This window comes from Maribacter sedimenticola (genome assembly GCF_900188415.1).
Lineage (GTDB): Bacteria > Bacteroidota > Bacteroidia > Flavobacteriales > Flavobacteriaceae > Maribacter > Maribacter sedimenticola.
Genome location: NZ_FZNV01000001.1, coordinates 115344 through 173014, shown reverse-complemented (window position 1 = coordinate 173014; position 57671 = coordinate 115344). Strand labels below are relative to the sequence as shown.

51 protein-coding genes (2 of these 51 cut by a window edge) are annotated in these 57671 nt (G+C 38.1%); 27 read left to right on the top strand and 24 right to left on the bottom strand.

Annotated elements, in window-relative coordinates; genetic code table 11:
* Positions 1 to 2563: the 5' portion of a VPS10 domain-containing protein gene (locus CHB68_RS00755; RefSeq protein WP_089258603.1), read on the bottom strand. The gene continues 581 nt to the left of window position 1, outside the view; only the first 2563 of its 3144 coding nucleotides appear in the window; the start codon lies at positions 2561 to 2563; the stop codon falls past the left edge of the window.
* Positions 2564 to 2868: 305 nt separating this feature from the next.
* Between CHB68_RS00755 and CHB68_RS00750 the strand changes: the two genes are divergently transcribed.
* Positions 2869 to 4176, top strand: coding sequence for an alpha/beta hydrolase family protein (locus tag CHB68_RS00750; protein WP_089258600.1), 1308 nt, complete (start codon positions 2869 to 2871; stop codon positions 4174 to 4176).
* Between the two features lie 211 nt (positions 4177 to 4387).
* Here CHB68_RS00750 and CHB68_RS00745 read toward each other — a convergent pair whose 3' ends face one another.
* From CHB68_RS00745 to hemH, 3 genes are read right to left on the bottom strand one after another with little or no spacing between them, the layout of a single operon-like run.
* Positions 4388 to 5764: an MATE family efflux transporter gene (locus CHB68_RS00745; RefSeq protein WP_089258598.1), complete on the bottom strand. Its 1377-nt coding sequence runs from the start codon at positions 5762 to 5764 to the stop codon at positions 4388 to 4390.
* Positions 5765 to 5805: 41 nt separating this feature from the next.
* The gene (locus CHB68_RS00740) at positions 5806 to 6579 is read right to left on the bottom strand and encodes a DUF3050 domain-containing protein (protein WP_089258596.1); all 774 of its coding nucleotides are present in this window, start codon (positions 6577 to 6579) and stop codon (positions 5806 to 5808) included.
* A gap of 32 nt (positions 6580 to 6611) precedes the next feature.
* A complete protein-coding gene (gene hemH, locus CHB68_RS00735; RefSeq protein WP_089258594.1) occupies positions 6612 to 7655 on the bottom strand; it encodes a ferrochelatase in 1044 nt (347 codons plus the stop codon).
* 169 nt (positions 7656 to 7824) lie between these two features.
* Here hemH and CHB68_RS00730 point away from each other — a divergent pair, with 169 nt between their 5' ends.
* Together CHB68_RS00730 and CHB68_RS00725 are read left to right on the top strand one after the other, a co-directional pair.
* Complete coding sequence (locus CHB68_RS00730; RefSeq protein WP_089258592.1) at positions 7825 to 8895, top strand: mechanosensitive ion channel family protein; 1071 nt, start codon at positions 7825 to 7827, stop codon at positions 8893 to 8895.
* 9 nt (positions 8896 to 8904) lie between these two features.
* The gene (locus CHB68_RS00725; RefSeq protein ID WP_089258590.1) at positions 8905 to 9747 is read left to right on the top strand and encodes an N-acetylmuramoyl-L-alanine amidase-like domain-containing protein; all 843 of its coding nucleotides are present in this window, start codon (positions 8905 to 8907) and stop codon (positions 9745 to 9747) included.
* Positions 9748 to 9754: 7 nt separating this feature from the next.
* On the opposite strand, the gene CHB68_RS00720 is transcribed toward CHB68_RS00725, so the two are convergent.
* Positions 9755 to 10645: a helix-turn-helix domain-containing protein gene (locus tag CHB68_RS00720; RefSeq protein WP_089258588.1), complete on the bottom strand. Its 891-nt coding sequence runs from the start codon at positions 10643 to 10645 to the stop codon at positions 9755 to 9757.
* Positions 10646 to 10837: 192 nt separating this feature from the next.
* Here CHB68_RS00720 and hemA point away from each other — a divergent pair, with 192 nt between their 5' ends.
* The 15 genes from hemA to CHB68_RS00650 all read left to right on the top strand — a co-directional run bounded on the left by hemA (position 10838) and on the right by CHB68_RS00650 (position 25280).
* Complete coding sequence (gene hemA, locus CHB68_RS00715) at positions 10838 to 12094, top strand: glutamyl-tRNA reductase (RefSeq protein ID WP_089258586.1); 1257 nt, start codon at positions 10838 to 10840, stop codon at positions 12092 to 12094.
* A complete protein-coding gene (hemC, locus tag CHB68_RS00710; RefSeq protein ID WP_089258584.1) occupies positions 12091 to 13671 on the top strand; it encodes a hydroxymethylbilane synthase in 1581 nt (526 codons plus the stop codon). The genes hemA and hemC overlap by 4 nt, the downstream gene beginning before the upstream one ends.
* A gap of 153 nt (positions 13672 to 13824) precedes the next feature.
* Positions 13825 to 14856 (top strand): uroporphyrinogen decarboxylase, encoded by a 1032-nt coding sequence (gene hemE / locus CHB68_RS00705; protein ID WP_089258582.1) that lies wholly within the window; start codon positions 13825 to 13827, stop codon positions 14854 to 14856.
* A 10-nt stretch (positions 14857 to 14866) separates the two neighbouring features.
* Entirely contained in the window at positions 14867 to 16219 is a 1353-nt protein-coding gene (locus CHB68_RS00700) for a TrkH family potassium uptake protein (protein ID WP_089258580.1), read from the top strand.
* Between the two features lie 14 nt (positions 16220 to 16233).
* On the top strand, positions 16234 to 16776 hold the full coding sequence (locus CHB68_RS00695; RefSeq protein WP_089258578.1) for a GNAT family N-acetyltransferase: 543 nt from the start codon (positions 16234 to 16236) through the stop codon (positions 16774 to 16776).
* A complete protein-coding gene (hemF, locus tag CHB68_RS00690; RefSeq protein ID WP_089258576.1) occupies positions 16766 to 17668 on the top strand; it encodes an oxygen-dependent coproporphyrinogen oxidase in 903 nt (300 codons plus the stop codon). The genes CHB68_RS00695 and hemF overlap by 11 nt, the downstream gene beginning before the upstream one ends.
* The gene (locus CHB68_RS00685) at positions 17659 to 18603 is read left to right on the top strand and encodes a DUF4421 family protein (RefSeq protein WP_089258574.1); all 945 of its coding nucleotides are present in this window, start codon (positions 17659 to 17661) and stop codon (positions 18601 to 18603) included. The genes hemF and CHB68_RS00685 overlap by 10 nt, the downstream gene beginning before the upstream one ends.
* A 9-nt stretch (positions 18604 to 18612) precedes the next feature.
* Positions 18613 to 19401 carry a PhzF family phenazine biosynthesis protein gene (locus CHB68_RS00680; protein WP_089258572.1) on the top strand — a complete coding sequence of 263 codons (789 nt, stop codon included), beginning with the start codon at positions 18613 to 18615 and terminating at the stop codon, positions 19399 to 19401.
* A 254-nt stretch (positions 19402 to 19655) separates the two neighbouring features.
* Complete coding sequence (locus tag CHB68_RS18485) at positions 19656 to 19808, top strand: hypothetical protein (RefSeq protein ID WP_167342549.1); 153 nt, start codon at positions 19656 to 19658, stop codon at positions 19806 to 19808.
* Positions 19809 to 19828: 20 nt separating this feature from the next.
* Entirely contained in the window at positions 19829 to 20818 is a 990-nt protein-coding gene (gene hemB / locus CHB68_RS00675; protein WP_089258570.1) for a porphobilinogen synthase, read from the top strand.
* Positions 20819 to 20833: 15 nt separating this feature from the next.
* Positions 20834 to 22177, top strand: coding sequence for a serine hydrolase domain-containing protein (locus CHB68_RS00670; RefSeq protein ID WP_089258568.1), 1344 nt, complete (start codon positions 20834 to 20836; stop codon positions 22175 to 22177).
* A 37-nt stretch (positions 22178 to 22214) separates the two neighbouring features.
* Positions 22215 to 23345 (top strand): CNNM domain-containing protein, encoded by a 1131-nt coding sequence (locus tag CHB68_RS00665; RefSeq protein WP_089258566.1) that lies wholly within the window; start codon positions 22215 to 22217, stop codon positions 23343 to 23345.
* Between the two features lie 6 nt (positions 23346 to 23351).
* The gene (locus CHB68_RS00660) at positions 23352 to 23828 is read left to right on the top strand and encodes a methylated-DNA--[protein]-cysteine S-methyltransferase (RefSeq protein ID WP_089258564.1); all 477 of its coding nucleotides are present in this window, start codon (positions 23352 to 23354) and stop codon (positions 23826 to 23828) included.
* Positions 23829 to 23956: 128 nt separating this feature from the next.
* Positions 23957 to 24676, top strand: coding sequence for a 3'-5' exonuclease (locus CHB68_RS00655; protein ID WP_089258562.1), 720 nt, complete (start codon positions 23957 to 23959; stop codon positions 24674 to 24676).
* A gap of 94 nt (positions 24677 to 24770) precedes the next feature.
* Entirely contained in the window at positions 24771 to 25280 is a 510-nt protein-coding gene (locus CHB68_RS00650; RefSeq protein ID WP_089258560.1) for a DUF3124 domain-containing protein, read from the top strand.
* Position 25281: 1 nt separating this feature from the next.
* Here CHB68_RS00650 and CHB68_RS00645 read toward each other — a convergent pair whose 3' ends face one another.
* Positions 25282 to 27483 carry a S8 family serine peptidase gene (locus tag CHB68_RS00645; protein WP_089258558.1) on the bottom strand — a complete coding sequence of 734 codons (2202 nt, stop codon included), beginning with the start codon at positions 27481 to 27483 and terminating at the stop codon, positions 25282 to 25284.
* Positions 27484 to 27642: 159 nt separating this feature from the next.
* Positions 27643 to 28620, bottom strand: coding sequence for an endonuclease/exonuclease/phosphatase family protein (locus CHB68_RS00640; protein WP_089258556.1), 978 nt, complete (start codon positions 28618 to 28620; stop codon positions 27643 to 27645).
* Positions 28621 to 28694: 74 nt separating this feature from the next.
* On the opposite strand from CHB68_RS00640, the gene hflX reads away from it, so the two are divergent.
* Positions 28695 to 29906 carry a GTPase HflX gene (hflX, locus tag CHB68_RS00635; protein WP_089258554.1) on the top strand — a complete coding sequence of 404 codons (1212 nt, stop codon included), beginning with the start codon at positions 28695 to 28697 and terminating at the stop codon, positions 29904 to 29906.
* A 277-nt stretch (positions 29907 to 30183) separates the two neighbouring features.
* Here the strand turns inward: hflX and CHB68_RS00630 are convergent, their stop codons facing one another.
* The 13 genes from CHB68_RS00630 to CHB68_RS00570 form a co-directional block, all read right to left on the bottom strand.
* Positions 30184 to 31113, bottom strand: coding sequence for a DUF3078 domain-containing protein (locus tag CHB68_RS00630; RefSeq protein ID WP_089258552.1), 930 nt, complete (start codon positions 31111 to 31113; stop codon positions 30184 to 30186).
* Between the two features lie 78 nt (positions 31114 to 31191).
* On the bottom strand, positions 31192 to 31698 hold the full coding sequence (locus CHB68_RS00625; RefSeq protein ID WP_089258550.1) for a DUF2480 family protein: 507 nt from the start codon (positions 31696 to 31698) through the stop codon (positions 31192 to 31194).
* A gap of 42 nt (positions 31699 to 31740) precedes the next feature.
* Positions 31741 to 32073 carry an SUF system Fe-S cluster assembly protein gene (locus CHB68_RS00620; RefSeq protein ID WP_089258548.1) on the bottom strand — a complete coding sequence of 111 codons (333 nt, stop codon included), beginning with the start codon at positions 32071 to 32073 and terminating at the stop codon, positions 31741 to 31743.
* A 5-nt stretch (positions 32074 to 32078) separates the two neighbouring features.
* The gene (locus CHB68_RS00615; protein ID WP_089258546.1) at positions 32079 to 32504 is read right to left on the bottom strand and encodes a SufE family protein; all 426 of its coding nucleotides are present in this window, start codon (positions 32502 to 32504) and stop codon (positions 32079 to 32081) included.
* 73 nt (positions 32505 to 32577) lie between these two features.
* Complete coding sequence (locus CHB68_RS00610) at positions 32578 to 33792, bottom strand: aminotransferase class V-fold PLP-dependent enzyme (protein WP_089258544.1); 1215 nt, start codon at positions 33790 to 33792, stop codon at positions 32578 to 32580.
* Positions 33793 to 33883: 91 nt separating this feature from the next.
* Positions 33884 to 34504, bottom strand: a complete 621-nt coding sequence (locus tag CHB68_RS00605; RefSeq protein ID WP_089258542.1) for an outer membrane protein — start codon at positions 34502 to 34504, stop codon at positions 33884 to 33886.
* Between the two features lie 121 nt (positions 34505 to 34625).
* Positions 34626 to 35942 carry a Fe-S cluster assembly protein SufD gene (gene sufD, locus CHB68_RS00600; protein ID WP_089258540.1) on the bottom strand — a complete coding sequence of 439 codons (1317 nt, stop codon included), beginning with the start codon at positions 35940 to 35942 and terminating at the stop codon, positions 34626 to 34628.
* Positions 35943 to 36018: 76 nt separating this feature from the next.
* Positions 36019 to 36771, bottom strand: coding sequence for a Fe-S cluster assembly ATPase SufC (sufC, locus tag CHB68_RS00595; RefSeq protein ID WP_089258538.1), 753 nt, complete (start codon positions 36769 to 36771; stop codon positions 36019 to 36021).
* A 6-nt stretch (positions 36772 to 36777) separates the two neighbouring features.
* Positions 36778 to 37650 carry an N-acyl homoserine lactonase family protein gene (locus tag CHB68_RS00590; protein WP_089259726.1) on the bottom strand — a complete coding sequence of 291 codons (873 nt, stop codon included), beginning with the start codon at positions 37648 to 37650 and terminating at the stop codon, positions 36778 to 36780.
* 13 nt (positions 37651 to 37663) lie between these two features.
* Positions 37664 to 39109 (bottom strand): Fe-S cluster assembly protein SufB, encoded by a 1446-nt coding sequence (sufB, locus tag CHB68_RS00585; RefSeq protein WP_089258536.1) that lies wholly within the window; start codon positions 39107 to 39109, stop codon positions 37664 to 37666.
* A gap of 334 nt (positions 39110 to 39443) precedes the next feature.
* Complete coding sequence (locus CHB68_RS00580; protein ID WP_089258534.1) at positions 39444 to 39773, bottom strand: HesB/IscA family protein; 330 nt, start codon at positions 39771 to 39773, stop codon at positions 39444 to 39446.
* A gap of 124 nt (positions 39774 to 39897) precedes the next feature.
* Positions 39898 to 41241, bottom strand: a complete 1344-nt coding sequence (locus CHB68_RS00575; protein WP_089258532.1) for a hypothetical protein — start codon at positions 41239 to 41241, stop codon at positions 39898 to 39900.
* A gap of 2 nt (positions 41242 to 41243) precedes the next feature.
* Positions 41244 to 42464: a choice-of-anchor B family protein gene (locus CHB68_RS00570; RefSeq protein WP_089258530.1), complete on the bottom strand. Its 1221-nt coding sequence runs from the start codon at positions 42462 to 42464 to the stop codon at positions 41244 to 41246.
* A 140-nt stretch (positions 42465 to 42604) separates the two neighbouring features.
* On the opposite strand from CHB68_RS00570, the gene CHB68_RS00565 reads away from it, so the two are divergent.
* Together CHB68_RS00565 and thiL are read left to right on the top strand one after the other, a co-directional pair.
* Entirely contained in the window at positions 42605 to 44062 is a 1458-nt protein-coding gene (locus CHB68_RS00565; protein WP_089258528.1) for a Gfo/Idh/MocA family protein, read from the top strand.
* A gap of 100 nt (positions 44063 to 44162) precedes the next feature.
* Entirely contained in the window at positions 44163 to 45206 is a 1044-nt protein-coding gene (thiL, locus tag CHB68_RS00560) for a thiamine-phosphate kinase (protein WP_089258526.1), read from the top strand.
* Positions 45207 to 45213: 7 nt separating this feature from the next.
* On the opposite strand, the gene CHB68_RS00555 is transcribed toward thiL, so the two are convergent.
* Positions 45214 to 45432, bottom strand: coding sequence for a hypothetical protein (locus CHB68_RS00555; RefSeq protein WP_089258524.1), 219 nt, complete (start codon positions 45430 to 45432; stop codon positions 45214 to 45216).
* Positions 45433 to 45683: 251 nt separating this feature from the next.
* Between CHB68_RS00555 and CHB68_RS00550 the strand changes: the two genes are divergently transcribed.
* Positions 45684 to 46967, top strand: a complete 1284-nt coding sequence (locus CHB68_RS00550; RefSeq protein ID WP_089258522.1) for a branched-chain amino acid transport system II carrier protein — start codon at positions 45684 to 45686, stop codon at positions 46965 to 46967.
* Here the strand turns inward: CHB68_RS00550 and CHB68_RS00545 are convergent, their stop codons facing one another.
* The gene (locus CHB68_RS00545; protein ID WP_089259725.1) at positions 46968 to 48347 is read right to left on the bottom strand and encodes a glycoside hydrolase family 140 protein; all 1380 of its coding nucleotides are present in this window, start codon (positions 48345 to 48347) and stop codon (positions 46968 to 46970) included.
* Between the two features lie 198 nt (positions 48348 to 48545).
* On the opposite strand from CHB68_RS00545, the gene CHB68_RS00540 reads away from it, so the two are divergent.
* Positions 48546 to 49169, top strand: a complete 624-nt coding sequence (locus CHB68_RS00540) for a fasciclin domain-containing protein (protein ID WP_089258520.1) — start codon at positions 48546 to 48548, stop codon at positions 49167 to 49169.
* A 55-nt stretch (positions 49170 to 49224) separates the two neighbouring features.
* On the opposite strand, the gene CHB68_RS00535 is transcribed toward CHB68_RS00540, so the two are convergent.
* Both CHB68_RS00535 and CHB68_RS00530 read right to left on the bottom strand, forming a co-directional pair.
* Entirely contained in the window at positions 49225 to 49995 is a 771-nt protein-coding gene (locus CHB68_RS00535) for an exodeoxyribonuclease III (protein WP_089258518.1), read from the bottom strand.
* Between the two features lie 9 nt (positions 49996 to 50004).
* Positions 50005 to 51297: an aminopeptidase P family protein gene (locus tag CHB68_RS00530; RefSeq protein ID WP_089258516.1), complete on the bottom strand. Its 1293-nt coding sequence runs from the start codon at positions 51295 to 51297 to the stop codon at positions 50005 to 50007.
* Positions 51298 to 51444: 147 nt separating this feature from the next.
* Between CHB68_RS00530 and CHB68_RS00525 the strand changes: the two genes are divergently transcribed.
* The 4 genes from CHB68_RS00525 to CHB68_RS00510 all read left to right on the top strand — a co-directional run.
* Positions 51445 to 52896, top strand: coding sequence for a M20/M25/M40 family metallo-hydrolase (locus CHB68_RS00525; RefSeq protein ID WP_089258514.1), 1452 nt, complete (start codon positions 51445 to 51447; stop codon positions 52894 to 52896).
* 17 nt (positions 52897 to 52913) lie between these two features.
* On the top strand, positions 52914 to 54626 hold the full coding sequence (locus CHB68_RS00520; protein ID WP_089259724.1) for a M28 family peptidase: 1713 nt from the start codon (positions 52914 to 52916) through the stop codon (positions 54624 to 54626).
* Positions 54627 to 54705: 79 nt separating this feature from the next.
* Positions 54706 to 57552, top strand: a complete 2847-nt coding sequence (locus CHB68_RS00515; RefSeq protein WP_089258512.1) for a VPS10 domain-containing protein — start codon at positions 54706 to 54708, stop codon at positions 57550 to 57552.
* 4 nt (positions 57553 to 57556) lie between these two features.
* Positions 57557 to 57671: the 5' end (the start) of a cupin domain-containing protein gene (locus CHB68_RS00510; protein ID WP_089258510.1), read on the top strand. Its footprint extends 224 nt past the window's final position; the window shows 115 of its 339 coding nt (coding positions 1-115); the start codon lies at positions 57557 to 57559; its stop codon lies beyond the right edge, outside the window.

Here is a 57671-nt window from a genome sequence, read left to right as displayed (position 1 = left end):
AACTAGCCCACCAGAAAATCATACCTTCCAATTTGGTAGCTCCTTTACCTCGCGTATCCCAAACAAAAGTGTTCCCGCCTTTTTTAAGGTCTAGCTTCTCCTCTTTTTTCTTTGAGATAGAACTATAGTTCGCCAAGGTATCACCTGCCATACTGGTATAGGTCAGCTGAACCGTATCTTTTTCTGAATAATCCTTAAGTAAAAAATGGGTGATCACACCGTTCTCTAAATTTTGTCCCGATGTTTTGGAAGGCTTTTTAGAAGCCCTACCCTTGGTACGGTAAGAATCCTTTGGTTTGAACAAAACGGTACTCGCGCTTTTCTTAGATTCATCTAACTGATGTAAAACGGTAAGATCATCAATAATCCATAGACTTCTACCTTGTGTAGCCACTATTAGATTATCATCTTTAATTGTTAAATCCGTTATTGGAACAATTGGCAAATTCATTTGAAAAGAAGACCAACTAGCCCCATCGTTGAATGAAATATACATACCGGTTTCTGTACCCGCATATAACAAACCTTTCTTTTTTGGGTCTTCACGAACAACTCTGGTAAAGTGTTCAGCGGGTATACCGTTTGTTATTTTCGTCCATGTCTTACCATAATCCGTTGTTTTATAGAGGTAAGGTTGAAAATCGCCCAGCTTATATCTCGTAGCCGCAACATAGCACGTACCCTCATCAAAATTAGAAGGCTCAATACTATTGATCATATTCCATTCTGGCATATTCGGCGGAGTAACATTTTCCCAAGTAGCACCGGCATCTTTAGAAACATGTATTAACCCATCATCACTACCTACCCAAAGCAAACCTTCTTTCAACGGACTCTCATTGGCAGCAAAAATGGTACAGTAATATTCCACACTGGTATTATCCTGTGTTATAGGACCGCCACTAGAACCTAGTTTTGTAGGGTCGTTTCTCGTTAGATCACCGCTTAAAACCTGCCAGCTTTGACCTTCATTTTCCGTTACATGTACGTAGTTAGAAAAGGTATATAGTTTCTTAGGATTATGTCTACTGAACATAATTGGAAAATTCCATTGAAAACGGTATTTCATTGCTTCGGCTCCGGCTCCCATGGGATTGTCCGGCCACACATTGATACCCCTTACCGTTCCGGTTTTATGATTGATCCGTGTTAAAAACCCATCATAACTACCGCCGTATACAATATCGTTGTTAAGTGGGTCTACAGCAATATGTGCCGATTCTCCCCCTGCCGTTTCTTCCCAATTGCCCTCATCAATTGCACCACCATCACTTCTATGATCAATGCGCAATGTAGAGTTATCCTGTTGTGCCACATATATTCTATAAGGAAAAGAATTATCCGTAGTTACCCTATAAAATTGAGCTGTAGGCTGGTTGTAATACGTACTCCATGTTTCGCCACCATCATAGGAAATTTGAGCGCCACCATCATCACCAATAATCATACGTTGGGCGTTTTCAGGAGAAATCCACAGATCATGATGGTCACCATGTGGGGCGTTAAATGTTTTAAATGACTTGCCCCCATCACTGGACTTATGGTAGTTTACGTTCAGCACATAAACCACATCTTCATCTTGAGTATCGGCATACACTCTAGTGTAATACCATGCACGTTGTCTTAGCTTTCTTTCCGAATTGACCATTGACCACGTTTTACCGCCATTATCAGATCGATATAAGCCCCCTTTTTCCTTATTTTCTACAATTGCCCAAACCTTTTCAGAATTTTTAGGAGAAACGGCAACCCCAATAATACCCAAGGTATCTTTTGGAAAACCATCGTTCTTGGATATTTCGGTCCAAGTTTCACCACTATCGGTACTTTTCCATAGTGCAGACCCATCACCACCACTAATTAAACTGTAAGGTGTACGTTGTGCGTGCCAGGTTGAGGCATACAATATCCTTGGGTTGTTAGGATCAAAGGTTAAATCTACCGCACCGGCCTGTTCGTTTACAAAAAGCACCTGTTTCCAATTTTTGCCACCATCGGTACTTTTGTATATACCACGGTCTGTTGTTGGTTTATAGATATCACCAAGTACAGCAGCATAAACTGTATTATAATCTGTAGGATGCACACGTAATCTTGGTACATGCCTACTTTGTTTTAGACCGGCGGTAGCCCATGTTTTACCACCATCTTCGGTTTTCCACACACCATACCCAGATGACACGTTACCCCTTAAGGTTTTTTCACCACCGCCAACATAAATGACATTAGGGTCGCTTTTTGCTACTTCTACGGCACCGATGCTTCCGCCAAAATAACCATCTGAAATATTCTCCCAGGTACGGCCACCATCCAATGTTTTCCATACACCACCTCCCGTAGCGCCAAAGTAAAATAAATTAGGTTTACCAGGCACACCGGTAACCGCAGCGGAACGACCTCCACGAAAAGGTCCGATCAATCTATAATCCAAACTAGAATATAATTCTTCTGGATAGGTGGGTACGGAACTTTGCGATTTGTTTCTTCTTTGAGATAGAACAGATAACGGTAATAGTAAACATGCCAACATAAGTATGCCAGCATTGGTCAGGTGCTTTTTCATTTTAATAGTTTGAAGTTAGTCTCACCTAAAATTAAACAAATTGAATCGCAAATGTTTGTTTTAAGATTTTATTAGCATCATATTTTAAGAAATTTTACCAAATCATGAAATTGCATAGCGCTACCCTATTAAATTTTCAATGCTAATATGACTATCTGTTTAAGGTTTAAACATCACAAAACGCCCTTATACCCCATAAATAAGAAATTACAGATTCATAGTTGAAGATAATTGTTGAACATTATTCAAAAATAATATCTAAAATTTAAAGTATTCCTATATTTAGACAAATAAACTAACGAAATATGAAATATAAAGTACTTTTAACATCAATTGCATTATTGATTTTGTTCTTCAACGGAGTACAGTTACCAGAGGCAAATGCACAAACAACTGAATTTGTATATGGAGACCCGTTACCCGATGCACCAAAACTTAGTGCAAGGGGAAAATATAAAGTAGGTGTACAGACCATAAATCTTGTAAACAAAGGCCAGGTAGATATTTTAAATACCAAGGAAGGCAAAGACCCCTTATATGATCGGCCAATTACTATAGAGGTTTGGTATCCTGCCAATGTAAATCCACAAGAAAAAACCGTAGTATATAATGAAGTAATGGGGACTGCCAATGATAGCCTTAGACCTTTGACACCATTTACTTTTAAAGGTAGGGCGTATAGGAATGCCAAACCATTGACAGACCAAGGCAATTATCCACTTATTGTAGTTTCCCATGGATATGTTGGCTCACGATATCTCATGACGTACCTGACCGAAAATTTAGCTTCCAAAGGATATATTGTTGCGGCAATTGATCATACGGATTCTACTTTTAAGGATGCAAACGCATTTCAAAGTACGCTATTGAACAGACCAAAGGATATACGTTTTGTTATTGATCAAATGGTAGAATTGGGTTCCAAAGGTTCAAAAAGTAAGTTGCAAAATTTAGTAGATGCCAATAACATAGGAATTATTGGGTATTCTATGGGAGGTTACGGCGTTTTAAATGTAGCAGGTGCAGGATATAGCGATGCACTGGCTGGTTTCTTTACAGGGATGACCGGGGGCAGTACCGCCATTGCAGTCAACACTGCAAAAAACGAGGAATATAAAAAATTAACGGATGAAAGAATAAAAGCTGTAGTTGCATTTGCACCCTGGGGCATGGAAAGGGGCGTTTGGGATGCGGAAGGATTAACGGGACTAAAAAAACCAACCTTTTTTATTGCCGGCAGCCAAGACGATATCTCAGGTTATGAAAATGGTATAAAGGCAATATATGAGGGTGCAGTAAATGCCGACCGCTACCTATTGACATACCAGAATGCAAGACATAATGTAGCCCCTAACCCACCACCAGCGGAAGCATTGGCACCAGGTCTGCACATAGATGAGTATTACAGGTATGCAGAACCATCATGGGACCAACGAAAATTAAACAATGTCAACCAACATTTTGTGACCGCTTTTCTGGGACAACATCTTAAGAACGAGGATAATTCCAAATATTTAGAGCTACAGGAAAATTCTAACGAAAAGGATTGGACTGGTTTTAAGCCAAGGTCGTCTACAGGAATGGAGTTACTTCATGCGCGGCCCGCTAACTAATCTAATTTCTAAATTTAGCTGCTAAAGGAACTTCTTCCTTTAGCAGCTTCATATATGTATTTTGATTGGAAATTAATTCCTTCAGTTTCCATACCAATAAAAATATAGCAACCGCAATCAATTGTGATAAAATAAAAACCATATTTGCAATCATTAGCGTTTTTGACGCTACTTACGAAAAATGTTTTTAAAGGTTTGATTAACCATTGAATTAAACCAAATTCTTTTCAATTTCCTTTTTTAAGAAATAACCTGTTACGATCGTAGCAAGCACATCTGCAATTGGAAAGGAAATCCAAACACCCAGTTCCCCTAAATAATTAGGCAAGATGAGAATGAGGGGAATAAAGAAAAATCCCTGTCTACATAAGGTAAGCAATAATGCCGGAACGGCTTTACCAATGGCCTGAAAATAAGCTGCCCCGATCAGTTGTAGAGCTATTATAGGAGTTGCAGCAAAAACCCAACGCATTGCGGACGGTGTGTTCTCAAGTACAAAGGCGTTGGTAGCAAGTTCAACATCGCTCATATTGGGCTTGTGACTAAGAAAGAGACCTGCAATTTCTTCAGGAAAAATCATTAGACCCGTAAAGACCACTGTAGCCAGTATGGCTGCATACTTGATAGCCGTATAAATGGATTCTTTGACCCTGCCATATTTAGCGGCACCATAATTATAGCCGGCAATGGGTAAAAATCCTTGGGTAACACCAAAAACAGGAAATAAAGCAAACATGAGCATACGACCTATGATCGCATACACTGCCACCATTGCCTCCCCGCCCAAATCAAAAAGAATATTGTTCATTAAAAGATAAATGACACTGACCACTGCCTGTCTTGAAAGTGTTACAAAACCCAAGGAACTTATTTCCCTTAGAACTACAATATTAAAACCTAAATGCCTAATCGATAATTTAAGCTCAGAATGTCCGGAAAGAAAAAAATATAAAATATAACTAAAGCATAAAAAATAACTTATGGTTGTTGCCCAAGCAGCACCTTGCATACCATAATCCAATACATTGATAAATATAAAATCCATCAATAAATTACCAATTGATGGTATTATCATGGCAATCATGGCAAATTTTGGTTTACCCTCTGCCCTAATTACGGCATTACCCATCATGTTCAATGCCAATAAAGGCACTCCATACAATACAATGACATAATAGATTTTTGCCATTTCAAAAATAGAGCCCTTACCGCCAAAAGCAGGTATAAGTTCATCCACATAGGAAAGGCCAACCGTAACCATGATCACGGTTACCATAAGCGTAATACAAATTTGATTTCCAAATGTTCTCAACGCCTTTTCCCTATTGTTGGCCCCTAGTGCCCTAGATATCATACTGGCACCGCCAATACCAATGGCCATACCTAAAGCACCTATAAAAAATGAAACGGGCAAAACAACGTTTATGGCCGCAATTGCTATGGAACCGATCCAGTTTCCAACAAAGATTGAATCGACCAAAACATTTAGTGACATGACCAAAATACCAATACTGGCAGGTACGGCCTGTTTGACCAGCAATTTTGAAATAGCATCCGATCCCAATTGATCTGAAGATACGTTTGCCATAGTGCAATTCTAGTTTGGTTTTGTGCTAATTATTGCGATGGTTATACGGTGGCCAAAGACTGCTCCTTGATTTTAGAAGCAATAAAATCCCATAAATTTATTCGCTGTTGTAAGGCCTCTTGTGAATATTGCAGTACATCCTTCCATTTTTTCCCATCATCTCCACAAAGTTCCTGAATCATTTTTAATGATAATGGTCCATGATCATCACCATCCAATTCAATATGTCTTTTCAGGTAATAACCCAACTTAGGATAAGCTTCTTCTCCCGCGCGATCTATAATTTTTAAAAACATATCCGGTATCAATTCTTCCCTACCAAAAGTAAATGCAGCCGCAATTTTGTGCGATTCATTGGTTTTCAAGACATGGAATGTAAATTGCAAAAAGTCTTTGACGGCATGGGATTCTTGCAATGCATCTATTGTTTCCTCAATGCGTTCCATACCTGATACCTGTTCCAAAAACTCACGAATAGGTAAGGTATTGGCACCTACCTCCTCCATGGCATCGGTATACATTTCAAAGTGACTTTTATATTGTCCCTTTTCATTTTGATCACTTTCTTCTTCGGCAACTATTTCATTGATAAACCTTGCTGTATTGGTATTTTCTACCGGTTTCCAAGGTATGGTGGTACATGTCAATTGATTTTGAAGTCCCTTTAATAAAGACATAAAGTCCCAAACGGCATATACATGGTTCTCCATAAAAATACGGACATCGGCTATGGATGTTAATTGTGTATATAGCTCGTGTTGCCTTAGTTGTTCTTTTAACGGTACTAATGCAGATTCTATTTCTTCGATTTTCATAGCAGTGATATTCTAAGAATTAAATTTTATGTTTATGTACTTGGTGTAACGGCCAAAAGACCGGTACGCTCCCACTCGTTCACCCATTTTGCCATAACCTGTACCCAAGCATCATTATCGTTCATACAGGGTATATGCTTATAATTTTCCCCTCCGGCTTCAAGAAACTGCTCCTTGCCTTCCATGGCAATTTCCTCCAAAGTCTCTAAACAATCGCTTACGAATGCAGGTGTAATAACCGCCAAGCGTTTTTTACCTTCCTTTGCCAATCGTTCAAATTCATAATCGGTATAAGGTTTTAGCCAAGGGTCGCCCGCCAATCTGGATTGGAACGAAGAACTCACCTGCTCTTCGGGCAATCCTAAATAAGCTTTGACCATCTCGGTAGTATCATAGACCTGATGTCTATAACAGGTATTATGCGCTACGGAATTGATTTTACAGCAGCTACCATCTATCTTGCAATGGTAACTTGTTGGATCGCTTTTACGAATATGGCGCTCTGGTATACCATGATAGGAAAATAATATATGGTCATAATCAAAATCCTGCAACCCTTCTTTGATACTTTCCGATAACGCTTGGATATAATCGGGATTTTTATAAAATGCCGGTAACGTGGTCACGGACATTTGTGGAAAAAACTTTTGTTGATCTTCCAACACCTTTACCACGACCGTTTCAAAGCTTGACATGGCATAGTGGGGATATAACGGTACCAAAAGCACATCGTCCACGCCTTTATCCTTCAGCTCTTGCAGCGCAATTTTTATGGTCATTGTTCCATATCGCATTCCCAAAGCAACGGGCATTTGTGTATGTTGTTTTAATTTATTGGTAAATCGTTCTGAGAACACTATTAAAGGAGACCCTTCTTCCCACCATATTTTGGCATAGGCCTCTGCAGATTTTTTTGGTCTGGTCTGTAAAATTATACCTCTAACCAAAATAGTACGCAGCCATTTAGGGGCATCTATGACGCGCTCATCCATTAAAAATTCATCTAAATATGGCTTAACATCTTTTGGGGTAGGACTATCCGGTGAACCTAAATTGACCAATAAAACTCCTTTCATAGCTTACGTTTTATATTTGAATGCAAAAATAACACTTGATGATCGATGATATTTTAATTTTAGGCAATAGTTTTTCTATACCCATATAAAGCCTGCCAATATCTCCTTAAATAATTTTTAGTGCTATTAAAAATTAGTATGTTACCTACAGAAAACAGACACGATTGATATGAATACGATATTTGATACAATTCCAAAAAATGATTTCTATCTGTTCCTTGCATCGCTCATTGCTATATTGGTGGCCTATTGGCTAATCTCACATTTCTTGCGAAAATTTGGCAAAGACCCTAAATACCTGTTACCTGAAGGGACCTTTAGAAAAATTAGCTGGCCTATATTTTTTACCTTCATTAGCATTCTAATACGGTCAGAATCATTGCGTACCTTATTACAACTTGAGGAACATGGGTATTGGTTTAAAAAAGCCAGTACGGTCCTGTTCATTTTTTCTATTACATGGCTCATGCTCAACTTATTGAAAATGGTCAAAAAAGTCATCATCAGTAATTATGATGTACGGGCAGAAAACAACCTCAAGGCACGCAAGATCTATACACAATTTAATATTCTTGAACGTATTTTTATTTTTACAATAATCATTTTGGCCATTGGTGCCGTGCTCATGAGTTTTGAGAGTATACGTGAGCTGGGGGTCAGTATTTTTGCCTCTGCAGGGGTTGCGGGTATTATAATAGGTTTTTCTGCCCAAAAAATGATCGGTACCGTTTTGGCCGGTATTCAAATAGCTATTGCACAACCCATAAAAATGGATGATGTGGTAATTGTTGAAGGTGAATGGGGCCGTATAGAGGAAATTACCCTGACCTATGTAGTTGTAAAGATTTGGGACAAAAGAAGGTTGATCGTACCTACCCCATATTTTATAGAGAAGCCATTTCAAAACTGGACCAAGACCTCATCTGATATTTTAGGGACGGTCTTTTTATATACGGACTACAAGGTGCCTTTTGATGAACTTAGGAAAGAATTGACAAAAATTCTTGAGAGCACACCCTTATGGGACAAGGAAGTCAACGTACTGCAAGTTACGGATAGCAAGCAAAGCTGTGTGGAAATAAGGGCCCTAATGAGTGCCAAGGATTCATCTACTGCGTGGGATTTAAGGGTGCTTGTACGTGAAAAGCTCATTACCTTTTTACAGGAAAATTATCCTGAGAGTATTGTACGTACAAGAATTCAAATGGAGCAAGGTGATACAAAAGACAATAATGCATAAGTTTACTGCATGAAAAAGTTACTGTCCGTCCTATTTATTTTTACCATAATTCCTTGTGGAATATGCCAAGAAATCACCTGCTCTCCAGAAGACAGAGCAGCCGTTGAGAATAAACTAGTTGAAATAGACGAATTGTTGCAAGGTGATTTTGGCGCAACCATGGTTAGCGTTGGCAAAACATTTATGAAAACACCGTATGTAGCCAAAACATTGGAAATTGGTGATACGGAAACCTTAGTCGTAAACCTACAAGGTCTGGATTGTACCACCTTTGTAGAAAATGTATTGGCATTTTCCATGTTGCTTAAGCAACAAGAGAATTCTTTTGAGGCGTATTTAAAAAACCTGGAAACCATCCGTTATAAAAATGGGGCTTTAGACGGGTATGCATCACGCCTACATTATTTTTCTGAATGGATTGCCAACAATGCTGAAAAAGGACTGATTAAAGATATTACCGGTGAAATTGGCGGTGAAGAAATTACCAAGGACATCAACTTTATGAGTACCCACAGAGATATATATCCGTTTTTGGCAGATGACACTAATTTTTCAAAAATTAAGGACTCGGAAAATTTTTTAAACAATCAGGCTATTTGTGTACTAGCACAAGATAAAATAGCTGAGAACGAACATTTGATACAATCTGGTGATATCATTGCTTTCGCTACTTCAATTAATGGTCTCGATGTCACCCATACCGGTATTGCTACAAGGGAAACAGATGGTAGAATTCATCTATTACATGCTTCTACGGGTACCATGCAGGTCGAAATTTCCAAAAAACCGCTTGCGGACTATGTAAAAGGGATTAAAAGTAATACCGGAATTATGGTCGCTAGGCCCAATTAACATCTATTTAATTACCTACTAAAGCCTTTAAATACTTTTTTGGGGTAGTATTGTATTTCTTTTTAAAAGCGGCTATAAAATGACTAGCCGTACTATAGCCTACTTTTAAGCCTATTTCGTTTACATTATATTGACCCGTTTCCAATAAACGTTTGGCATACTCCATTTTATGGTCAAATAAAAAGCTATAAACAGAATCCCCGTAAATTTGCTTGAACCCTTCTTTTAATCGTTTTAGGCTCAATCCTATTTCACTGGCAAGTTCCGCCAATGTGGGTGGTTCTGCCATATTCGCCAATATAATTTCCTTGGCCTTTTTAATCTTCTTTACATTTTCCTCATCCGCAAGATACGGGCACTGCTCAATATCCGCATTTGGGCTTTTATTAAAATATAGTGCGATCAATTCATAAATTTTACCCTTTACGTACAAGGCCTTTATAGATGGATGCAGGTTGTAATTGATAATTTGACTAAGAATTACGGCTATTGAAGGTGAAAAAGGTTCCTGTGCATAATATTTTTTCTCTTTATTGTCCGTACTTAAAAAAGGAATATAATCCGCCTCTGCCGTAAAGAGCGAATGAAATTTCCGTAGTGTCATTACCACAGATACCATGGCGGATTTTGGATCCAATCGTAAATCTAGCGGAAGGTCTAATTGCGTATTGTATAGCAGCAAGGAATTTTCCTCGGTAACGCTTAAACTGTAACTGCCCTGGTTGAATGAAAAGGTACCACATCCTCTTAGACAAAAATGAAATTGTATGAACCGTTTACTTATTTCCCTTGAATAGGCTACACTTACATCCTCTTCATTCTGAAATTTAAGAACATACAAACCATCTTCTATCAATACTTCATCATATGACCTTTGAGCGTTATTTTTTTCTTTCATCGTACTAAAAAAATATATTATCTATTTAGAAAGCATCTAAATAAAAAATTATGATTAAGGCTTCAACAGTATAAAATTATAGCTATTTAACTGATAAATATCATTTTTTGACCAAAAATTCTGCATCCGTTACTAATTGTACCGCTAGCGTTATTTTTATCCGGTTGATGACTATACTTTTGTATCCGCTTTATGAAGGACTATCATATTTCTAAACATAACTCCTTTTATACCATTGGTCTTAACTACAAAAAGGCCGATGCCGAAGCCCGTGGTAAATTTAGCCTAGATGAAGTAGCTGTAAAAAAATTACTCATTGAAGCTAAAAAACAGGGTATAGATGGCTTATTGGCCACATCTACCTGCAATAGAACGGAACTGCACGGTTTTGCCCAACACCCCTTTCAACTTATCAAATTACTTTGCGACCATTCCAATGGTACGGTAGAGGCTTTTCAAGAAGTTGCATATGTATATAAGAACAAGGATGCCATTAATCATTTGTTTAGAGTGGGCACGGGGTTGGATAGCCAAATTCTTGGTGACTTTGAAATAATAAGTCAGCTAAAGCAAAGTTTTAAGCGTTCCAAGGAGCTGGGCATTGCCAATCCGTTCATAGAACGGTTGTGCAACAACATCATACAGGCCAGCAAGCGTATAAAGAACGAAACGGAAATTTCTTCTGGGGCAACCTCGGTCGCTTTCGCCTCTGTTCAGTATATACTTAAGAACGTAAAGCATGTTTCGGAAAAGAACATCTTACTCTTTGGAACAGGTAAAATTGGTCGCAATACGTGTGAAAATTTAATAAAGCACACAAAAAATCCGCACATCACCTTGATCAATAGAACCAAAGGCAAAGCTGAGAAAATTGCCGGTAAGTTTAACCTTATGGTCAAGGATTATGGGGATCTACAATCAGAAATTAGAAAATCGGATATTCTGGTCGTGGCCACAGGGGCACAAAAACCTACGATTACCAAAGAACTGATATATACCAAAAAACCATTATTGATTTTAGATTTATCCGTTCCAAAAAATGTGGATGATGCCATCTCCTCCATGGATAATGTCACTGTTATTCATTTAGATCATTTGTCTCAAATGACAGATGAAACCTTGGAACGTAGAAAGCAGTTCATTCCAGAAGCAGAAGCGATCAATGAAGAAGTAATGCACGATTTCAACCAATGGTTGGAAACCAGAAAATTTGCTCCGGTCATTAAAGCGTTAAAGAAGAAGCTGAAGACCATGAAAGATGAGGAACTTGACTATCAATCTAAAAAAACGGTCAATTTTAATGCAGATCAGGCAGATGTCGTAACCAATAGAATCATTCAAAAAATAACCAAACAATTTGCAAATCATCTTAAAGATGACTCGGTAGATTCCAATTCAAGTTTAGAATTTATCCAAAAAGTTTTTCAATTAGAATTGGACGAGAAATGAGTAAAGTAATACGATTAGGCACACGCGATAGCGAGTTAGCGCTATGGCAGGCAAATACCGTAAAAGACCAACTACAAGCATTAGGACATACCGTAAAATTAGTTCCTGTAAAATCTACGGGAGATTTAATTTTGGATAAACCCTTGTACGAATTAGGAATTACGGGGGTCTTCACCAAAACATTGGATATTGCCATGATCAATGGCGATATTGATATTGCCGTACACTCCATGAAAGATGTACCCACTGCCCTACCGCAAGGTATTGTAAAGGCCGCAGTTCTAAAACGTGGCAATTACATGGATATCATGGCATTTAAGGACAATGAAGAGTTTTTGGGCGCACGTGATGCCATTATCGCTACCGGTAGTTTACGTAGACAGGCACAATGGCTTAACAGATACCCTACACACACCGTTGTAGATTTAAGGGGCAATGTAAACAGCCGTTTAGAAAAGTTGTACAACAATGAATGGAACGGTGCCATTTTTGCCGCTGCAGGCTTGGAGCGTATTGGTTTGGAGCCAGAGAATACCATAGGACTAACTTGGATGTTGCCCGCACCTGCCCAAGGAGCAATTATGGTAGTAGCCATGGAGGATGATGAAGAAGTTCGTGAAGCATGTGCACAACTGAACCATGAGGAAACCGATATCTGTGTTACCTTGGAAAGGGAATTTCTTAGGGAATTGGAAGGGGGTTGTAGCGCACCGATCGGCGCGTTATCCTATATTAACAAAGAAAATATTGTTACGCTAAAAGGGGTATTATTAAATGTTGATGGAAGTAAAAAGTTAGAGGCGGAATTGACCGCTCCTCTAGGAAAACATCAAAATCTGGGAATTGATTGCGCAAAAAGTATATTGGCAAGAGGCGGGAAAAGACTAATGACCCAATTAGCCAATGCAGGCAACCCTATCAATGTTTTTTCTACTAAAAAATTGACCAATGAACAGCAGCTACGTCTTAATATAGCAGCAAATGCAGATTCAGACGATTTTATAAAAATAAGTCCCAACCGTATTTCTCCCATCGTTTTAAAAAAAGCGCACAAAAACGTAGTATTTACCAGCAAAAATGCAGTAGAGGCTGTTTTAACCAGCAGTAGTGTTGATGAGCTAAAATTTGAAAATATGTATTGCGTGGGAAGAAAAACACGCCGACTAATTAAAAAGAAATTTGGCATTAATGCACATTTTGAAAACAACGCTACCGATTTGGCCAACTATTTAGTCGAATATTTAAACGGTACCGAGGTCACCTATTTTCATGGAAATTTAAGTTTGGAAGATTTACCTAGAATCTTGGAAGAAAATAACATTACGGTACATGCAGTAGAAGCATATAGAACCAAATTGTCCGGTAAAAAAATTCCGAAAGAGGTTAAGGGTATTATGTTTTTTAGTCCGTCTAACGTTGAAAGTTATCTTCAAGAAAATTCGGCAGATAAAATTGCATATTGCATAGGGGAAACCACTGCAAAAGCGGCCAGGGAACATTTCAAAGAAGTAAAAGTAGCCAAAATACCAACGGTAGAAAGTGTTATAGATTTGGTGAATGCGGATTATGAAGATTAGCCGTTGGCTGTTAACATAGTTGCAATAGAATAAGAGACTTGAGGTCAATTTCTGAATTAATTCAAAAAAAATCTAAAATGATCCATGGTCTAATTTGTAAAATAAAAAATAGCTAAAAGCCAAAGGCTAGCAGCTAAAAGCTATTAAAAGAATATGAGCTTAAAAAACGACTTATTTCTAAAAGCATTAAAAGGTGAGACTGTAGAAAGACCACCAGTGTGGATGATGCGCCAAGCAGGTAGATATTTACCTGAGTTTATGGCAATCAAGGAAAAATATGATTTCTTCACAAGATGTCAGACCCCTGAATTGGCATCTGAAATAACGGTACAACCTATTCGTAGATATGGCATGGATGCCGCTATTCTTTTTAGTGACATTTTAGTCATACCACAGGCCATGAACATTCATGTGGAGATGAAACCGAATTTTGGTCCGTATTTACCGAATCCTATTCGTAACCGGAAAGATCTGGATAGGGTTATAGTACCAGATGTTCACGAAACCTTAGGGTACGTGATAGAAGCTATAAAAGCTACCAAGGAGAAACTGAACGATGAAGTTCCCTTGATCGGTTTTGCAGGTTCTCCTTGGACTATTTTATGCTATTGCGTACAAGGTCAAGGCAGTAAAACGTTCGATAAGGCTAAAGAATTGTGTTTTACACAGCCCGTTGTTGCACATGAATTGCTTCAAAAAATTACCGATACCACCATTGCCTATTTAAAGGCTAAAGTAGCCGCAGGTGTTAATGCAGTACAGGTATTCGATTCTTGGGGAGGCATGTTATCACCAACGGATTATCAAGAATTTTCTTGGCAATACATTCAGCAGATTATAGATGCTTTAAAAGAAGAGGCTCCGGTCATTGTATTTGGTAAGGGATGTTGGTTCGCTTTGGGCGATATGGCAAAATCAGGTGCATCCGCATTGGGTGTGGACTGGACCTGCTCGGCAAGAAATGCACGTTATTTAAGTGGTGGCAAAATTACCCTTCAAGGAAATTTTGATCCTGCCCGATTGCTTTCTCCACCGGCAGAAATCAAGAAAATGGTTCACCAAATGATCAACGAATTTGGTAAGGACAGCTATGTAGTTAATTTAGGGCACGGTATTTTACCCAATGTTCCAGTAGAAAACGCAAAAGCCTTCATTGACGCCGTAAAAGAATATAAAGTAGGCTAATACGTACCGTATGGGGTATTTCAAAAATATTGGAAAAACCTACAAGAAATTTAAATTAGGCTTAACACCACAACAAACTTTGTTTTATGGGTTCTTTACCTATATTACTTTTGGGTTTATATTACTGTGCATACCCCTTTTACAAAAAACACCGATTAGTTGGGTAGATAATCTGTTTACGGCAGCTTCTGCCGTTTCAACCACAGGATTGCTTACTGTACCTTTAACCGAATCATATACTTTTTTAGGGCAGTTGGTCATAATGGTTTTATTCCAGTTGGGAGGTATTGGCTACTTGACATTTACCACCTTTGTAATATTGTCCACCACTAGAAAAATGACGCATTGGCATCAAAAAATTCTAAAGACAGAATTTACATTGCCCAATACTTTACATATAAGGGATTTCATAAAATCTGTCGCAATTTTTACAATGGTCATGGAAACTATTGGAGCAATACTGTATTTTGTTGCCTTTAAAGGTGCAGGGTTAAGTTTTTGGAATGCAGTATGGTCATCAATTTTTCACAGTATCAGTGCTTTTTGCACTGCTGGTTTTAGTCTAGACCCTAATGGTTTTACCTCATATCTTGACAACGGACTTATTAATTTCACAACCAGTATGCTTGCCATTTGTGGTTCTATGGGATTCATTGTTGTTACCGACATCTTTTTATGGATAAAAAATAAATCGCACCAATTGAGCTTTACCACCAAAATTATCTTCTTTGGTTTCATAATTTTATTGGCAATGGGAACGGTACTCCTGTATTTTACAGAGCCTTCGCTCTCCATTATAAATGAAAATGAACGTTTAATGGCATCATTCTTCCAAGCAATGAGTGCTATGACCACAGTAGGATTTAACACGGTAGATATTGGCCTATTTTCTCAAGCCTTACTCATGGTTATAATTTTTTTAATGTATGTTGGTGCATCTCCTTCCGGTACTGCTGGTGGAATCAAGATTACCACATTGACCGCCGTTCTAGCAATAATGAAAAGTGGTTTGCAAGGCAAAAAAACCGTTACTTTTATGCATAGGAAAATTCCTGGTGAACGCTTACATATTGCCATATCCACTTTCATTTTTTATACACTTCTATTAGTATTGGGTACACTGCTGGTATGCTATACTAACAATTTTAAATTTGAGAATATACTTTTTGAGGTAGCTTCTGCATTGGGTACCGTAGGTCTAAGTACAGGGATTACAGGAGACTTGGACAATTATGGTAAAATTATCCTATCTATATTAATGTTTATAGGTCGCTTAGGAGTTTTGACTTTTGGATTAGCACTATGGTATAAAAAAAGTAAGAACAAATACAATGTTGTATCCGAAGAGGATTTGGCAATATAACCTTTAAATTAAGCATGGGTAACTTTACATTTCCTTTTTTCGAAATTAACCCTATATCTGAGCGAGATGGGTGGCGATTATGCGATTTTTGCTGTGCAAATGAAAATCACTTAAGCAGATTTTTCCCCAGTACGCTTGCGTCAAATTTAAATCCGACCTTATCCAAGCTCTTTGTTGAAAAGAAAGTCAGCGAGTTTATTAAAAACGAGGAATATCTATTCACCCTAAAAGAGCCTCAAAACCGTAAAATAATAGGGCTGGTGTATGTAAAAGCTATTGATCTTGCTAAAAAAGAAGCAGAATTAGCCTATTGCATAGATTATACCCAAACCAATAAAGGGTATACCAGTACCGCCGTGAAAACCATTTCTAAATGGGCGCTACAATTACCGAATATACATACACTACGGATTATTGCACACAAAACGAATATCGGCAGCATTAGGGTCGCAGAAAAATGTGGCTATCTTTGGAAAGAAACCTTAAAAAAATCCTTTACCCCACCTAACGAAAAACCGTTAGATATGGAACTTTACGTTTTAGAACATGAAATATAAATTTTACGCATACATACAACAACTTCAAGATACGATAACCGCCAAATTAGAAGAGGTAGACGGTAAAGCTACTTTTCAAGAAGATATCTGGAAACGCCCGGAAGGTGGTGGCGGTAGAACCCGTGTTATAGAAAATGGAGCAGTGTTTGAAAAAGGAGGCGTAAATATTTCTGGCGTTCATGGGGAATTGCCCGATAGCATGAAAGCATATTTTAAAGTGAAGGAAGGTAATTTCTTCGCATGTGGATTAAGCTTGGTATTGCACCCAAAAAATCCTATGGTACCAACCGTTCATGCCAATTGGCGTTATTTTGAACTGTATAATGAGCAAGGTGAAATTGTAGATCAATGGTTTGGTGGTGGTCAGGATTTGACTCCGTATTATCTTTTTGATGAAGATGCCAAACATTTTCATGAAGTCTGCAAAACTGCATGCGACAAACATCAGCCAACATTTTATGATACCTATAAAAAAAGGTGCGATGAGTATTTTTGGAACACCCATAGAAATGAGGCAAGAGGAATTGGCGGACTATTTTTTGATTATTGCAAGGCCAGAGAGGATATGGACATGCAAAACTGGTACGATTTTGTCACCGAGGTCGGAGACAGCTTTTTAAACAGTTATATACCAATTGTCATAAAACGTAAAGACCTTGAATACAGCCAGCATCAAAGAGATTGGCAAGAAATTAGACGCGGTAGATATGTTGAATTTAATCTAGTACATGATAAGGGTACGTTATTCGGACTAAGAACCAATGGGCGTATAGAAAGCATCTTAATGAGCTTGCCACCACATGTACAATGGCGCTATGATCACCAACCAGAAAAAAATAGTGAAGAAGAACGGTTAATAACTATATTAAAGCAGCCTAAGGAATGGATTTAAAGTTTGTATCGACAATAGGCATACTTCTTTTTTCCCAACTATTATTAAGCCAAACCAGTTCCAAAATTTTATCCTTCCCGGACAAAATTACAACTAGGGTAAATTTACAGACCACGTCCAATAGTTTTATTCTAAGGGATAAGATAACCAGGAACAAAACAGAGTTTATTCCCAATGACAAAAGCTATTTAGGCTTGTCCGTGTCATTTCGGGCGCTAGAACTAGACTTAGGCTATGCTCCCAATTTTTTATCCGAGAACAAGGATAATGGCGATTCAAAATTAATTACGCTAAATGCCAGAATGTTTTTTGATCACGTCATGCAGACCATAGATTTTTATAAGCAAAAAGGTTTTTTCGTCCGCACACAGGATATTACCTTGCCCGTAGACGATCTTAAGACCTTAAAGATCGGAGGAAGTACAAATTATATTTTTAATTCGGACTTTTCCTTTCGGGCCATTGGTTTTCAAAATGAATGGCAAACTGAAAGCGCCGGAAGCTTTATTCCAGGCGCTAGTTATTACTATACAAAATTTAAACTGGAAGATCCTTTGTTGGATAATCAATTAGAACATTCATTCAAATTTGCGGTTGGGCCAGGATATTACTATAATTGGGTTTTCAATGAAAATTATATAGTCTCGGCTGGCGGAATTGGTGGTTTGGGTTTTAATCTATCCAAGTCTGCTGGCGAAACTTCGTTAACCGGACTTGCCCAACTGATATTCAGGCTCTCAGGAGGTTATAACAGCACATCATTCTTTACCGGGGTAACTATGAATACACAGTTATTGACCCATTCTTCCGTAGAAAATTTAATTCTGGACGATTCCATCAGTTTTTTGGAATTCTACGTTGGATATAGGTTTGATGCACCTAAAAAATGGATTGATAAAGCCAATGAGATAAATCGTAAATTTGGTTGGGATTAGCACATAGACATGAAACAGAAAATATACCAGATCGATGCATTTACCACAGCATTATATGGCGGTAATCCGGCAGCGGTTTGCATTCTTGAACAATGGCTGAATAATCAGGTGATGCAAAAGATAGCTGCTGAAAATAATTTAGCCGAAACTGCTTTTGCCGTTGCCAAGGATGATCATTATGAGCTACGCTGGTTTACCCCAGAAGTTGAAGTTGATCTTTGCGGTCATGCCACATTGGCAACAGCCTTTGTCCTATATAATTACTATGGTTTCAAAGAAAATACTCTACGGTTTATTTCTCCAAGAAGTGGAGAATTATTGGTGCAAAAAAACGACTCGGGACTATTAACAATGGACTTCCCTACCGATGATTTAACAGCTGTTTCAGAACAACCACATATTACAAAAGCAATTGGAAAAAAGCCGTTAGAAATTTTTAAAGGCAAAACCGATTATATGCTTATTTATGAAACCCAAGAGGAAATAGTAGCCATGCAACCTAATTTTCATTTGTTGAACCAGTTGGATTGTAGAGGTGTCATTATAGCTGCAAAAGGTAACGAAGTAGATTTTGTATCACGCTTTTTTGCTCCGCAATGCGGTATACCGGAAGACCCGGTTACCGGATCTGCACATACCACCTTAACTCCGTATTGGTCCAAAAAATTAAACAAGACATTTTTGACCGCCAAACAATTGTCTGAGCGTGGCGGCGATATACAATGCGAATATCATGGAGACCGAGTAAAAATATCCGGTAACGGGGTTTGTTATTTGGTAGGTGAAATAGAAGTATAGGCTTTATAAAATTTAATATTCCTGAAAAGCATCTCAAAAAATTATACTTTGCCTATACCACGTAATTTTTATTGGTAGGTTACACTCAGGTATATCAACATTAATTTAGCTGCTAAGCCCATAAAAATAAGTAATAACCACTGTAGCTATTCTTCAAATTCCCCTATTTTTGTAAAACTTCAAGAGATGCACGTTTTATGGCATAGCAACTAAGGCTTTAAAGCGTTTGAGCGTTTGAATATAAATATTCGAATATGGCAAAAAAAGGCAAGGCCAAAAACACATTGAACAAAGCAAAGCATGCGAAGCTCATGGATAGAAAGAAGAACAAATTGAAGAAGGAAGCTGCGCTAAGAAAAGAACGGTTAAAGAGCATCATTAAAAAAAGTCAAGAATCTAAAAAATAAAGGAAACAAAAATTAGAATTATGTACCCACTTATACGCCCCAGAAGATTAAGAAGTTCAGAAGCTATACGCAGCTTGGTTCGTGAAACCATTATTTTACCTAGCGATTTTTTAGTACCGTTATTTGTAGTGGAGGGGAAAGATATTAAGGAAGAAATACCTTCTATGCCCAATTATTACCGACTCAGTTTAGATAATTTGACCAAAGAGGTAAAAGAACTTTGGAAAATGGGTTTACATTCGGTGTTGTTATTTGTTAAAGTTCCTGATAGCTTAAAGGATAACAAAGGTTCTGAGGCCTTAAATGAAAACGGATTAATGCAATTGGCCATTAAAACGGTAAAAGATGCCTGTCCTGAAATGTTGGTGATGACGGATGTTGCCTTAGATCCTTATTCTTCATATGGCCATGACGGAATTGTAACAGATGGTCAAATTTTGAACGATGAAAGTGTAGAGGTCCTTGCGGAAATGAGTGTATCGCACGCCAAAGCGGGTGCCGATCTTGTTGCACCTAGCGATATGATGGATGGCCGTATAATAAGTATTCGTGAAGCCTTGGAAGACGAAGGTTTTTTAAATACCGGTATTATGGCGTACAGTGCTAAGTATGCCAGTTCCTTTTACGGTCCGTTTAGAGATGCTTTGGATTCCGCACCAGTTGATATTAAAAATGTACCCAAAGACAAAAGTTCATATCAAATGGATTATGCGAATCGATTTGAAGCTATTCGCGAAACTCAGCTAGATATTGACGAAGGTGCAGATATTGTTATGGTGAAACCAGGATTGTGCTATTTGGATATTGTTCGTGAAATTAAAAATGAGGTTGATGTTCCCGTTGCGGTTTACCAAGTTTCCGGTGAATATGCCATGGTAAAAGCCGCTGCAGAAAAAGGTTGGCTAAATCATGATGCTGTGGTTATGGAACAATTAACCGCCATTAAAAGAGCTGGAGCCAATATTATTGCAAGCTATTTTGCCAAAGATGCAATACGCATTTTAGGGTAAGTATTAGATAAAACAATGAAAAATACAATTATAATACTGATAAGTTTATTTTTTCAGACCCTTGTTGCCCAAGATTCATTGTCTACGCTATTAAGATTACCGGCCTCATCCACCTTACAACAATCATCTTTGGTGCATTATAAATTAGACTCTTTATACATTCATAATCAAGTAGATAGCATTATAACAAATGGTATAAAAAACCAATCGTTTCCTGGCGCCCAAGTTCTTGTGGCCAAAAATGGTAATATTATTTTTCATAAAACATATGGACATCATACTTATGATAGCGTTCAACCTGTTCAAGTAGATGACCTCTATGATTTAGCATCCGTCACCAAAATTTTAGGACCCTTGCCGGCAATTATGAAATTGGTAGATGATGGTAAATTGAACTTGGACCAGCCGTTCAGTAATTATTGGAAACCTTGGAAACGAAGAAAAGACAAACGACACATTACCCTAAGGGAGATTCTGGCGCATCAGGCAGGCCTTCAACCGTACATTGTATTTTTAAACACCACATTAAAAAATAACGGTAAGTTTAAAAAGAGGTTTTTAAGAAATTCCCCTAAAATAAAATTCCAAAACAAAGCATATGAACATATTTATGTAAGGAATAATTTTAATAGGAAGATGTATCGTATGATCAACCGCTCAAAGGTATCGGAAGAAAAAATTTATACCTATTCCGGTCTGGCATTTTTACTATTTCCAGAGTTGATCGAACAACTTACGGGTAAATCGTACAATGATTACCTACAAACAGAATTTTATGGCCCCCTTGGTATGCATACGTTTGGTTTTTTGCCAAAGAACAAAAATTTTTCCAACAATATTGTTCCCACTGAAATTGATACCCTATATAGGCATACACTGACCAAGGGTTGGGTACATGATGAAAATGCATCGTTATTAGGTGGCATTTCCGGTAATGCGGGACTTTTTGGCACCGCAGATGATTTGGCGATCATTATGCAGCTTTTTCTTCAAAAAGGAATCTATGCAGGAAAAAGATATATCTCGGAAAATACGGTTAATGAATTTATTAAGGTACAATATCCCGAAAATGGAAATAGGCGTGGCCTCGGCTTTGACAAACCTTATTTAAACAATGAGGATTTTACCCTTCAAAATGCTTATCCGGCACCAGAAGTAGGCCAAGGTAGTTTTGGCCATAGCGGCTTTACGGGTACGTTTGTATGGGCGGATCCTGAGCATGAACTGATTTATATATTTTTATCCAATAGGGTATACCCAACTAGGGAAAACAGGAATATTTATGACCTAAATATTAGACCTGCCGTACAGCAAGTATTTTATAAGGCATTTGATAACGTTTTACAGCGCACACCTTAGCATATTTATTGATATATTAGATGTTTAAAACAACCGTATGGGACTATTAATATTCTACGCATTAATTTCAATTTTCTTTTCCTTTCTATGTTCAATTCTAGAAGCGGTACTATTGAGTATAACACCAACGTTCATTAACGTAAAGCTCAAAGAAGGAAAGACCTATGCAAAAACTTTGGAGCAATTAAAGAAAGATGTAGATCAACCTTTAATTGCCATACTCACCATAAATACCATAGCACATACGGTAGGTGCCATTTTGGTAGGTGTACAGGCCAAAGCGGCGTATGCAGATTTATATGGCGACCAAAGCAGATCAATTTTTGGAGTAGAGTTCACGGAGGACCTCATGGTAGGGGTGGTATCTACCATTATGACCATACTTATATTAGTAGCATCGGAAATTATTCCTAAAACTATAGGTGCAACCTATTGGAAACAATTGGCCAATTTTTCTGCAAAGACCCTAAAAATCATGGTTATAGGTCTACAATACACTGGCCTGCTATGGCTTTTAAGATTATTTACCAAAATGGTTGGCGGCGGCAAACATCATGGTAGTGTTTTAAGTAGGGAAGATTTCCATGCCATGACAGATATGGCCCATAAGGAAGGTGTTTTTGAAAAATCGGAATCTACGATTATAAAAAACTTGTTGCGTTTTGAGGATATTCTCGTGAAAGACATTATGACCCCCAGAGCGGTTATGAAAATTGCTTCCGATGAAAAATCCATAGCAGATTTTTTCAAGGATAATCCAAAACTTCGTTTTTCACGGATTCCGGTCTACACAGAAAAGATGGACAACATTACCGGCTTTGTCCTCAAGGATAATATTTTGGAGGAAATGATCAATCAAAATGGTGATATACCATTAAAGGAAATAAAACGTGAAATCTTGGTCACCCGTAGAAGTACCCCTATACCTACTTTGTTTGAGACCCTTATCCAAAAACGGGAAGCCATTGCCTTAGTAGTAGATGAATATGGATCGGTAAGCGGACTGGTGACCATGGAAGATCTCATTGAGACCCTATTGGGGCTTGAAATTATGGATGAGAGCGATAACATAGCAGATTTACAGGCTTTGGCCCGTAAGAATTGGGAGGTAAGGGCCAAGGAATCTGGCGTTATAGAAAAACCTGCAGAGAGCCCCGATAAAAAATAGCATTTAATGGAGGATACCGCATACATATCTACACCTTTGGGCATTGCCAAGATTATAGGTGATGTAGAAGGGATATCCTCTATCGTAATCCTAAATTCAGAAGAACCTCTTACAGATATTATTCCTGAAACCTTGGAGGATGCCGTATACCAATTAAATGAATATTTTGAAGGTACCCGCACGAAATTTTCCTTGAAACTTAATCCGCAGGGTACGGAATTTCAAAGAAAGGTATGGTCAGCGCTTGAAAAAATTCCATATGGCAGAACAGTGTCCTATCTCCAACTTTCAAAACTTTTAGGTGATACCAAGGCAATAAGAGCGGTAGGCTCTGCCAATGGTAGAAATCCGTTATGGATCGTAGTGCCTTGCCATAGGGTCATTGGTAGTGATGGAGCGCTTACGGGATATGCTGGGGGCCTACATAGGAAAAAATGGCTTTTGGAACATGAAAGTCCACATAAACAACAAAGTTTGTTCTGAACTTAAAGACTGGAGAAATAATTTAACAAAATTATCCACCTTTAATTTTATTTGACTTCACGCTGTCCGTTTTCTGATTTTATAATAAAGTGGTATCTTAAATTGCTCTATTAGTGTAATTTAAAAACATGCAAAGCAAGATATCTTTAGACAATATACTATTTCTGGATATTGAGACCGTACCTGAAAAAAGTTCATTTGATCAGCTAGATGACATTACCAAAGAACTTTGGGCCCATAAATCCCAGTACCAAAGAAAAGACGAAATAACCCCAGAGGAATTTTACGAACGCGCCGGTATTTGGGCGGAATTTGGTAAAATCATCTGTATTTCCGTTGGCTATTTTACATTTCAAGGCGATACAAGAAATTTTAGGATTACTACATTTCACGGAGAAGAAAATAAATTACTGCAAGACTTCAAAAATTTATTGGACGAACATTTTAATCACGCTAAGCATGTTTTGTGCGCCCATAACGGTAAGGAATTCGATTTCCCCTATATTGCCCGTAGAATGATTATTCACGGAATAGCGTTACCGGAAAAACTAGACCTATTTGGAAAAAAGCCATGGGAAATTCCACATTTAGACACCATGGAACTTTGGAAGTTTGGAGATTACAAACATTATACGTCATTGAAATTAATGGCTCATGTACTGGGCATACCTTCACCAAAAGAAGATATTGATGGCAGTATGGTACGTGGGGTCTATTATCAACAAAACGATTTAAAACGTATAATTACCTATTGTGAATTAGATGTACTGACCACTGCCCAAGTTTATCTACGACTAAGAAATCAAGCAATTTTAAAAGATAACGAAGTAAAGAAAGTAGCCAATTAATAGTTTAGAGTTAAAAAAAGCAACCAACGATATAAAAACATGACGAATGACGTAATTTTGTTTATACCATCATTGTTTTAAAAGAGTCCTATTTATGAAAAAATGCATCTTATTATTCTCAGTAATTGTCTTAGTAGCAAGTTGTGTGCAAGAAAAGGAAATAAGCTCTATAAATCCTGAAAACTGGACAAAGAGAAAGGCAACCATAAATGCTATGGATTCTTTAGAGCATGGAAAATCATACTTGTCCATTTACTCCCAAATTTATAGCAGTTCTGAACACAAGACCCATAATTTAACCGCTATGGTAAGTTTACGTAATACCAGCGATATTGACACCATATACTTGACAAAAGCCGAGTATTTTGACACCCATGGTACTTCGTTGAGAAATTACTTTAACCATCCTATATATTTGGCTCCTTTGGAAACCGTAGAAATCATTATTGATGAGATGGATGTTGAAGGTGGTACAGGCTCAAATTTTATATTTGAATGGCATGCGCCAAAAGAATGCCCGGAACCTTTATTTGAAGGGGTAATGAATTCTACCGTTGGTCAACAAGGATTATCGTTTACAACACAATCCAGACGAATTAAATAAATTAATACTTATAGAATTTGGCACTTTTTTTAAGTCCAAAATCCTGAACCTGCAAAACATATAAACCCGGTGGTAGATCGGATACGTCTATCCTAGAATTGGGAACCTTGCCCATTTTTAATTCTACACCACTGGTACTAACAATCCTATACATAGTAGTATCGGTAGTGTTTAAATTTAATTGAATTGCATTAAAAGCAGGGTTAGGAAATACATTGAATGAAAGCTCTGGTGCAATGTTCAATGTATTGAAGCTTTCCAAAACGGTTTCTGCCCCTTTAAAGGTGAATGTCATGGCATAACCAAATTCAGAAGCAACATTTTGTGAACAGAACGATCTAATTCTTAAGGTATAGGTGTGCTCCAAATTCAATCCTTCCCAAGCAAAACTATTTTCATTTACATATTCTGTAATCCATTCTTGTTGGTTTGTTTCTCTATACTGCACTTCGTATAGGGCATCATTATTCTGCTCCCATGTCAAATTTAAACGAGCCTCATCTACGGTGTCAATTTCAATTTCCTGTGGTGCCTCCACACTACAAGCATTCATTTGAACACCACTAAGAATTAAGGAAAATTCCTGAAATTCATTTTGCAGTTTTCCTTTATGGGTAATGGTAATGGTATAATTACCACGGGCGTTAGGAATATCTATTCGTTCAAATGGGTCCACAGCATTATCGCCATTGGTAGCATTACTGCTAGCTTCACCCGGATTAAGTTTCCACGGTAAAAACGTTTTTCCATCCTTGGTAATTTTAATGTCCAAATCATTGACAAGGGCTTTCATGGTATTGTTCAGCTCTCCTTTGTTGACAAAAGTTGAGGCCATATCAGTCCAAGAGATAGAAGCGCTAAGGGTCTCCCCTTCCATTGCCTGTATTTCCATTGAAAAAACGGTATTGTTCGCTAATGTTTCTTCTGTTATATAACTATTATAATCTTTATTGAATAAAAGCTCCGCAGCTTTTTTAGCGTTCATGACACCCCAGCCCATTCTATAATCCGGCCCTGGCGCGTCAACATCATCGGCTGTATGTAATGCCAATCCTTTTAAAGTAGCTGCACGCATATAGGAACCATACAGCTCTTCGTGATACTGTTGTAACAGTAACAAAGATCCGGTAACGCCAGGTGTGGCCATAGAAGTTCCTGAGGATAAATTATAACTAGTAGTACTATAGGAATCCGTTGAAAGAATAGAAGAACCGTTACCGGCAAGATCAGGCTTTATTCTACCATCATCCACGGGACCAAAACTACTATATGCGGATACACTGGCTTTTTTCAAGTTGCCATGTTTGTCTATTTCTGAATTTGCTCCTGCAACGGTAATACCATTTTTGGCTAAGGTAAAACCCAACAATACATCATAGCCATCATTGTCCCGACCAAATAATGGTGAAGCATTATCATTACTTTTTTGGGCGTTTCCAGCTGCTGAAACCATTAAATAATAAGGAGCATTGAACATGATCTTGTCCCAATCCTGTGCAACTTTGGTATAGGCTCCAAAATACCAATCCGGTACCCGATCCGCCATTATTCCATAGGAATGATTGGACAATAACATACCATTGGCCGCTGCTTCGGCAACCTCAATTTTATCCCTGCTCCAATCATGGCTTATCACCTTTGCCTTATTGGCAACCCCTTTTGCTTCCCTTTTAATACCTGTTGAGATAATACTTCCTGTGACAAGGGTAGCATGTTTATCAACCTCAGCACCTTCATCCCCAACATGCATTCTTGATGTATATTCCACATGATCGCTTAAGGCTATACCAGAGTCCCAAACACCTACTTCTAAATTTTCTCCGTCCAGATTTAATCCTAAAAGACCGTTCGTATTCAATGTGGTAGCCCTAGATACTAGACCTGCCTCGTCTGCAAAAGTCTCATAATATAATGGACTGCCGTCATCACCTATTTCCTGTAAGGCAACTTTTTGACCATTGGCCAAAGTATCCGTTAATTTCCAATTATTTTTTTCTGCCAATTTGTGCAAAAGCACTGTGTTGGCTTCATATTCGTATTTTAAAGTGGACTTGAAATTATTTAAACTAGTAATATTGGTACCAGCTGTTATCTTTAAACGCTGATCCACAGTTTGGGCACTTACAATCTGCACACCCCACATTATGGCACAGCATACAAGGAGTATGGTAAAACTGTGGTAGGTTTGCGAATTGACATTCATAGGTTGATAGTAATGTAAGATTTGGACTACAAATATATAATCCTTTTACTACCATCCTCGATTGATGGAATTTATTCGACGAAATGCCTTTATAATATAGGTAAGTTGTTGTGAAACTTCAATTTTTCGATGTGTAAGTATTTTCTTTCAATTAAATGTTCAAGTATTGAAGGTAAACATTGCATAAACCGGAAAATGATCACTATATCCTCCCATATATTTATGGGACACAAAAGTTCTATAAGGTGTACCTTTAAATTTCCCTTTCTTTTCCATTAACGATTTATGGTTATAGATACCGGCGTTATCAAAACTATGCGTGCCCTTCTCATAATTAAAGAATGAACTGGAAATTAATATTTGATCAAATAGATTCCATTTCATGTTATAAATAGAAGACCCTTGACTATTAGGTATATGCAAACTTTCCATAGGATTAAAGAGTCCACCTTTATTTTTAAGCACTTGTACACTTTCTGATGATGGATCATCATTGAAATCACCCATTACAATGACATTAGGTTCTTGCTCTGTTTGTTTAATGATTTCCATACGCGCAATTATTTCTTCTGCGGCAGCTATTCTCTTATAAGCTGTGGCAACATCTCCCTCACGTCTGGAAGGCCAATGATTAATGAAAATATGCATTAACTCATTATTGAACTCCCCCTTTATGTACAGAATATCCCTTGTAGTGTCCCTGATTCCGCCGGCATTATCTACCAATAGGGCGAGTGGTTCCGCATGGAGTACCTTAAAAAATTTTTTTCTATAGATCAATGCCGTGTCTATACCCCGTTCATCTGGAGAATCAAAATGCACAAAACCATATCCTAAGTCATCCAAGGGATCAGTATCCACTAAATCTTTAAGTACTTGGTTATTCTCTGCCTCTGCCAAACCCAAAATAGCCGGTGGATAAGGATGGCCATCATCACCAATATTGACCATGGTCTTCGCTAATTTTCTCAATTTACGCTGGTAGCGTTCCAATGTCCATTTTTTTACTCCATTTGGGGTATAATCGCTATCCAAAATCTTAGAATTTCGTCGTGGATCAAATAGATTTTCTACATTGTAGAATGCCACGGTATATTGTTGCTTTTTAGGTTTTTTCTTAAAAAAGGGAATGCGCATGTAACTTTTTATTGAATCAATAAAAATACGAAATGGCTTATAGCTAAATGCTTAATTTTGCACTTTACATTATTATGATAGAAAAGAAGATAACAGATTATGAAAAAGCGGTCCTTATTGGGATAATCAATAAAGACCAAAATGAGGAAAAGGTAAAGGAATATCTAGATGAGCTGGAATTTCTTACCTATACTGCAGGTGGTGAAGTTTATAAACGTTTTACCCAACGTATGGATGTTCCCAATCCTAAAACTTTGATTGGAACGGGTAAAATGGAAGAGATAGAAAAATATGTTGATGAACATGAAATAGGTTCTGTCATTTTTGATGACGAACTTACCCCAGGTCAACAGCGTAATATAGAAAAACAATTACGTTGTAAAATCATTGACCGTACGAGTTTGATCTTGGATATTTTTGCACAAAGGGCACAAACAAGCTATGCTCGTACGCAGGTAGAATTGGCGCAATATGAATACCTTTTGCCAAGACTAACAGGACTTTGGACACACCTTGAACGACAAAAAGGTGGTATAGGTATGCGTGGACCCGGTGAAACGGAAATTGAGACGGATAGGCGTATCGTTAGGGACCGTATAACCCTGTTGAAAAAGAAACTTAGCAAGATCGATCGTCAAATGGAGACCCAAAGGGGTAACCGTGGTGCTTTAGTGCGGGTTGCCCTTGTAGGATACACCAACGTAGGCAAATCTACCTTAATGAATGTCATTAGCAAAAGTGATGTGTTTGCGGAGAACAAATTGTTTGCCACATTAGATACCACGGTAAGAAAAGTGGTCATAGGCAATTTACCGTTTTTACTGAGCGATACGGTAGGATTCATTAGAAAATTACCTACACAACTAGTTGAAAGCTTTAAAAGCACATTGGATGAGGTTAGGGAAGCCGATTTGCTTTTACATGTGGTGGATATTTCGCATCCTCAATTTGAGGAACATATAGAATCCGTAAACAAAATCCTTTCAGAAATTAAAAGTTCAGAAAAGAAAACCATTATGGTGTTCAATAAGATCGATCAGTATGAGTATGAAACCATAGATGAGGATGATCTTATTACGGAACGCACCGGAAAGCACTTTACCATTGCAGATTGGAAAAATACCTGGATGGAAAAAGTTGGGGATCGTGCCCTGTTCATATCTGCGCTGAACAAAGAGAACTTGGATGAGTTCAGGAAAAGGGTCTATAATGAAGTCAGGGACATTCATGTTACCCGTTTTCCTTACAACAACTTTTTGTACCCTGAGCATTTAGATGAGTACTAAATGCCAATTATAATATGAAAAGTGCAGTTCATCGATGAAATTAAACCATTGATAAATTTCACCACAGATTAAAGTTGGTTCACAACATAAATTATCGACAACTAAAGTATTGGTCTAATTTTACCTTGTGTTTAAGTATAAGTGTTGACCCCAAATCGATATTTAACTTATTTAAAACTAAAAGTAAAATCCCAAATTTTACGATAATTACTTAACCTAAAAAAGCCCTCTTTAAAGAGGGCTTTTTCATTGTTATACTTATATATATCCGTAATTCTTAGAAAGCATAGTTCAAACCTACTAAGAAGTAAGTTTGTAATTTGTTGTCCACATTGTCAAATGTAGCGCCTGCTACAGGGTTAGGACCTGTCAACGCATAGTTTAATGCTTCTTGCTTATTGTCACGTAGTCCAAATTCAAAACCTAGTCCTATACCGTTCCATAAGGTGTAACCAAATGAATTGATCCAAGTTAAGTTAGAAAGGTCTCCACTCTTATAGCTTTGGAACATAGAAAGGTTAGATTTAAAATTAACCGCTCCTATTTTCTTTGTATAATCGGCAACGATTTTGGCACCTAAAGAAGACTCAAAAACCGCATCGTTTTCACTGAATACAAAGTTGTAGTTCAATGGGTGGATAACAACTACTAGGTCTGCAATTGGGGTCCATGTAGCACCAACACCTAAATCCAAGTATCCAGGATCATTAAAATTGTTCAAAATGGTAGTTCTGTACTCCCCTAAACCTGAAATGGCGAATTTCTCGCTTAATTTTCTTCCGTAAAGCGATGTAATGTTGAATACATCTGTACCTTGCTTAAAGCTATCGTCATCGGTTGGATCGTTCTTATCGTCAAACTTTACCCAGCCCAAGTTAATGTTTCCAGAATTTCTCCAAAAGAATTTTTCTTCGGTCAAATTCGCAAATGCGTTCATGGTTACTCCAATATTACCTGAAGACAGGTCTGGAGTGCCTTGTCCATACCAGTTATTAAAGCTGCTGATGTTGGCACCGATAGTTCCGAAAGCACCTTTTTTCCATCCTGGTAATTTATCTATTTGCCCTTGTAAGGCATCCACTCTGCCCTGAATTGCCGCTATAGAATCTTTCTTTGGTCCTATTTGCGCCTTAAGTTCCTCTTCGGTCTGTGAAAAACCAATACTTGCTACCAAAGCACAAGCTAGAGTTAAAACAATCTTCTTCATGATATTAATGTTTATAGTTTATAGTTTATAGTGGCGCAAAGGTAAGTATTGTAAACAAAATCTCTAAATAGGATTTTGTTATTTTCTTTTGTATAAGGGCACGGCCGAACATGCTTCGCCATACATGACCGATTTTGCTACCGGCTGTAATTTGGCGGCAAGAATTATATATGCATTAGGTGGTACAGCTTTTTTGGTACAGCCCTTAATGATTACCGATTTATCCTGAAACTCCGTAAAATCTATGGTATCAAGAATAGATTGATATAACAGTGTCTCCAAATCTACCAGGCTACCTTGAACAATTTTTTTAGCAAACGGACTTAAATTCATGGACAATAGCAGATATGCCCAGCCAGGAACTATAGCGTCTGTAGAACAGTGCATAGCCACATAAGCATTGTTGTATTGGGACCAATCATGCTGTGCTACATGTGCCCTAAACTCCTTTTCCTTTAGAATAAAACCTTCATATAGCCAATCTTTGATATCCAATACCATTCTATTGCCAATAGGATAATAATCCTCTAAATTAAAGGTAATGAGTTTGCTCTGCGCTACTCTGTTCACAATTTCCTCTTGCATACCCCGCTTGTTTTATACTTTAATCCTTACCGCCTGTTAGAGTTAAAGCAAGCCTAATTCCAATTTGGCTTCTTCACTCATTAAATCCTGTGTCCAAGGTGGATCAAAAGTTATTTCTACCTCGGCGTCCTTAATGGCATCCAATGATTTTACTTTTTCCTCTACTTCTGCAGGCAAGGATTCCGCTACGGGACAATTGGGCGAAGTCAAGGTCATCAAAATCTTAACCTCGTTGTCCTCATTGACCAAAACATCATAAATTAAACCTAATTCATAAATATCCACAGGAATTTCCGGATCATAAATAGTCTTTAAAATCCTTACTATTTTTTCACCTAATTCCGCACTACCCTCCGCTATATTTTCTTCACTCATAATTTTTATTCTTCAATTTGTGTTTGATATGCCACTGCATATAATTTTAACTGCTTGATCATACTTACCAAGCCGTTGGCCCTAGTGGGAGACAAATGTTCCTTTAAACCAATTTCATCTATGAACTGGGTATCGGCATCTAAAATATCCTGCGGCTTTTGATTGCTGAAGGCCCTGATCAAGATAGCTATGATACCTTTTGTAATAATAGCATCGCTATCTGCAGTAAAAACCAACTTATTGCCCTCTAGCTCTGCATGCACCCATACCTTGCTCTGGCACCCTTTAATGATATTATCCTCGGTTTTGTACTCCTCTTTGATCAATGGAAGGGATTTACCCAATTCTATCATATACTCATAGCGCTGCATCCAATCATCGAACATGGAAAATTCATCGATAATTTCTTCTTGTATCTCTTTAATGTCCATTGCTTAATTTTCTACAAAAATACGATAACAAATGATGAGTTTCAACAGTTATGACACTCTATAAGTTATTGTTCTACAACAACATGCTTTTAGCCTTTAACACCCCTGTAACCAGTACATCAACTTCTTCTCTAGTATTATAAAAGGCAAAGCTTGCACGAACCGTTCCCGGTATTTTATAAAAATCCATTATTGGCTGTGCACAATGGTGACCTGTACGCACGGCAATACCCAGTTTATCTAAAATACTTCCCATATCATAAGGGTGAATATGTTCTATATTGAATGATATTACAGAAGTTTTGTCCTTAGCCGTACCGTATATTTTTAGTCCGTCTATCTTTTCTAATTCTTGCGTAGCATATTCCAAAAGCTCATGCTCATATTTTGCGATTTCATCAAAGCCTATAGCATTCATGTAATCTAATGCCGCCCCAAAAGCTATACCACCACAAATATTAGGCGTACCTGCTTCAAACTTATGGGGTAAATCCGCATAGGTAGTTTTTTCAAAAGTGACTTCTGCAATCATTTCACCACCGCCTTGGTATGGGGGTAATTTATTTAACCATTCTTCCTTGCCATATAACATGCCAACCCCTGTTGGTCCACAGATCTTATGAGCGGAACACGTGTAAAAATCGACATCCAAAGCCTGTACATCAGGCACTAAATGAGGTGTGGCCTGCGCACCATCTATCAATACCGCAGCACCAACACTATGGGCCCTATCTATAATTTCCTTAATAGGATTAATAGTTCCCAAGGCATTAGAAATATGGTTACAGAAAACCAGTTTAGTTTTATCTGAAAGTAATTCGTTATAAACATCCATTCGCAATTCCCCTTCTTGGTTCATTGGAATTACTTTTAAAATGGCTCCGGTACGTTCAGATAACATCTGCCATGGAACAATATTGGAATGGTGCTCCATTGCGGATACCAATATCTCATCCCCTTTTTTTATTAAAGACGAAAATCCATTTGCCACAAGGTTAATACTATGTGTTGTACCTGAAGTAAATATGATTTCATATGACTTGGCCGCATTAAAATGTTTTTGAATCTTTAATCTTGCCTGCTCATATTTATCGGTAGCCTCTTGTGAAAGCGTATGCACCCCACGATGTATATTTGCATTGTAGTTTTGATAATAATCTACAATAGTGTCTATAACCTGTTGCGGGGTTTGCGATGTAGCGGCATTATCCAAATAGACCAACGGTTTGCCATTTACCTCACGCTTAAGAATTGGGAAATCTTCCCTTATTTTTTTAATATCTAACATAGCCAATCTTCTTATATACAAAGATACCCGATAATGAAAACATATCGGGTATTGTACCGCTCCTTTTGTATTAAAGTCTCACTATTTCATTTTAAAATCGGAATCCTAAACCAGCTTTTAACAAACCTATTTTTTCTTTGAAATCATAAGAATACGTTTGATCGTTCCTAGTTTCCTCCCCTTTCTTATGTACGTTCAGATAATCATATTGCACTTGTATAAAAAAGCGACTGGAAAGGTCATAGGAAATCCCCAAATTTAAATTTAAACCCCCATTCGTATTTGAATAGTCCGCCTCTACATTACCCCCGTCATTATAATAATAATCGTCTACCGCAACCGTATATCCCAGAGCTATTTGAGGTTTTAGTCTTGCCAATCCTGGAATAGCCAATTCCGCAAATAGTTTTGGCTGAACCAATATTTGCTTTGCTTCGTAATTAAATTCTCGATTCTCAAATCCTGGACCACCGTAAATAAAATTATCTTCGTTCCTTAACAAAGCAGTATTTAAGCCAGCTCCTAATTGAACAGCTCCTAAATCCATAAACCGGTATTTTATTCCCAGATCAATTATACCGTTTAATTCGATGTCTCCATCATTTTCAGAAACATTGACGGGGTAATTAGCTTCTACACTCCATTTCTTGTTTTGCGCACTAACGCAATATGTACACATTACCAAAAACATTACAAGTAAAGATTTTTTCATATTAAGTTGGATTTAAATTGATACGACCAAACTAACCTAAAAAATATGTAGGAAAACACAACGGTTCGTTAAGAATGACCTAACGAACCGTTAATTTTATTGAATAAAATAATGAATGTGTCTACAAATCGAACCCAAGGTTCACCCCTAGCTTCTTCGCTATCAATTTATTTATTCTAGTCTTTAACTCAGGAATACGAACAGAAGTAAGAACGTTATTAGCAAAAGCATACATTAACAATGCACGTGCTTCTTTTTGTGGAATACCTCTTGACTGCAGGTAAAACAATGCATCTTCATCTAACTGTCCTATAGTACACCCATGGGAACATTTTACATCATCAGCGAAAATCTCCAATTGTGGCTTTGTATTGATACTGGCCTTATCACTAATTAAAATATTATTGTTTTGCTGAAAAGCATTGGTTTTTTGGGCAATTTTATCCACAATAATCTTACCATTGAAGACTCCGGTTGAACTATCTCCGTAAATACCTTTATAATCTTGGTGACTCTCACAATTAGGCTCAATATGGTGCACTAAGGTATGATGGTCTACATGTTGTTTTTCACCCAAGATGGTAATTCCCTTCATGGTAGAGTCTATATACTCACCATTTTGAAAAAAGTTAAGGTTGTTACGTGTCATTTTTCCACCAAAGGAAAATGTATGAACCTTTACGACGCTCTTATCCTTTTGATCAATATAAGTGTTATCTATCAACGATGCATTGGCAGCATCATTCTGTATCTTATAAAAATCTATAATAGCGTTCTTATCTGCATATATTTCCGTTACCGCATTGGTAAGGATGTCGTTGGAGGTCAAACTCTGGTGCCGTTCTATAATTTGAACCTCGGCATTTTCTTCAACCACCACCAAATTTCTAGGTTGTAACATTAAAGAAGCCTCGTTACCCGTTGAGAAATGTAAAATCTCAATAGGTTTTTTCGGCATTTTGTTCTTTGGAATGTATATATAGGCACCCTCACGGCTAAATGCCGTGTTCAAGGAGGTCAAAGATTCGTCCTTAGAGGCTATTTTATTGAAATAAACATCAATAACGGGCTTATACATTGGCTTTGTCAACGCGGAACTCATTAAACAGATGTCTACTCCATCATGTGTAGTTTCAGAAAGGTAAGAACTATAAATACCGTCAACGAATACAATTTTATAAGAATCTATCTCATGTAGAAAATAACGCTTAACGTCCTTATACTCTATAGTATTTTCCTGTTTTGGAAAAATACTGAAATCTATTTTCTGTATACTGTTCAACGATGTATACTTCCAAGCCTCTTCCTTTTTTGAAGGAAATCCTTTTTCCTCAAAATTCTTTATGGCGGCCATACGAACCTCATGTACCGGATGCTCCACGTCCACATTGTTCTCAAACGCCATAAAAGAAGAAATCAATTTATCTTTTAAATCCATATATCTTTAGTATTAAGTCCTTAGTACAAAGTAATAAGGACTCTATACTAAGTACTTTGTACTTAGTACTAATTTTTTAAACCACTGTTTCTTGCTTTAACCAGTCGTACCCTTTTTCTTCAAGCTCCAAGGCCAATTCCTTGCCACCTGATTTAACAATTTTACCGTTGTGCAAAACATGTACAAAATCTGGAACAATATATTCCAACAGACGTTGGTAGTGCGTAATTAGAATAACCGCATTATCCTTACTCTTTAATTTATTCACCCCGTTGGAAACGATACGCAATGCATCGATATCAAGACCGGAATCCGTTTCATCCAAAATAGCCACTTTAGGTTCTAGCATGGCCATTTGAAAAATTTCATTTCTTTTTTTCTCACCGCCAGAAAAACCTTCATTTAAACTACGCGATAAGAATTTACGGTCTATTTCCAATAATTCTGATTTTTCCCTGATCAACTTCAACATTTCCTTTGCAGGCATATCTTCAAGACCTCTTGCCTTACGGGATTCGTTAATGGCCGTTTTCATGAAATTGGTTACGGATACTCCAGGAATTTCTACCGGATATTGAAAAGAAAGAAAAACACCTTTATGGGCTCTTTCTTCTGGTGACACGTCTTCCAAGTCCTCTCCGCTTAATTCTATGGTGCCTTCCGTAACCTCAAATTCCTCTTTACCCGCAATTACGGATGCCAAGGTACTTTTACCTGAGCCATTAGGGCCCATAATAGCATGTACCTCACCCGCCTTAACTTCCAAGTTTATTCCTTTTAGTATTTCCTTATCCTCCACACTAGCGTGTAAGTTTGTAATTTTCAACATAATATGTTACTTTAAATATTCTGGTGCCTTAGGCATTTTATTAAAATCTTCTTTTGAATGTTGCATGTATACTTTGGCATTGTTCTCCTTTGCCAAAGCTTCAAAACTGGACATGCTATTTAATGTTTCCTCAACATCATAATTAAAAATAGGTACTCTTCTATGTGTTCTGTTTTCATACAAATGATACAGATCTCCGGTTAATAGTAAAGGGCCGCTTTCAGGAAGGTCCAAATACAAAACCTGATGTCCCGGGGTATGTCCTGGCATAGATTTAATGACAACGGTACCGTCACCAAAAACGTCATAGTCACCAGTAATCGGTTTTGTCTTGGTCAAATCCTTGATCGCGTTATAAATATCCGCATTGTTCTTTTGGGTTTCCTCACTTGTGATAAAATCATATTCACTTTGTTGCACCAACCATGTAGCCTCTTTAAGAACATTGGCATGCCCACTATGGTCAAAATGGGTATGGGACAAGGCTATAAAATCAATATCCGTTGGCACCATGCCAATGCGTTTTAGTTGATTTACTACAGAGTCTTTTCTACTTACCGTAAATGCGCCGCTTGGATCCGTGTACGGTTCATCCATAGCGATTAAACTTTCAGGAAGTCCTGCATCCCACATGAGATTACCTTTAGGATGGCTAATAACATAGAACGGGTCTGCAAATTCCTTGGTCTGACCTTGATAGGTGGTGTCCTGAGAAAATAATTCCAGGTTATTGACCATAACAGTACCGCCATTAAAAGTGTATAATTTGACCTCTGGCTTTACTACTTCTTGTGAAGTGATTTCAGCTTTAGTTTCGTTCTTATTTTCTTTGCAGCTAAATGCAAAAATCAGAACTATGATGATTAAAAAATTTCTCATTAGTGTATTTACTTTATCCAACAGAACCTTCTAAACTAATTTCCAAAAGTTTTTGAGCCTCCACGGCAAATTCCATTGGTAACTTATTCAACACTTCTTTACTGAACCCATTTACGATCAACGCTATTGCTTTTTCCGTATCAATACCTCTTTGATTGCAATAAAATATTTGGTCCTCACCAATCTTACTGGTTGTGGCCTCGTGCTCTATCATTGCCGATTTATTTTTGGCCTCAATGTAAGGGAATGTGTGTGCCCCACATTCATTGCCCATTAAAAGGGAATCGCACTGCGAAAAATTACGCGCACCTTCCGCACGGCTATTCACCTGTACCAACCCACGATAACTGTTTTGAGATTTTCCGGCAGAAATACCTTTAGAGATAATGGTACTTTTGGTGTTCTTTCCAATATGGACCATTTTGGTACCTGTATCTGCCTGTTGGTAATTATTCGTGACCGCAATAGAATAAAATTCGCCTATGGAATTATCTCCTTTTAAGATACAGGAAGGATATTTCCAGGTAACGGCAGATCCTGTTTCTACCTGTGTCCATGAAACTTTGGCGTTTTTCTCACACAATGCTCTTTTGGTCACAAAATTATAGACCCCGCCTTTACCGTCCTTGCCTCCTGGGAACCAGTTTTGAACCGTAGAATATTTTATTTCCGCACCGTCCAAGGCAATTAATTCTACCACGGCAGCATGCAGTTGGTTTTCATCCCTAGATGGTGCAGTACACCCTTCTAGGTAACTTACATAACTATCTTCATCTGCAATGACCAATGTACGTTCAAATTGGCCGGTACCTGCTTGGTTGATTCTAAAATAGGTAGAAAGTTCCATTGGACAGCGAACACCTTTAGGAATGTAACAGAAACTACCATCAGAAAAAACAGCGGAGTTCAAAGCCGCATAAAAGTTATCTCTTTTTGGCACTACAGAACCAATGTATTTTTTTACCAGTTCAGGGTGTTCCTTAATGGCTTCCGATATGGAGCAGAATATAATTCCTTTTTCCGCCAAGGTCTTTTTGAACGTGGTGGCAACCGAAACCGAATCCATAACAATGTCTACCGCAACATTCTGTAGTTTCTTTTGTTCGTCTACAGAAATCCCAAGTTTCTTGTACATCTCCAACAATTCCGGATCAACATCATCCAAAGTTTTGTTGGGGTCTGCCTTTTTAGGGGCGGAATAATATGAAATTGCCTGAAAATCGGGTTTTGTATAATGTACATTTGCCCATTCTGGCTCAACCATTTCCTTCCAATACTTAAAAGCCTCTAAACGCCAAAGCGTCATCCATTCCGGCTCCTCCTTTTTCTTGGATATGGCAATAACGATTTCTTCGCTCAAACCATTTGGAAACGTTTCAGATTCTATATCAGTGTAGAAACCATATTCATACTCTTTGGTTTCCAATTCTTTCTTTAATTCTTCTTCTGTATATGCCATATATTCATAGTTAATAAGTTAAAAGTTGACGAGTTAAAACTAACCACATCTCTTCTTAACATATTTAATATAGTTTGCTAGCTGCTTTGAAATTATCGCAATTTGCTCTCTATATTCTATTAATTCTCTTTTTTCAAAATATCCTGTTTAATCCATTATATAAAAAGGATTCCGCGACTCTTTGGATAATCCTTAAGCAACATATAAGGCTGACCGTCAAGCAATTTAAAGATATCCCCTTTAAACGCTTTTGATAATTTGTATACTTCTAAATTTTCAAAAGAACAATACATAACAACCTTTGCCTATTTACTTTTTCTCGTTTTACTTTATTCTATAATGAAAAACTTTCACCACAACCACATGTTCTTTGTGCATTGGGATTGTTAAAGACGAAACCCTTACCGTTAAGTCCACCAGAATATTCCAATACTGTACCTACTAAGTATAAAAAACTTTTTTTATCTACAATGATACGTACATCGTTATCTTCAAAGACCTTATCGGCTTCATCTTTTTTATTATCAAAATTCAATTCATAAGACAATCCACTACATCCGCCGCTCTTAACACCCACACGCACATAATCCTTGGTCGCGTCAAAACCTTCCTCTGTCATAAGGTTGATGACTTTCCTTTTAGCCGTTTCTGATACCTGAATCATAATTAACTGGATTTAATCTAAATAGTTTACAAATATACGTCATAAGTAGGTTTTTTCCATAGAACCTAACATTATTATAACGTATATCAACATAGGAGAATCCTATAAGAATATCTGGTGTGTTTTATTTGATTTTTAAAAGGATCAAGTCTGATTTACCTTTAAGGGTAAGGGGGTTAAAATCGGCACTTGATGATTCCCCCACAACGAAAACGCTCCCATCTGGGTTTTCCATAAGGTCAAAACCAAAATCAAGCCCGGAACCGCCATAAGATTGCTGCCAAACAAGATTACCGGTTTGGTTGGTCTTTACCAACCAAATATCATTTTCCCCCATATTGTTAGAGGCATCATAATCATTGCTTTTAGTGTTTCCGGCAATTAAAAATCCGCCATCCATACTTTCTACGACCGCCTGTGCCAGATCAAACTTGCTGCCACCATAGGTCTGCTCCCATTCCAAATTGCCATTTTCACCCAATTTGATCATCCACATATCAGATTCACCGTGGTTATTTAAAATATCGCCGTTAGTACTAAACGTATTGCCTACGACCACAAAACCGCCATCCGTAGTTTTGGCAATATCATAGGAAACCTCAATACCTTCCCCACCAAAAGATTGTTCCCAGACCAGGTTACCAAACGCATCTACCTTTACGACCCAAAAATCATAGCTACCATTGGTGCTACTAATATCATAATCGTCACTTTCGGTAAAACCGGCCATGACAAAACCACCGTCATTTGCCTGTACCACACTATGCGCACGATCATTGTTGGTTCCTCCAAAATAACCGCGCCATTGCACACTGCCCTCTTCATCTATCTTGGTGCCCCAAAATTCACCTACGCCATGACTCGTTAAAGTATTACCTTTTTCAGTATTACCATCTGCACGTGCGGATGTAATATCCAAAAATCCTGTGAAAAAATACCCTCCCTGAGATGCCTCAAGAATATCGTAGGAATGGTCATGTCCAGAAAAGCCGTAACTACTTTCCCACTCCAAATTGCCCTGAGCATTCAACTTCACGATCCAATTGTCATGAAATCCTTCATTATTAGTGGCGTCGCCGTCACTGCTCATTGCATAACCGGTTAAAATAAACCCGCCATCACTGGTCTGTGCCAAACTTTGCCCAATATCATCTTTGCTGCCCCCATAGGTTTTGTTCCATTGTAAATTTGCATCGCGGTCAAACTTTAAGAGCCAATAATCATTTTCTTCAACGGTTTTGGTATCAATATCACCATTTATACTGCCTGTATATCCAATAATTGCAAAGCCGCCATCATTTGTCTTTATAATGGCCTGAGCACTTTCAACACTACTACCGCCAAAATTTCTAACCCATTCCAATTCTCCCTTGAACGAAGATTCCAAAGTATTGAACGTTACTTCCGCTTCTTCCTTTGCACAAGAAAAATAGAGCATAATAGAGATTATAAGTGCTGTTTTACGCATATTCACTCAGATTTTTTAATGATAAAAAGTCCGCCATCAATATCACTGACAATAACATTTCCACTTTCAAAATAGGGATAAACACTCCACACACCAGAGAACTGGGTGTTATCATTTGCCGGGTAGGTATCAAAAAAAGCCTCTTCAGTAATTACCTTGTCCCCTATATTGGTTATGTTCAACACACGGACTCCGGCAGTGTAATTAGCTAGAAAAAATTCGTTCCCCAAAACATATCCATTATGGTCTATAGCACTTGTAGGACCTAAATAGGTGTGGTGCAAAACAGGATTTTCCAAGTCCGCCATATCAAAAATCAAAGTTCTGGTGTTAAAACCTTGACGGATTTCATCCAATTCATCTCCTAAAATAAAATACCGCTGGTCATCTGTAAACCACCCTTGGTGGGTATAACCAATATTTGGATAAGGCAAAGTAGCCAATGTCAAAGGGGAATTTTTATTGCTAATATCTACTATAACAACTTGATCTTCATTAGCCCCAACAAATAGTTCCGCACCTTGATAGTCAGTATCTGGACCACTATACGTAATGACCTGTGCATCATGAGTATACCCGTTAACACCCCACCCACCGGCCGTCAGAGGGGCAATTGGATTTTGAAGATCAAGAAAATGTACGCCACCATTGTAGTCATCGTCCCTATCTGTACCCACAGGATAGGCAAATCCAGAGGAGGGATTGATTACGATATTATGAGCATTACCAATACCGGTATAATTACCATCTGCAATAAACGTTAAGGGAAGATTATTTACTCCCCTAAGTTTTTTAAGGTCGAACACTTGAACACCATGATTATCGGCCTCGGCAACGATGTAGGCATAATCTCCATAAACCTTTACATCTCTCCAAGAACTTGCACTGGTAGCAGTGGGCAATTTTCCCAGATAAGTTGGGTTTTCGGCATCCGTAATATCTATAAAAGCTGTACCATTATCCAAACCCATAATTGCGTATTCCTTTCCTGTCTCAACATCTGTCCACCCCCAAATATCATTGCCCGAAGCCGCCTGCATCGTTTCCAAACTAATATTGGCCAAAAAATCATACCCATTACAAGGGTATATTCCCGCCATACCGTTTTCACAAGGTATGGATGTAGGTGTAACAACATCGGGTACATTATTCTCAATAGGCTCATTATCAGAAGAGCAACCAAAAAACCCAAAAAATGTTAAAAGATAAAGAACCTTTTTCATGCAATTAATTTAAAATCAATACTTAAAGATACTAATTGCATTTTATGAAAAATCATAAAACTGAATTGAGCTCCATATAATTGCTATAATTAAATTATCTTGATGATCAAATCAACTAACAACAAAAACAAGTTTACCTTATGTCAAACAAAAAGACACACATTAAAAAAAGTTCGCGCAGAAAATTCATGAAAAATACCGGTATGGCCGCAGCCGGATTCATGATCGTACCTAGACATGTATTGGGTGGAACAGGGTTTATTGCGCCAAGCGATAAACTGAATATTGCCGGTATTGGCGCAGGTGGCAAAGGACAAAGTGATATTGCTTCGTTTGCAGAAAGTCCAAATGTCAATATTGTATCATTATGCGATGTTGATGATAGGCAGGCCGTTAAATCTAGAGAAGCTTTTCCCAAGGCCAGTTACTATAATGATTTTAGGGAAATGTTAGAGAAGGAAGGCAGTAATATTGATGCCGTTTCCGTTTCTACACCAGACCATAACCATGCGGTGGCAGCATACCAAGCAATGGCAATGGGCAAGCATGTATATGTTCAAAAACCGTTGACCCATGATATTTGGGAAGCCAGAATGCTTACCGAAGCTGCAAAAAAATTCAAGGTGGTAACCCAAATGGGAAACCAGGGCGGATCTGGAGATGGGGTCCGTAAAATGAAGGAGATTTATGATACAGGTATTATAGGTGATGTCCATACCGTAAAATGTTGGACCAATAGGGCAATTTGGCCCCAAGCGTTGCAGACACCTACCAAAAAAGATAGAATACCTAAAGGTCTAAATTGGGACCTTTGGCTAGGCACTGCGGCAATGCGCGATTATAATGATGCGTATTTACCGTTTGATTGGAGAGGGTGGTCGGATTTTGGTACGGGTGCCTTAGGTGATATGGCATGCCATATTATGGACCCCGTTTATAGAATTTTACCTATTCTTTATCCGGATACCGTAGAGTGCAGTGTATCGGATTCGTTCAAAGGGAATTTTGAATACAAGGATTATCCAAAAAGTTTTCCAAATTCCAGCAAAATCCATCTTAGCTATCCAAGAACCGATGGCAAAGGCAAAATAAAGGTTACTTGGATGGATGGCGGACTACTTCCTGAGCGCCCAGAGGAACTAGGGGATGATGAAGCCTTAGGAAATTGGGATGGCGGCGTGCTATTTATAGGTACTAAAGGAAAACTAATGGCAGATTGTTATGGCGCCAACCCAAGGTTATTGCCATTAAGTCTCAACGAACAGTTTGAAGTAGAGCAAACCATTGCCCGTGTACCGGAAGGCCATTATTTACAATGGGTAAATGCATGTATGGCAGGGTATGGCAATGCAGAAACCAGCTCCTCCTTTGACTATGCCGGTCCGTTTACGGAAAGTATTCTAATTGGTAATTTAGCATTGAAATCATATTTTGAAGTAGACCCTACCGTGGAAAACCAAAGCTTTTGGGGCGGAGGCAAGCAATATTATGGCAGAAAACGCTTACAGTGGGATGCAGCAAATATGAAGATCACCAATTTTGAACCGGCCAATAAATATGTAAAAAGAACCTATAGGGAAGGGTACTCCTTAGGCTAGACCGTTAATTTGCTTCTAATTGATTTTAATAATGAACCGGGGCACTAATGCCCCGGTTTTTTTTGGTTTTTATCTTGTATTTACTTCTTAAATTTGCAGCATGCTAGAAAACAAAGACCAAGAAAGAACATCACTGGAAAAATTAGGGGAATTTGGCTTAATTGAACATCTTACCAAGGATTTCAAGATTTCCCGGAAGTCAACCATTAAGGGTATAGGCGATGATGCTACCGTGTTAGATTTCAAGGACAAAAAAACTGTGATCAGTACCGATCTATTAATTGAAGGTGTGCATTTTGACCTCAGCTATATGCCGTTAAAACATTTAGGGTATAAAGCGGTCATGGTAAATTTATCCGATATCTATGCAATGAACGCAACGGCTACACAAATAACCGTATCCATTGCGGTGTCCAATAGATTTCCTTTAGAAGCCCTGGAAGAATTATATGCCGGTATTGCCACGGCCTGTAAAATGTACAATGTAGATCTAGTGGGCGGGGATACCACGTCTTCAAAGACAGGGTTGCTCATTAGTGTAACGGCCATAGGAGAAGCGGAAGAATCTAGCCTTGCCTACCGCTCCGGTGCCAAACCTAATGACCTTTTGGTCGTAACGGGAGATTTAGGTGCAGCCTATATGGGACTACAGGTCTTAGAACGGGAAAAAGAAGTATTTAAGGTAAACCCCAATAGTCAACCCGATCTAGAGCCCTATTCTTATATTGTAGAACGGCAGTTAAAGCCTGAAGCACGAAAAGACATTCCAGATCTCCTTAAAAAATTAAAGGTTCATCCTACCAGCATGATCGATATTAGCGACGGACTATCATCTGAAATATTGCATTTAAGCAAAAGTAGTGGCCTAGGTATAGATTTATATGAAGATAAAATTCCACTTGACCCAACTGTAATATCTGCCTGTGAGGAATTTAAAATGGATAGTACCTTGGTAGCCTTAAGTGGTGGCGAAGATTATGAATTGCTGTTTACCATAGACCAAAAAGAATTCCCAAAAATAAAGGGCAATCCTAATTTTACCGTTGTGGGGCATACGACGGGAGAAAATGAAGGTGCTTTCTTAATTTCCAGGAATAATACAAAAATTCCATTGACCGCTCAGGGCTGGAACTCTTTTGCGTAAATTAGTGCTATGCTACTTGTTGTGTAGCAGTATGCCTTCTCTGGTAAATACGTTCTAATGTCCTATTGATATCCTGTAATTCTGGAGTTAAACTAGAAAGGTTGCCACTTACATCTGTAGTAACTTGTTTTTGGCAATGAATACACTTGTACTCTTTAATGTGGGAGGTTACTTTTTTAGAAATGGAGTAATGATGGCCGAAAATGTTGCAGAATAATTTTTTCATGCTGTAGGTTTTTTGGTGCAAAGGTTACAATCTGGGTAATCTAAAATATGCGGTTTATAATTAGGTTTACTAGTAAGAAATTGACATAAGTTTAATTTCTTAATGTTAATGTACTGTATATTAAAGAACTGCACCACTATTTGTTGTGAGTCTGACCTATCCTGTTGTCAACCTTCTTTTTTTTGGTGTCTTGAATCATCTAAATCCTTGGCAGGTCTGTTATTTAATAAACTTTCACTTAAATTGCATCTATGTTTAAAAAGAAGGAAACCCTTGTAACCGCCTTTGCCCTATTCTCCCTTTTTTTTGGGGCGGGCAACCTAATTTTACCCCCATTATTGGGCTTTAATTCTGGAAATCAATGGCTCATAGTAACTATAGGTTTTGGATTATCTGCCGTAGTGATACCCGTATTAGGTATTTTGGCACATGCAAAATTACAGGGAACACTTATAGATTTTGGCAATAAGGTGTCACCTTTGTTCAGCTTGATCTATGCATTTTTCATTTATGCAATTGCGATAGCCCTCCCTAGCCCTAGAACAGCTTCCGTTACACACGAAATGGCTATACAGCCCTATTGGGAAATTTCTTCTTGGTATACCAGTAGTATTTATTTTGGCCTGGTCTTACTATTTGCTTTAAACCGTTCCAAAATTTTGAACATACTCGGCAAGATTTTAACCCCAGCAATAATCATTATCTTGCTATTGGTCATTGGAATAACGGTTTTTTCATTTCCGTTTGAATTTGGGAGTACAACAATTGAAAGCCCCTTTACCAACGGTATTTTGGAAGGCTACCAAACCTTTGATGCCATTGGCGCCGTAGTCGTGGGTGGGGTCATTATCATATCTATCAATCTAAAATATGTTGATGCAAGGTATGATGAAAAGAAAACATTGATTAGGAACGCTGCCTGGTTTGCCGGTTTATCGCTGTTCTTGATTTATATGGGTTTAATTCTTTCCGGGGCATTGTCACATACGGTTTTTAACGCGGAGACCACTAGGACAGAAATCTTATCTGGCCTTGCAAAACAGAGTTTGGGGAATATTGGTAATTTGTTCTTGAGTATATTGGTCGGTTTGGCGTGCTTTACCACAGCGGTCGGTATAGTGACCGGCACGGCAGATTATGTAGCATCAAGGTTTAAGGAATCTAAAACGGCTTATACCCTTATGGCAATTATTGGTAGTGTGTTGGGGGTGCTCATGGGTCAGTTTAACGTTGGGTATATCATTGCGGTTGCCGTACCCTCATTAATGTTCATTTATCCATTAACCATAATCCTGATTCTTTTAAATGTACTCCCTGATAAATATGCTGCACCTTTTGTCTTCAAAATGGTGACGGTTACCACCATACTATTTAGTATACCTGATTTCTTGGGTAGTATAAGTGCATTAGCACCAGCAGCAGATACATTTTCATGGATTCCCCTGCAGCAATATAGTTTGGGCTGGGTGCTACCTGCTTTGGCTGTGTTCGTAGGTTCCAATATTATACTTTCAACAAAAAATAAATCAATCTAGTTATTTCAGTTGTTCCAACACTAATATCCAATCGTTTCCATCTTTACTACTTCCTGGCGGGTCAAAGGTTTTAGTTCCTATATTAGCGAAAGTGCCTATAAAACTATATTCCCCATTTCTAGGATTATACCAAGATGCATTTATCTTTTCCCCAACAATTACCCCCATACGCACCTTGATATCCTTTCCGTTGTAAGTATAGATAAAAGCATAGTCCTTTCCTCTTGTAGCAATTTGATAGTCATATTTTCTACCTTCCTTACCAACCAATAACTGTTGATCAGGGACTCTATCCAGAATAGGTTTTGAAAGCATTAGTTTTTTTAAATATTGCATCTGGTTTGCCCCATCCGCATTAAGTGCTTCTGTCCAAAATTCCCTTGCACCATAAGCAGGAGATTTATCACCTGGTTTATGCATTTGCATTACGGCATTATGGCCATAAGTAAACCCAAATCCACCTGCAAAAACGGACCAGTAGGCATATCTTCTTACATCATCCGCAGTCCAAAAAGGTTCTGAAGGATCGTGTAAACCTTGGGGTATACTTTCGTATGCAGGTTCACCATCTATGGTTGGTTTTAATGGCTTTAATTTAAAATCGTCATTTACATACTTGTAATTATCTTGTCCATATCCAAATTCCGGGTCTTCCTGATCATAACGTCTATGCCCAGATTGAAACATATTGAAATCTAACCAATCTTCATTGTGAAACCATGTTGAAGATTTCATTCTGCCAAAAGGGTGAAAAGTAACTAACTTGTCCGGATTGTTCTCTTTATAAATAGTGCCCATTGCATTCCAATTTTCCAAGTTTTCATTACCCTTGGTATCCCCACCATTAAGCCATATTATGTTGGACTTCTCTTTATATCTATCAGAAACCCATTTTGCGTAGAATTTTGCATCTTCTAAACTAATAGCACCATTATTAAAATTAGTCCCCCAAACAGGTACTAAAGCCATATAAAGTCCTTTTTGTTCCGCTAAATCTATTATATAGTCTACATGATCCCAAAAATCATATTCAGCTTTATTTTCAAATTCGGAACCTGCTACGGTTAATGGGAGGGATATATTACTATCAACCAATGCTGTATCTCCATAATAGTTTTTTACATCAAGACTATGTAAAACCATAACCTGTATTACATTATATCCTTTTGCAAGCCTGTCATCTAAATATAGATTTGCCTCTTCCCTACTTAATTTAGAGAAAAGCAACCATGCAGTATCCCCTAACCAAAAGAATGGCTCATTATCCGCACTAACAAGGAATCTATGATTTTCGGATATTGACAATTGGGGCAATTCTGTCGTTTTAGTCTGTGGGAATAACAGAAAAGGCAGGAATAGAAAAAAGTATATACTCTTCATTAGTGTAATATTTAAAGATACATTAGCTGGTTTTTTTGTCGTTGAGCTCATAAAAAGCTATAGATATTATGTTCTAAAGTACAACGCTAAATTTCCTTGTCCTAGGCATTAATGATTCAACTATTAAAATTAATAGAAGATAAAACCAAACCTCATGTATAATGGTTGCGTAAGTAGCGTGTACTAAAAAATAAAACTATGAAAATTTCAAAAACTATTACCCTTGCTGCTTTAGCTTTAACAGTTGGCCTAAGTGCATCATCCTTTGCTCAAGACGGAAAAATGAAAATGAGGAAGGACAAAAAAATGACAAAGATGGAAAATAAAATGATGATGGAAACCAAAATGGTAGGCGGGGCAGAAATGTATCCGGATAAAAACATTATTGAAAATGCAGTGAATTCTAAAGACCATACAACGCTAGTTGCAGCCGTAAAAGCAGCTGGTTTAGTGGAAACATTGCAAGGTGACGGTCCATTTACCGTATTTGCACCTACTAATGCCGCTTTTGATAAGTTACCAAAAGGCACTGTTGAAACATTATTAATGGCTGAAAACAAGACTAAATTACAATCTGTATTGACTTACCATGTTGTTGCTGGAAAAATGAATGCTATGGATTTAGTTATGATGATTAAAGAAGGTAAAGGAAAAACTGAGTTAACTACCGTAAATGGTGGCACATTAACTGCTATGTTAAAAGGGAAAAATGTAGTATTAAAAGATGCAGCCGGTAACATGTCTATGGTGACTATTGCAGATGTAAATCAATCAAATGGAGTAATTCATATTATTGATAGCGTAATTTTACCGGGAATGTAAGATTATAAGTTCTCCACATGAAAAACGGCCCATATTTGAGGGCCGTTTTTTATTTTCAAAACTCTATTTCCAAACTAATAGGGCAATGGTCACTGCCCAAAATCTGGTCATGTATCTCTGCAGATTTCACTTTGTCCCAAATAGATTCGCTGACTAAAAAATAGTCTAAGCGCCAACCAACATTTCTCCCTCGTGCACCACCGCGCATACTCCAAAATGTATACTTATTAAACGTGGTAGGATGCAATTTCCTAAAACTATCCACTAAATTGAGTTCTTTCAACATATAGTCAAATCCGTCTATTTCCACTTGGGTAAACCCAGATGTTTTATTGTAATTGCTTTTTGGGTTTGCCAAATCGTTAGCGGTATGTGCCACATTAAAATCTCCTGTAATGATTAAAGGTTTGGTCGTTGAAAGTCCTTTAAGGTAGTTGGTAAAATCTTTATCCCACTCTGCCCTGTAATCCAATCTTTTTAGGCCGTTTCCACTATTAGGGATATAAACGTTGACCAAATGAAATTCATCAAACTCCGTATGTGAAATTCTCCCTTCCAAATCATGGACCTCAACTCCCATTTTACCAGAAAATGAAACAGGTGTGCTTTTGGTCAAAATACCGGTACCGGAATATCCTTTTCTTTCTGCACTGTTTGTATAAAGTTTGTAGTCCTGAATATTCTTTAAAGCTTCTACTACTTGATCATCTTGAGCCTTAGTTTCTTGGATACAGAAAACATCTGCATCAAATTCTGCTATAACATTCTCAAAGTCCTTTTTAACGGCAGCTCTAATACCGTTTACATTCCATGATACTAATTTCATTGTATAGTTTTAAGCGTTCATCAACTCCTCAATTTCATCGGCGTTAATTGGAATATTCGCCATTAGATTAAAAGGCTCCCCTTTTTCCTGAATAACAACATCATCCTCCAAACGTATACCCATATTTTCCGCAGGTATGTAAATACCCGGCTCTACCGTAAATACCATATTGGCCTTCATGGGTGTTTTTAAAGCACCATAATCATGTGTATTCAACCCTATATGGTGACTGGTACCATGCATAAAGTATTTTTTATATGCAGGCCATTCCGGATTTTCATTTTGTACATCGGCCTTGTCCAAAAGACCTAGACCTAATAATTCAGAAGTCATGATCTTTCCACATTCCTTATGATATTCTGCCCATAACGTGCCGGGAACCAGCATTTTTGTTGCCTCATTTTTAACTCGTAATACAGCATTATAAACCTCTTTTTGGCGATTCGTAAATTTACCGTTTACCGGTATGGTTCTAGTTAAGTCACTTGAATAATTGGCATATTCCGCGGCTACGTCCATTAAAATTAAATCACCGTCCTTACAGGGCTTATTGTTCTCCAAATAGTGCAGCACATTAGCATTGTTTCCAGAGGCAATAATAGGCGGATAGGCAAAACCTTTAGAGCGGTTACTTATAAATTCATGCACCAATTCCGCTTCAATTTCATATTCCATGACCCCTGGTTTTACAAAGCCAAGTAATCTACGGAAACCCTTTTCTGTTATGTTACAGGCGGTTTGCATAAGTTCTAATTCTTCAGGTTCTTTTATTCCTCTTATTTCCTGAAGGATAGGATTACTCTTTGCAACTTTGTGCGCAGGGTATTCTTGCTTACATTTTTCTATAAAGCGGTCCTCACGCGTTTGTGTTTCTACCGCTTGTCTGTAATGTTCGTTCGTATTAAAATATATTGTTTCCGCCTCGGTCATTAGGTCAAAGAATATCTTGTCAAACTCTTGCAACCAACATATGGTTTCTATGCCTGATACCTCGGTCGCCTTTTCCTTGGTCAATTTTGCACCTTCCCAAATAGCAATATGTTCATTGGTTTCACGAACAAAAAGTATTTCCCGATGCTTTTTGTTGATGGCATCCGGGAACAAAACAAGAATGGTTTCTTCTTGATCGGCACCGGACAGATAAAATATATCCCTATGCTGTTCAAAAGGTAAAACGCTATCCGCTCCTATAGGATAAATATCATTGGAATTAAAAACGGCTATGCTTTTAGGCTGCATACGGTCCATAAACTTTTTGCGATTCTTTATAAAAAGGGAATTGGGAATTTGATCGTATTTCATGTATTTAAATTTTGACATAAAATTACACAATATGTGGTGTTTCCTTAGAAAATAGGGCATATAATTATAAAATTAACAAGATCCCAACCCCACTTTCTTAGCAACAAATTGGCTAACTTGTACACTTCAACCAAATACAAACAACTCATGAAAAAAATTGCTTACCTATTAATTGGTGCGCTATGTCTACAAGCGTGTTCAGAAACCAAAAAAGAAGAATCCCAAGCAGAATTATTTGCACGGATAGATGCTGAAATTAAGTCAAACTCAAAAGGTTACAGCACCTTAAAGGAAGCCTCTGAAACTATAGGACATCGCCTAACAGGTTCTACAAATGGTGCCAAGGCAGAAGAATATACATATAACAAGTTCAAGGAATACGGTTTTGAGGACGTGGTTTATCAAACTTTTGAAGTAGAGGCATGGGCAAGAGGAGAGGTTTCTTTACAAATCAATGATGAGGATGTTAAGGTAGTTACTTTGGGCCATGCACCTATAGAATCCCATGTAACAGGCGATATTGTTGATATGGGCAATGGTTTGGAAGCAGACTACGCCGCAAATCCAGATGCGGTAAAAGGTAAAATTTCCTTGGTCTATATTTCTATTTTACCGGATAGTGAAGAGGGTTTGACCAATTTACACCGAAGTGAAAAAACCGCTTTGGCCATAAAATACGGAGCTATTGGCATAATTATCATTAATCAGGTTGATAATGGTGTTCTTTTGACCGGTACCGCATCGGTTACTGGAGAATTGATACCAATTCCTGCAGTGTGTATTGGCAAGGAGGACGGCATGGCTTTAAAGGAAACCTTGAAATCCAAAAAAGCGACCGCTAAAATAGATATGACCAATACCAGTGATGTCATTAAAGCAAGAAATGTTGTAGCTACCTTACCGGGTACAGAAATTCCGCAGGAAGAAATTGTAATTGGTGGTCATTTGGATTCTTGGGATCTGGCTACTGGCGCCATCGATAATGGTATAGGTTCATTTGCAGTATTGGATATTGCAAGGGCATTCAAGGCTAATGATCTCCATCCTAAAAGAACCGTGAAATTTGTAATGTTCATGGGAGAAGAGCAGGGTCTACTTGGATCTAAATATTTAGTGGAACAGGCTATTGAAAACAACACCATTGAGAACATTAAATATATGATGAACTTGGATATGTCCGGTAACCCAATTGGTATGAATGCTGGCGGAAAATTGGATAATGAACAATTTTTTAAAGATCTGGGAACAGCCATTCAACAGCAGGATACCATTTATCAGAACACTTTCTCCAACCGTTCCGGTCTTCATAGTGACCACCAACCTTTTATGTTAGAAGGGGTACCCATTTTATCCGTACATAGTAATTTAGACCGTTCCATATATGGTTGTTACCATTCTGATTGTGACGATTTTAATTTGGTCAATGAGGACCATATGCAAAATACCGCCCGTTTTGGAACCATGATGCTTTACGCACTTGCAGATGCAGAACAATTACCCGCTACAAAAATGGATAGTGAAACGACCAAGGAGTTTATGATCAAAAATAATCTCAAAGAGAAATTGATCATTGGTAATGAATGGAAATGGGAAGAATAACATTGCGTAAAATTAGCATGAAAAAAGGTTTGCTGTTGTTGGTACTCTATGGTACCCTTTTAAGCGGATGCGCCCAAGATATTCAAGAAAAATCTATTGATTTTTATGGTCTGGTAAGACAACATTTTACCGGAAAGACCGCATTTGCCACAACGGATTATGTAGAAGATTACTGGCGCGTGGTAGGAAACACCGGCTTCAACAATACTATTTATTTGTTAGCGGACAGCTTACAGGCCGCAGGGTATGTCTTAGAGGAAAATGCTGAAGAAGGTGACCGATTAACGTACAGAATTGAAAGACGGCCAATGGATCACCAGACTTGGGAACCCATAAGCGCTTCATTACACATTGTAGGAGAGGATACGCCCTTGTTACAAGCGGATACAAACCGAAACATGACCTATTTACATTCTCCCTCTACGCCCAAGGAAGGTATAAGTGCAGAAGTGGTCTGGATAAAATCCATGCACGACCTAACATCGGTTTCCCTAAAAAACAAAGTGGTTTTTGCGGAAATGAACGGACGGCAATTGTATAATGCCGCCATAAAAAAAGGTGCCTTGGGTATGCTAACGTATGACAATCCAAGCTATTTACAACCAGAGAAAAACACTACTTCCATTCAGTTTAGAAGTCTACCTTCTCAAAGTGATCCTGATTTTTGGGGCATTGCTTTATCCTATGAAGCAAAAGAGAAACTGGTTGCCAAACTTACAAAAGGAACTACTAAAGTTGTAGCACATATACAGACCAAAAAATACCCTTCCGAAGAACTAACCATTGTAGCGGATATTAAAGGTAGTACTTTGCCCAACGAACGTTTGGTATATAGTGCACATATTCAAGAACCTGGCGCAAACGATAACGCAACAGGAGTTGGCGCCCAATTAGAAATGGCCATGATAGCCGCAAAATTGGTTTCCGAAGGCAAAATAGAGTTACAAAGAACTATGACCTTCCTATGGGGAGATGAAATTATTTCTACCCGAAGGTATATTGAAGAAAATCCCAATCGTGCAAAAGGCATAAAATGGGGAATAAGTTTGGATATGGTAGGTGAAAACACGACCGTTACGGGAGGCACCTTCTTAATTGAAAAAATGCCCGATCCCAGTGCAATATGGACCCGCGGAAACGATAAACATAGTGAATGGGGCGGCGAAGTAATGAGCATGGAGGAAATGCGGCCCCATTACCTTAATGACTTTATCATAACCACTTTTAAGGAACAGGGGAAATTTGCAAATTGGGTAGTAGAAACCAATCCTTTTGAAGGAGGAAGTGACCATACACCATTTTTAAATGCCAACATTCCTGGGCTATTGCTATGGCACTTTACGGATCAATTTTATCATACGGACAATGATCGTATTGACAAGGTATCCCAAAAAACCTTAAGAAATGTAGGTACGGCAGCCTTGGTCAGTGGTTTAAAATTGGTAAATGCTGAATCTGGTTTTGCTTTGGAGCAAATTGCTACTTTAGAAAAAAAAGCCCTTCTACGTTTACAGGATGAATATGATTTGAGTATATCCGCAATTGAAAAAGGGGAAAACCCTGCCGAACAACTATCAATTTTAACCGCGTGGAAAGATTGGTATATAGCCGCCCTGCATTCTACCCAAGATGTTTTAAGCAATACTTCCTTGACTAAAAAACAACTTAACGGTGCTAAAGCAAAAATTGAGAAAAAATATGAAGAGAAGAAAAAACAATTAGTAAAGTAATCAGAATAACCATATTGCACACCAATTGTCAAGCTATAAACAAATTCTTACCTTACCATCACAATAGAACATCTATAACATGAAAAAAGTTTGTTTTCTACTCCTAGCAGGGGTTTCCATTGCCACAGCCCAAATACAGCCTACGCCATCCAGTAATGTTGTAGAGGCACTTTCACAAAAAAAAATAATGGATGAAAATTCTTTGGTGAAACACGTTTCCCTAAAGAATATAGGTCCTACAATAATGAGCGGCCGTGTTGTAGATTTAGCCGTGAATGAAGACAACCCAACAGAGTATTATGTAGCCTATGCATCTGGTGGTTTATGGTATACCAACAATAACGGTACTTCGTTTACCCCGGTTATGGACGGCACGCAAACCCAAAATTTAGGGGATATTGCCGTGCATTGGGCTAGTGGTACCATTTATGCGGGAACAGGAGAAAACAATGCTTCCCGTTCTTCTTATGCCGGTATTGGTATTCTGAAATCTACGGACCATGGTAAAACCTGGCAGCATATGGGTCTGGAAGATTCCCATCATATTGGTAGAATTTTGGTGAATCCTAATAATGAAAATGAGGTTATTGTTGGCGTTGCCGGGCATCTTTATTCCCCAAACGAAGAACGTGGAATATATAAAACAAGTGATGGAGGCAAAACATGGCAAAAAACCTTATTCATTAATAATGATACAGGTGTCATTGATGTCGCCTACGCGCCAAACAACTTTAATATTCAATATGCAGCTGCTTGGCAGAAAGATAGAAAAGCATGGGATTTCATAGGAAATGGGGATGGCTCCGGTATTTACAAAAGTACGGATGCCGGTGCTACTTGGAAAAAGGTTTCAACACCTACTAGTGGTTTTCCAACAGGTAATGGAGTAGGAAGAATAGGACTGGCCGTATATGATGAAAATACGGTTTATGCCGTCCACGACAATCAATTTAGAAGAAATAGTACCAAAGAGAAAAAAGCAAAGCAGGAAGGATTAACAAAAGAAGATTTCAAAACGCTTTCCAAAGATCAATTCTTGAACTTGAACGATAAAGACTTGAACGAATTTTTAAAAACGAACAACTTTCATGAAAAATATAGGGCGGCCAACGTAAAGCAGATGGTACGCAGTAACGCCGTTAAACCAGCTGACTTGGCATTGTATCTGGAAGATGCGAATGCAATGCTTTTTGATACACCTGTTATAGGTGCAGAAGTTTATAAAAGTAATGATGCCGGTAAAACATGGAAAAAACAGAACGAGGATTATATAGATGACCTTTTCTATAGTTATGGTTATTATTTTGCCCAAATATCAGTAGACCCAAATAACGTAGATGCTATTTACTTATCCGGAGTTCCTATCATTGCATCTAAGGATGGCGGAAAAACCTACACCTCTATAAATGGGGACAATGTTCATTCTGACCATCATGCACTATGGATAAATCCTAAATTAAAAGGACATTTGATCAATGGAAATGACGGTGGGGTCAATACCACTTATGATGATGGCGCACATTGGATCAAAAATAATACGCCCTCCGTTGGTCAATTTTATGCCATAGCGGTAGACCAAGAAGAACCTTATAACGTGTATGGTGGCTTACAGGATAATGGAGTATGGATGGGCCCTCATAATGCCGAGGAAAACACTTCATGGCACCAAGAAGGTCAGTACCCCTGGAAATCAATTATGGGCGGTGACGGCATGCAGGTAGAAATAGACAATAGAAATGCCAATATTGTTTATACGGGATATCAATTCGGGAATTATTTTAGAATAAACCTAGAAACAAACAAGAACACATATATACAGCCCAAACATGAATTGGGGGAAAGTCCTTACAGGTTCAACTGGCAGTCCCCTATCCTACTTTCTGCACACAACCAGGATATAGTATATCTGGGCGGTAATAAATTACATAGGTCATTAAACCAAGGCGATGATTGGGAAACCATTTCGGGAGATTTGACCAAGGGCGGCAAAAAAGGTAATGTTGCCTTTGGCACTTTAACGACCATTAGTGAATCTCCTTTTAAATTTGGGCTTTTATATACCGGTAGTGATGATGGATTAATTCAAAGAAGTGACAATGGTGGTGGTAGTTGGACGGTCGTTTCCAAGTCTTTGCCTCAAAATTTATGGGTTAGTAGAGTTGTAGCATCAAAACATAATCAAAATAGGGTTTACGCTACGTTGAACGGATATCGGTCAGATGATTTTACAGCCTATATCTACGTTAGTGAAGACAAGGGAGCCACTTGGAAAAGCATTGCCAATGGCGTTCCCAATGCCCCCGTAAATGTATTGGTTGAAGATCCCGAGAACGAAAACCTATTGTTTATAGGCACAGATAATGGCCTATATCTTTCATTGGACCAAGGCGCAACGTGGAATTCATTTCAAAATGGTATGCCCTATGTTGCCGTACATGACCTTGTCATTCAACCCAAGGAGAGACATTTATTGGTGGGCACCCATGGTAGAAGTATCTACAAAGCAGATATTGCGTCCATAGAAAAAATGACCCCGGATGTATCAAACAAAAAATTACACCTTTTTAATGTTGAAAATATTAAACATTCTAGAAGATGGGGTAATTCTTGGAGCACTTGGTCAAAACCGAATACACCTGGTCTGGACATTACCTTCTATTCTGGAACAGAGGATGTTTATCGCGCAACAATTAAATCATCCGATGGGGTAACCGTTAGCGAAACGGAAATTGCCGCGGACAAAGGTTTAAATGTATTGTCCTATGATCTGGCCTTTTCCAAGATCGGAAAATTGAATTATTTGAAAAAACACAAAACCGAACTAAAGCAAGCAGATGATGGCAAAACTTATTTGCCCAAAGGCTCTTATACCATTATACTTAAAGGTGGCGCAAGCACAGGTGAGGTTAATTTTGATATAGAATAATAACATGAAATTAGTTGATTGGAATACCCTTCCTGATTTGGGTGTTAGCCATAACCCGGACATTAAAAAACGCACCTTGATAGGAAAGGATGAAATTCCACAATTAATGATGTACGGAA

Excerpts from the sequence above, each read along its gene's own strand:
- CHB68_RS00750 (WP_089258600.1), top strand. The coding sequence starts at position 2,869 with ATGAAATATAAAGTACTTTTAACATCAATTGCATTATTGATTTTGTTC.
- CHB68_RS00745 (WP_089258598.1), bottom strand. The coding sequence starts at position 5,764 with ATGGCAAACGTATCTTCAGATCAATTGGGATCGGATGCTATTTCAAAA.
- CHB68_RS00740 (WP_089258596.1), bottom strand. The coding sequence starts at position 6,579 with ATGAAAATCGAAGAAATAGAATCTGCATTAGTACCGTTAAAAGAACAA.
- hemH (WP_089258594.1), bottom strand. The coding sequence starts at position 7,655 with ATGAAAGGAGTTTTATTGGTCAATTTAGGTTCACCGGATAGTCCTACC.
- CHB68_RS00730 (WP_089258592.1), top strand. The coding sequence starts at position 7,825 with ATGAATACGATATTTGATACAATTCCAAAAAATGATTTCTATCTGTTC.
- CHB68_RS00725 (WP_089258590.1), top strand. The coding sequence starts at position 8,905 with ATGAAAAAGTTACTGTCCGTCCTATTTATTTTTACCATAATTCCTTGT.
- CHB68_RS00720 (WP_089258588.1), bottom strand. The coding sequence starts at position 10,645 with ATGAAAGAAAAAAATAACGCTCAAAGGTCATATGATGAAGTATTGATA.
- hemA (WP_089258586.1), top strand. The coding sequence starts at position 10,838 with ATGAAGGACTATCATATTTCTAAACATAACTCCTTTTATACCATTGGT.
- hemC (WP_089258584.1), top strand. The coding sequence starts at position 12,091 with ATGAGTAAAGTAATACGATTAGGCACACGCGATAGCGAGTTAGCGCTA.
- hemE (WP_089258582.1), top strand. The coding sequence starts at position 13,825 with ATGAGCTTAAAAAACGACTTATTTCTAAAAGCATTAAAAGGTGAGACT.
- CHB68_RS00700 (WP_089258580.1), top strand. The coding sequence starts at position 14,867 with ATGGGGTATTTCAAAAATATTGGAAAAACCTACAAGAAATTTAAATTA.
- CHB68_RS00695 (WP_089258578.1), top strand. The coding sequence starts at position 16,234 with ATGGGTAACTTTACATTTCCTTTTTTCGAAATTAACCCTATATCTGAG.
- hemF (WP_089258576.1), top strand. The coding sequence starts at position 16,766 with ATGAAATATAAATTTTACGCATACATACAACAACTTCAAGATACGATA.
- CHB68_RS00685 (WP_089258574.1), top strand. The coding sequence starts at position 17,659 with ATGGATTTAAAGTTTGTATCGACAATAGGCATACTTCTTTTTTCCCAA.
- CHB68_RS00680 (WP_089258572.1), top strand. The coding sequence starts at position 18,613 with ATGAAACAGAAAATATACCAGATCGATGCATTTACCACAGCATTATAT.
- CHB68_RS18485 (WP_167342549.1), top strand. The coding sequence starts at position 19,656 with ATGGCAAAAAAAGGCAAGGCCAAAAACACATTGAACAAAGCAAAGCAT.
- hemB (WP_089258570.1), top strand. The coding sequence starts at position 19,829 with ATGTACCCACTTATACGCCCCAGAAGATTAAGAAGTTCAGAAGCTATA.
- CHB68_RS00670 (WP_089258568.1), top strand. The coding sequence starts at position 20,834 with ATGAAAAATACAATTATAATACTGATAAGTTTATTTTTTCAGACCCTT.
- CHB68_RS00665 (WP_089258566.1), top strand. The coding sequence starts at position 22,215 with ATGGGACTATTAATATTCTACGCATTAATTTCAATTTTCTTTTCCTTT.
- CHB68_RS00660 (WP_089258564.1), top strand. The coding sequence starts at position 23,352 with ATGGAGGATACCGCATACATATCTACACCTTTGGGCATTGCCAAGATT.
- CHB68_RS00655 (WP_089258562.1), top strand. The coding sequence starts at position 23,957 with ATGCAAAGCAAGATATCTTTAGACAATATACTATTTCTGGATATTGAG.
- CHB68_RS00650 (WP_089258560.1), top strand. The coding sequence starts at position 24,771 with ATGAAAAAATGCATCTTATTATTCTCAGTAATTGTCTTAGTAGCAAGT.
- CHB68_RS00645 (WP_089258558.1), bottom strand. The coding sequence starts at position 27,483 with ATGAATGTCAATTCGCAAACCTACCACAGTTTTACCATACTCCTTGTA.
- CHB68_RS00640 (WP_089258556.1), bottom strand. The coding sequence starts at position 28,620 with ATGCGCATTCCCTTTTTTAAGAAAAAACCTAAAAAGCAACAATATACC.
- hflX (WP_089258554.1), top strand. The coding sequence starts at position 28,695 with ATGATAGAAAAGAAGATAACAGATTATGAAAAAGCGGTCCTTATTGGG.
- CHB68_RS00630 (WP_089258552.1), bottom strand. The coding sequence starts at position 31,113 with ATGAAGAAGATTGTTTTAACTCTAGCTTGTGCTTTGGTAGCAAGTATT.
- CHB68_RS00625 (WP_089258550.1), bottom strand. The coding sequence starts at position 31,698 with ATGCAAGAGGAAATTGTGAACAGAGTAGCGCAGAGCAAACTCATTACC.
- CHB68_RS00620 (WP_089258548.1), bottom strand. The coding sequence starts at position 32,073 with ATGAGTGAAGAAAATATAGCGGAGGGTAGTGCGGAATTAGGTGAAAAA.
- CHB68_RS00615 (WP_089258546.1), bottom strand. The coding sequence starts at position 32,504 with ATGGACATTAAAGAGATACAAGAAGAAATTATCGATGAATTTTCCATG.
- CHB68_RS00610 (WP_089258544.1), bottom strand. The coding sequence starts at position 33,792 with ATGTTAGATATTAAAAAAATAAGGGAAGATTTCCCAATTCTTAAGCGT.
- CHB68_RS00605 (WP_089258542.1), bottom strand. The coding sequence starts at position 34,504 with ATGAAAAAATCTTTACTTGTAATGTTTTTGGTAATGTGTACATATTGC.
- sufD (WP_089258540.1), bottom strand. The coding sequence starts at position 35,942 with ATGGATTTAAAAGATAAATTGATTTCTTCTTTTATGGCGTTTGAGAAC.
- sufC (WP_089258538.1), bottom strand. The coding sequence starts at position 36,771 with ATGTTGAAAATTACAAACTTACACGCTAGTGTGGAGGATAAGGAAATA.
- CHB68_RS00590 (WP_089259726.1), bottom strand. The coding sequence starts at position 37,650 with ATGAGAAATTTTTTAATCATCATAGTTCTGATTTTTGCATTTAGCTGC.
- sufB (WP_089258536.1), bottom strand. The coding sequence starts at position 39,109 with ATGGCATATACAGAAGAAGAATTAAAGAAAGAATTGGAAACCAAAGAG.
- CHB68_RS00580 (WP_089258534.1), bottom strand. The coding sequence starts at position 39,773 with ATGATTCAGGTATCAGAAACGGCTAAAAGGAAAGTCATCAACCTTATG.
- CHB68_RS00575 (WP_089258532.1), bottom strand. The coding sequence starts at position 41,241 with ATGCGTAAAACAGCACTTATAATCTCTATTATGCTCTATTTTTCTTGT.
- CHB68_RS00570 (WP_089258530.1), bottom strand. The coding sequence starts at position 42,464 with ATGAAAAAGGTTCTTTATCTTTTAACATTTTTTGGGTTTTTTGGTTGC.
- CHB68_RS00565 (WP_089258528.1), top strand. The coding sequence starts at position 42,605 with ATGTCAAACAAAAAGACACACATTAAAAAAAGTTCGCGCAGAAAATTC.
- thiL (WP_089258526.1), top strand. The coding sequence starts at position 44,163 with ATGCTAGAAAACAAAGACCAAGAAAGAACATCACTGGAAAAATTAGGG.
- CHB68_RS00555 (WP_089258524.1), bottom strand. The coding sequence starts at position 45,432 with ATGAAAAAATTATTCTGCAACATTTTCGGCCATCATTACTCCATTTCT.
- CHB68_RS00550 (WP_089258522.1), top strand. The coding sequence starts at position 45,684 with ATGTTTAAAAAGAAGGAAACCCTTGTAACCGCCTTTGCCCTATTCTCC.
- CHB68_RS00545 (WP_089259725.1), bottom strand. The coding sequence starts at position 48,347 with ATGAAGAGTATATACTTTTTTCTATTCCTGCCTTTTCTGTTATTCCCA.
- CHB68_RS00540 (WP_089258520.1), top strand. The coding sequence starts at position 48,546 with ATGAAAATTTCAAAAACTATTACCCTTGCTGCTTTAGCTTTAACAGTT.
- CHB68_RS00535 (WP_089258518.1), bottom strand. The coding sequence starts at position 49,995 with ATGAAATTAGTATCATGGAATGTAAACGGTATTAGAGCTGCCGTTAAA.
- CHB68_RS00530 (WP_089258516.1), bottom strand. The coding sequence starts at position 51,297 with ATGAAATACGATCAAATTCCCAATTCCCTTTTTATAAAGAATCGCAAA.
- CHB68_RS00525 (WP_089258514.1), top strand. The coding sequence starts at position 51,445 with ATGAAAAAAATTGCTTACCTATTAATTGGTGCGCTATGTCTACAAGCG.
- CHB68_RS00520 (WP_089259724.1), top strand. The coding sequence starts at position 52,914 with ATGAAAAAAGGTTTGCTGTTGTTGGTACTCTATGGTACCCTTTTAAGC.
- CHB68_RS00515 (WP_089258512.1), top strand. The coding sequence starts at position 54,706 with ATGAAAAAAGTTTGTTTTCTACTCCTAGCAGGGGTTTCCATTGCCACA.